Here is a 57,671-nt window from a genome sequence, read left to right on the forward strand (position 1 = left end):
CAAAGTACTGATGACGTAGCTGACCCTCGTAAAGCCGCTGTGGCCGCCGCCATTGCCCGTGCTAAAGCGAAAAAAGCAGCTAAACAAGCTGAAGAAGCAAACGACAACACAGCTGAGCAGAGCGAGGCTGTGCAAAGTACTGATGACGTAGCTGACCCTCGTAAAGCCGCTGTGGCCGCCGCCATTGCCCGTGCTAAAGCGAAAAAAGCTGCTAAACAAGCTGAAGAAGCAAACGACGACACAACTGAGCAGAGCGAGGCTGTGCAAAGTACTGATGACGTAGCTGACCCTCGTAAAGCTGCTGTGGCCGCCGCCATTGCTCGTGCTAAAGCGAAAAAAGCGGCTAAACAAGCTGAAGAAGCAAACGACGACACAACTGAGCAGAGTGAGGCTGTGCAAAGTACTGGTGACGTAGCTGACCCTCGTAAAGCCGCTGTGGCCGCCGCCATAGCCCGCGCTAAAGCGAAAAAAGCAGCTAAACAAGCTGAAGAAGCAAACGACAGCACAGTTGAACCGTTAGAGGAGCAACAAAGCACGGACACAGAGCAGGCGCAGCTTGATACCCAAACTCCCGAGGCCCGTAAAAAAGCCGCAGTTAAAGCCGCAATTGCAAAAGCAAAAGCGAAAAAGCAAGCCAAAGAACAAGAAGGAAATGAACCGTCATGAAATTAACCATGGCTTCATCCCCGCATAACCATAGCCACAAGTCCGTCAGCAAAATTATGATGACGGTTATGGCTGCCTGTATTCCTGGGATCCTAGTGCAAACCTACTTTTTTGGTTTTGGCGTATTAATCCAGCTAGCGTTAGCCCTAATTACTGTGAGTCTTACCGAGGCTGCCGTACTGAAACTAAGAGGCCGTGAAATATGGCCAAGTTTGAGTGATGGTAGCGCTTGGCTGACAGCACTACTACTTGCCATCAGCGTGCCACCACTGGCACCTTGGTGGGTAACAGTAATTGGTGCATTCTTTGCTATCGCCATCGTAAAACAATTATACGGTGGACTCGGGTTTAACCTATTTAACCCAGCCATGGCTGCCTACGTACTATTGCTAATTTCTTTTCCTGTACAAATGACCTCTTGGTCTCCGATCCAAGAGATAGCAACCCAAACGCTAAGCTTGGCTGATCAGTTTGCGATGATATTCACTGAAGCAACCTCTCAAGGTGTGACTTTAGATAAGTGGAGCACAAACGTCATTGATGGCGCGACCAGTGCCACACCGCTAGATTCGGTAAAAACTTCTGTGTCGCAAGGGTATACGGTAACAGAAGCAATGAGCTACATTGGTTTTGGTGAAATCGCAGGGTTGGGCTGGCAATATGTTAACTTCGCCTTTTTACTTGGTGGGCTTTATCTTTTAAAGGCCAAAGTGATCAATTGGCACATCCCAGTATCTTTTATCGTAAGCCTTGGCCTTGCCAGCGGGGTTGGCTATATTATTGCACCACAATCAGAACCCGGTACTCTCTTCCACCTGTTTAGCGGTGCAACTATGCTAGGCGCATTTTTTATTGCAACCGATCCTGTTTCAGCCTCAACAACTAACCTTGGGCGCTTAATTTATGGCGCAGCGATTGGCTTAACTGTTTATGTGATCCGTCAATTTGGTGGTTATCCAGACGCAGTTGCTTTTGCCGTCGTGATAATGAATATGGCTGTGCCACTGATTGATCATTATACTCAACCACGCACCTATGGCCACGGAGCAAATTCATGATAATTCAATCGATGCAGAAAAACGGTTTGATCTTAGCTGCATTTGCGTTGGCAACCACAGGCGCAGTAGCACTGATCAACGACATCACCAAAGATAAAATAGCAAATCAAGAACAGCAACACCTTATGCAGTTACTTTCGCAAGTGATTGACAAAGATCAATATGACAATACGCTTTATCTTGATTGCACCACCAGCAACGCTCCAGAATTAGGGCCGCAAGGGCCGCATACAATTTATCGCGCTAGACTTGATGGTGCGCCTTCAGCGTTGCTGGTACGGCATATCACGCCAAGAGGCTATAGTGGTAATATCGATATTCTAACCGCTGTTAACAGAGCAGGTGTGATCTCAGGTGTGCGTATAACACGTCATGAGGAAACCCCGGGACTAGGTGATAAGGTTGAGCTGGCAAAGTCTGCCTGGGTAACAACTTTTAATGGTGTCAACGTTACCAGTGAAGCTGATCCACACTTGAATGTGAAAAAAGATGGTGGTCAGTTTGATGCCTTCACTGGCGCAACCATTACCCCTCGAGCTGTGGTTACGTCAGTAAATCAAGCGGCTTGGTTCGCCAAAACACACTTTGACGCCCTATTTGATGCGAAAAATACTTGTGAGGTATCACAGTGAGCCAATTCAAATCACTGTACCTGGAAGGTACATGGAAAAATAACCCTGCATTAGTGCAGCTATTAGGGCTATGTCCGCTGCTTGCCGTCACTTCAACTGTGACTAACGCACTCGGGCTTGGTATTGCCACATTGTTGGTTCTAGTCGGTTCTAACTTAACGGTTTCTGTTGTCAGAAACTGGGTACCCAAAGACATTCGGATCCCAGTTTTTGTTATGATAATTGCAGCGTTTGTCACCGTGATCCAACTCCTGATGAATGCTTATACCTTTGGTCTGTATCAGTCCCTTGGGATATTTATTCCCTTAATTGTTACTAACTGTGCAATCATTGGCCGAGCGGAAGCTTTTGCTTCAAAAAATACACCGCTATTGTCAGTATGGGATGGTTTAATGATGGGCTTAGGCTTTGCATTGGTATTGTTTGTGCTCGGCGCCATGCGTGAACTTTTAGGCCAAGGTACCTTATTTGACGGTGCAGAGCTTTTGCTTGGTGACTGGGCAAGTGTGCTACGTATCGAAGTATTCTCTTTTGATCACCAGTTTTTAGTTGCAATTTTACCACCAGGCGCCTTCTTAGGTCTGGGGTTGCTTATCGCCGCTAAAAATGTCATCGACCACCAAATCAAAACCAAAAACGCGGTGCCAGCTACTGAGCAAGTTAAAGGGCCGAGAGCACGAGTTACAAACCTAAATTAGCCCTAGGTTCGCAGCGACACCGTCACTGTCGCTGTTAGCAAAACCGTTATTGAGCTTAGCAAGTAAATCTTATGAATAAACAAAAACGCATAGAAATACTCACGCGACTACGGGACGAGAACCCGCATCCTGAAACTGAGTTAGAGTACTCATCACCATTTGAGCTACTCGTGGCCGTTACCCTCTCAGCGCAGGCTACAGATGTTGGGGTGAATAAAGCCACTCGCAAGCTTTTTCCTGTTGCCAACACGCCTGAACAAATCTTGGAACTGGGCCTTGAGGGCTTACGAGACTATATCAAAACCATTGGTTTATTTAATTCAAAAGCCAATAACGTCTATAAGATGTGTCAAATTCTTGTCGACAAACACGGTTCCGAAGTCCCTGAAAATCGAGAAGCCTTAGAGGCATTGCCAGGGGTGGGCCGAAAAACCGCAAACGTAGTATTAAACTGCGCTTTTGGCTGGCCAACTATTGCCGTAGACACCCATATCTTCCGTGTCTCCAACCGCACCAAATTCGCGATGGGTAAAGATGTCGTTGCAGTAGAGCAAAAGCTGGAGAAGGTCGTTCCCAAAGAGTTTAAAGTCGATGTCCACCACTGGCTTATTCTTCACGGTCGATACGTATGTACAGCTCGCAAGCCGAAATGCGGTTCATGCCTCATTGAAGACTTGTGTGAGTTTAAGGATAAAACAGAGTAACACTTTGGTTTAAAAATCATATATCAACTAATAACACTACAAATTAGACGACAAAAATAAGCCCTTAAAGTTTTGTAAATCCCTATTACACTAAACTGATTCTTAGTAGTTTGTACTACAATTTATTCAATCTGTAGTTTAGTTGGATGGTTTAAATGCGTAATAATTGTTTCCTGTTAGTTTGTAGTTTGATATTACTCACAGGGTTATCAGCATGTGGTGGGGGTAGCAGTGGCAGTAATAGCGACTCTGTACCTCCTCCGGTTCCCCCTTCTTCCACAGTTACACTGGCAGTATCCTCCGAAAGTATTGAAGTAGATTCAGAATTTACCTTAACTTGGTCAACCACTTATGCAGACTCCTGTGCAGCGTCTGGCCATTGGGGTGGAGATAAAGCAACCTCTGGTAGTGAATCAATTACAGAAGTACAAATAGGTACTTATACCTACACTATTACTTGTTCTGGCATCGGCGGAGAAGTATCGGCAAGCGTTGACGTTGAAATAACGCCTCTGTCAAATACTGAACAATGGGATCTTGTTCATATTTCCTTTGGCACAGACGATCCAAATCGCCAGTGGCTTAATATTCACTTTGCCTATGACCAGTCTATGCCAATGCCTATATATCTGTTTGCCCATGGCAATGGTGGTTCTGCCGATGGTGTAAGCGAAAATGAGCTAAATGCTATCGCTAACGCAGGTTATGCGATTGTTAGTTGGGAATCGATACCAACAATCAAAAGCCCTGAAGAAGCCGCGATAGGTGTTGCTGATGCGCAGGTGGTGTTTGATTGGGTCATTGCGAATGCAGAAACTTACAATTTAGATCCTAACCATATTGTTGTTGGTGGTCGTTCTCGTGGTTCGATTATTAGCTGGCAGTTAGCCCACAGCAATCACCCTTCCATCAAAGGTATCTATATGTATAACGCATTGCCTCAGTCAGCATGGCAAGATACGGATACATGGAGTCCTGTGGATGAGATCACCATTGATAGCCCCATCACTTACTTAGTCTACGGGCCCGATTTTGACGATGATGACGGTCATAACCCAGTCAATGTTGAGCCTGTTCTAACACGTTACGACGAACTAGGTATCGGCGACAAAATAACCCGCTATGTAGATATGTGGGGAGATTTTCGCAGCAGCAATGGTGGTTGGACGAATGACGCTCACACCATGCATTACTTTGCAGAGTTCGTTGCATCGCTAGATATAGAAGTCTCGCCTTTTCCAGTAAACCGAACAACCAGCCAGATTTCACTTGAGCAGCAGCATACTGATACCTTCTTGGGGGGAACTTATTCTTTTGATTTTTATCGTAATGACGCTTACGAGTGTGGCCTCAGCGGTAACTATACTTTCATGGTTGCTAATCCCGCAAACGGCGATGCAAATACAGAAGCCCCTCTTTGGGTATACCTCCACGGCGGTGGTAGTGGGTATTTTGATGAAAATGGTGATTACTATGGCCAGACGGGGCAAACCGAAGATAACTGGAATCATGAAGAAACCTTTAACGACCTACTCGTGAAGCAATTGCAGCGACGGACGATTGATGATAATGACCAACCGATAGACATAACCCTAACTCGACGTATTCAGGAAGGCTATCGAGTAGTGTTGGTTTCTATGTGCGACCACGATACATATTCGGGTTTGGGCATTCCTTATTTGAATAATCCTAACACCGATGCACAAGTCAATGGCATGCAGGCAACAATGGCCGCTGTTGACTACACGACGAGAAATTATTCTACAACCCACGTATTTGCCCACGGTACCAGTGCAGGCGGAATTGGCGTTTACAATCTGGCAGTAAGCTACGCGGCTGAAGGCACACACCTGACCGGCATCATTGCCGACTTCTACCTAGGCGAACGTGCTTTGCCGCTATTAGATATGTTCGCAGGTGACTCACCCTATGCGCTTGGCTATGATTCAGAAAATATGTCCGAGAAAATCGGTTACTTCGCTGACGTTGACCAAAGAGTTGCTGCCGAAGACCGCATTAATGATGGCTTTGATGATGTACCTATATTATTTGTAGGTGGTGATGAAGATCCATTCTGTATCGGTCATCGACCCGCTGTTGCTGAAGCCGCAGCGCTTGGTCTAAATAATTGCGAATATGTATGGGACGAATTGAAACAGGCAGTGGACAACCAGCCAAATAGCCCCCACCAAGTGAGTTTACTGCAAGGTGAAGTACACATACCGACAAATTATCCGTCACCTGCTCACGATATTGTTGATAACTTTATTGGCAATATTCTCGCATCTAACCCACAACATCCTTTCTCTGAGAGTACAAATGTAATTGCGGGCGACAAAATGATGCTGATGGGCCATAGTTTTTTCCGTCCGTTTGCTGACCAACTGCCTTATCATGCCCTGCAAGCTGGCGTTGACGGCCACAGCCAAAACGTTGAGTTTTCCGGTGGTGATTCAGGAACCCCTCTGTCACTATGGCAAGACGCAGAGCACCGCGCGAATGTACAAGCAGTGTTAAACTCAGGGGATGTAGACGTGTTCGGCATGACTTGTTGCGACTGGCAACTCACCGCAGACGGTGAGCGCGAGCTGGATTCCGAAGGAAATCCAATACTATCCCTAGAGGGCTGGAAAACATGGTTCAACTACGCCCTTGCCCAAAACCCTGAAACTGAATTTTTCATTGGTATTCCTTGGCTTGACTATCCTACCGACTACGCTGATGCTGAAACGTACACGGAAATATGGGAAGCCTTCTACCAAACCTTAGTGCTGCCAGCAGTAGACGACCTACGTGTGCTGTATCCGGGAGTCACCATTTACACCATTCCCTATGGCGATGGAGTAAATGAACTACGTAAGCTGTTTGAAGCAGGTAACCTTCCAGATGTAACTAACCTGCAAGGCCCCAGTGATACCTCTTTGTTCACTGACTACAAAGGACACGGTGGGCAACTACTGAAGGATTTCGTTGAGTATATCTGGATAGATGCTATTTATGGTGTCGATCTCGAAACGTACAACTACGATGATGTCTATCAGACAGACCTGAAGGCGCTCGCCAAGTTTGTCATGGATGCACAAGACCCTAACTATAACGGTCCTAATCGGAGATGATGCTGATTCATAAGAAGCCACTAGTTTTTATTTTAGATAGCTACGCAGCTTCTTTTATAAGCTAAAAATTACCTTTTTGTCGATTCAGCCGTATCAACACACGGCTGAAATCTACTTTCCTTTTCTTTTGGCTGGCCGACAATAGCTGTGGACACCCATATCGATCGTGTATCAAATCGCACTAAATTTGCCATGGGTAAAAGCGTAGTTGAAGTTGAAAATAAGCTTTTAAAGGTTGTACCTAAAGAGTTTAAAGTCGATGTGCACCACTGGCTGATTCTGCATGGGCGCTATACCTGCACTGCACGTAAACCCAAATGTGGCGCTTGTATTATTGAAGACTTGTGTGAGTTTAAAGATAAGACTGAATAAACGATAGCTTTGAGCGAATTACGGACCATCAGTTTGATATGATTGATGACTACTTCTCCCACTAAACATACACGATTTTCTATATTGTAATCATCTGAGCCGTTCGGTTCACAGTAGTTCAGACAAAGCTAATAACTTAATAATAGTTATACTTCGATTGGCATAATTTGATAGAAAGATGTCATCATTGGATTTTAAATGGCGCGTTTTGAATTCGTATAATAGCATCAATTGATTTACTAACTGAGGAAAATATTATGTCTAATTCAAATATAGCTCTTATCACTGGTGCATCTGGCGGTATTGGTATGGAGTTAGCCAAAGTTCATGCAGCGAAAGGTAATGATGTAGTTATTGTTGCTCGTTCAGAGCATAAATTACTAGCGCTTAAACAGGAGTTAGAGTCTACTTACAATGTTAAGGTTTGGGTGCTTGCCGAAGATCTTTCTCATGCAGATTCTGCGCAGCGTATTTATGAAAAAACTAAATCACTCGGTATAGAAGTTGGCATTTTAATTAATAATGCTGGGTTTGGTGGTCATGGTCTATTTCACCAACGAGCATTAGAGCAAGATCAAGCGATGATGCAGGTAAATATGGTAACCCTAACTAATCTGACACATTATTTTTTACAAGACATGATAAAAGCGAACTATGGTCGTATTTTAAATGTATCTTCAACAGCTTCGTTTATGCCAGGGCCATTACAAGCTGTTTACTATGCAACAAAAGCTTATGTAACTTCCTTTACACAAGCAATTGCAGAAGAAGTTAGCGATTATAATATTACCACAACAGCTTTATGTCCTGGTACAGTTGCAACAGGCTTTGTTGCTGCTGGTGACTTAGATGGCCTGAGCGCATGGGACAAAGCAAAATCACCGAAATCTGTTGCTGAGATAGGCTATCGAGATATGGAAAAAGGTAAACTAGTATCGTTTAATGAGACGGGGCTGAAATTTATGTTAAATTGGATCATTCCTCTTCTTCCACGAAAAACGGTACTGAAAATGTCGCGTCAGTTTATGGAAAAATAACCGAATTAAAGTAGATTAAGTGAGCCGTTGTGAAAGAGTCTAGTAAATTTTCGATTTCCTCCAAGTGGAAAATGTTATTACTTGATATGGGAATTGACCCATCTATAGCCTTAACGTATGCAAAGCTACCTTTGGATATATTCAACAGAAGTGAACATCGACTTTCTGTAGACGAGTATTTTCGCTTATGGAATGGTATTGAAGCTGCGGCCTCTAAACAAGAAGTAGCGTTACTCTTCGCTAAATATGTCAGCGCAGAATCTTTTGATGCCCCTATTTTCTCAGCTCTATGCTGTGAAAACTTAAATTCGGCCTTGCAAAGGTTAAGTTATTACAAACCATTAATTGGTCCTTTATTGTTGAATGTGGCTATAGACGATAAAAAGACCGAACTTAAACTTGAATGTAACATTGCATCAGGAACAATGCCTTATTCCTTATGTATGAGTGAAGCTGTTTTCTTTGTTCAGTTAGCTCGCTTAGGAACAAGAGATAGCATTTACCCTACATCCGTTACTATTCCGGTGAAGCCTAAGCAACAAGAAAGTTATCAGAGCTTCTTCGGTTGTGAAGTGAAGCAAGGTAACTGCTTAGCTATCACCTTCAAAGCTGTAGATGCGAACAAACCTTTTTTAACTGCCAGTGGCGCGATGTGGGCGTTCTTTGAAGAAAATTTGAATAGGCAATTAGATAACCTTACATCTGAAGCATTGATGACAGAACGAGTAAAAACGGTACTAATTAAGTCGATACCTAGTGGAGAAGTCAATATTGATTTTGTTGCAAGTCAGCTTGCTGTCAGTAAGCGAACGTTACAGCGTAAATTGACTGAAGAAGCGGAAACTTTTCAGTCTATTTTAGTTTCAGTAAGGAAAGCGTTAGCTATTCATTACTTAAAAAAGTCAAATATGCCTTTAGTAGAAATTTCCTACTTATTAGGCTTCAAAGAGCCAAATTCATTTATTCGAGCCTTTAGTGGTTGGAATGGAGTATCTCCGTCTAATTATCGAGAAAAATATAGGCATTAATGAATATTCTTAGCCCCTCACTCAATGTTAGTTTCAAACAAATTAGATTCGGACAATAATTGTAAGGTAACTTAAGAATATTTACTGACTCTCGCCAAATAAAGTCCAATCTACCTTCCTTATCTTTCGGCTGGCCAACTACCCTCCCGGTATTCCACTTTTGGTACCAGGTCAACATATCACCCAAGATCATATCGAATATTTAAGAGAGCTTGCGGGGCAAGGGTTAACCATTCAAGGCAGTTTTGACGGTGAGATCTACGTACTTAAAGAAGACAAATAACGCGAGCTAATACCGCTACCGTGTACTGAAGTCGCTACAGTCCCTAAATACCTGTCGGCAAGTCAAAAATTTCTTATTTAGTTGTTCTAAAATAAGAAATTTTTAACGCTGTTAGCGTCAGATTCGCTCCTTCAAGTTGAGCAAGTATCGAGGCGAGTTGGTATAATGGTGCTAGGCAGCCTTTGGCAGCCTAGCGCTTGTAGCGCTTAGCATTTTCCTGCAATTGCGCTAGCAAATTAGCCTTTCTCGCGAAGGTATTGGTTTAACTCAGTTATATCAACGCTATAAATATTCATAAGGCCATTATGGATCCTTCCCTGTCGCTGAAGCAATTCATCATAATTGTTTACAGCTTTCACATCTGGGTTTTTATCACTTGAGAAAAACAAAGTATTACCATCAGCTGATAGAATCGGATCTGAGTCCATACGGCGCGAATTGATTTTATCGCCTAGATTTATCGGTTTTCCCCACTTACCCTCTTTTTGTTTAACCGATACATGTAAATCGTAGTGACCAAAGCCCCCCGGTCTCATTGACGTGAAAAATAGTAGTTTTCCGTCCGTTGAAACCTCAGGGTCAGCATCACTTGCTGTGGAATTGAGCTCTGAAATCTCAATTGGCTCTTGATATCCATCGGGGTGGTACTTAGAAAGGAAAAGGTCTACGCTGCCCGTCGTTCCTTTTATAATAGATGAGAAGTAGATATCTTTATTAGTGTGTACAGTTGGGTAGATCACAGTATGATCTCCGTTAATTTTGTCAGGCACTAACTCGGGTTGGCCAAATTTATCACCATCATAGCTGACTTGCCACATCTGAAAGGTGCCATTTTCCACATTATCTACCGGCCTTCTGGAAGTAAAATAAAATGTGTTACTGTCTTTGGAGAAGTACGGATTAGTATCGTGAAATTCGCCACTGAATGGAAGTAATGTTGGGGTTTGCCAAGCCCCCCCTTGTTTATGAGAAATGACTAGAGCACTGTGTGAAAATTGGGCTAACGCTCTAACAAACGCAAACTTTTTACCATCTGGAGACAAACTAGAGCCGTACTCAAATTGATTCGTCGATACTATGTTTGGCGCAAACAAACTTGGCTCCAGGTTGTTTAAAATCATAGCTAACTTGTCATCAGCTTGTACTGACCAATGCACAGAAATTGCTGAAATCAATAACCCTATTTTAGCGACTGCTTTACGCTTTATCATATAAATATCCTTTCTTATTATCGTACACTTTATTTACTTTTTGATAATTGTATGTGTGTTGAATCGAACTTCTTGAAAAGTAACTTTGTCGCCAAATAATATTATCAAAACAAAACTGAAAAAAACGACAACCCTACATGACTTAGCGATGTACAGAAACTTAATAAAAATACCTCATTAAGGTACGTTAATTTTTAAAAGTCGGGTTGGTTTTACAGTAATTTATCATGTATTTGAGTGACATAGCGCTAATACAGTGTATGTTATGCCACATAAATCAGCAGAAAGACACCATACCTGCTTATCCTCAGTGACTTGCTCACCGCCCAAATATTTATCACCTACGAATTTCAGCTCTTTTCTGGCATAGCTATTGCTTATAAAAACACAGATGTCATTTTTTTGATTTGGAGTTTTTTATGGAATTTGCGTTACTTGCTATCTTGGCTCTAGTGGTCGTTGCTTCCATTGTCGCTTCTAAGTACACCGATGTGGGTGGCAATCCTTATCCGTTCAACCGCAAAGAATCTGTTTTTACTACTGTCGAAGCGTCGTTTCTGCATTTACTAGAACGTGCTGTTGGCGATAAGTATAAAATTGTAAGTCGGATAAAGCTAATTGATGTGATTGAATGTAAACCTGGTATTTCACAAAAAGCACGCCGTGCCGCGGTGACTAAAGCAAAAAACAAGCAGCTTGATTACGTGCTTGTAGATAAAGAAACACTGAAAATTGTTGCCGCTGTTGACTTGGTTAATAACGCCAATAAAAACGGCCATAAAGCGCAAAAGGATTGGTTTGTCAGTGGCGCGTTAGAGTCAGCTGGTATTCCGCACATTCGTATGAAGATCAAAAGCGGCTACCAAAGCGCAGAAGTCAGAGCTGCTATCTTGTTCAAGTTGGGACAAAAAGTGGAAATGCCGAAGAAAACCAGAAACCGCACATACAAACCCGCGGTATTATCTCCTTCACAAGCAAAGGCACAATCCACCCAATTGGCTGAAATTTAGCAAAACGGGCACTAGCCCGTTTTTTGTTTTACCTATCTTCCCCCCTTTCGTATAATAAAAATAACGTTGAAATTGGGGTTTCCCCACTACAAATTAGGAATCTTTTCATGAAAGTAGGCATTATTGGCGCAATGGAGCAAGAAGTTACCATTTTGCGTAACACTATGGAAAACCCGCAAACATTGACCAAAGGTGGCTTTACTTTTTATACCGGTAAACTGGCAGGACACGATGTGACGCTGGTACAGTCAGGTATTGGTAAAGTAGCAGCAACGGTTGCAACAACTCTGCTTATCGATAACTTTACACCAGATTGCGTAATTAATACGGGATCTGCTGGGGGCTTTGAACCCTCACTCAATGTAGGGGATGTCGTCATTTCAAGCGAAGTTCGCCACCATGACGTTGACGTAACGGCATTCGGTTACGAAATAGGCCAAGTACCACAAATGCCTGCTGCTTTCACTTCACATGCTAAGCTAGTTGAAGCTGCGAAGCAGAGCGTTAGTGAACTTGAAGGTATTCAAACTATGGTTGGCCTTATCTGTACTGGTGACTCATTTATGTGCGATCCTGTTCGTATTGATAAAGCTCGTGCAGACTTCCCAACGATGCTTGCTGTAGAAATGGAAGGGGCAGCTATTGCACAGGCTTGTCATTCTTTAGATACACCATTTGTAGTGATCCGCTCGTTATCGGATATAGCCGGCAAAGAATCACCGCAGTCATTCGAAGAATATTTAGAAGTCGCTTCTGTGAACTCTTCAAAAATGGTGATGGCACTACTTACCAAGCTAGATAAGGTTACGCTTTAGTGCTAGAGAACTTGCTTCAGGTCCATGAGGGCCTGATCATTTTTTTAGTTGCTGTTTTTGCCAGCCTCGGGGTCAGGCTATCCACGGTTTATCATCCAAACCTTATTCTCACCCTTATTTTTAAGGCGGTTGCCAACAAAGTATACCGCGCAAAAGCACCGCTGCGTTATCAACTGTTATCCGGTACACTCGGAGCTTTACTCCCTACATTAACTATCACTGTATTGACTTATGCCATCGTGAGTTTTGCTTTTTATCCCAACTGGCTTGGTGGCCTCGTGTTATTTTTATGTTTGGATATTAGCCATGAAAACCGCGCTAAACGTATTGCTGCGCTCATTAAATCAAAACAAAAGGTGACAGCACGAGCGGTGTTACAAGGGATAGTAGCACGGGATGTCGAGAGACTGACGGATCTGGGAATTTGTAAAGCGGCTATCGATAGCACGGCTTTGAATACTCTGCGCCATTTTTTTGTTGTTGCACTGCTTTATCTAATTGCAGGCCCATACGTCACACTTTTTTATAAGCTGCTTTTGCTATGTGATCATGCCTGGCGTCAAATTATGCAGCCGACAAACCGCTTTATGGCAAATCTTAGCCGCGCAATATGGCTGATTGAATTTGTGCCTATCCGATTATTAGTTGTCTGCTTTTCGTTGTTGCTCAGGCCAAAACAAACTTGGCACTATATTAAATACTATGGTCGCCACTTTAATCAAACAAACTCAGGTTGGGCACTGAGCTTTTTTGCGGCAAATTTACAAACTCAGCTTGCGGGGCCACGCTTTTATTTTGGTGCTCGCGTTGAGGTAATGCGCATAGGTGCCAAATCGCAACCGACAGCTGATCATATTCAGCACCTACTCGGACTGCTCAATCAAATGCGCTGGCTATTTATTGCGACGACGACACTGCTATACGTAATGACTAACTTTGCCAGCTTGATGCTGTAGAGCTAAAAACAAATACAAAAAAGGCCAGTAATATACTGACCTTTTCTCTTCGCAAATGGATAAACTATTTTAGTTCACAGTTACTTTAGCAAACTTACGCTTACCAACTTGGTAGATCTCGCAAGAACCTTTAGCAACTTCTAATTTCGTATCCGTTATTTTGTCTTCACCATTTAACTTCACCGCGCCTTGCTTAATCATTCGCATTGCCTCTGAAGTACTTGCGACTAAACCAGCCTCTTTCAATAAGTTAGTGATAAACGTGCTTTCACCTTCAATGGTAATTGTGACCTCTGGGATCTCATCAGGTAAGGCATTTTTTTGGAAACGCTTGATAAAATCTTGATGTGCCGCTTCAGCGTCTGCTTCACTATGGAATCGCGCAATCATTTCTTTTGCAAATTCAATTTTAATGTCACGAGGGTTACGACCACCAGCCACTTCTTCTTTAAGTGCAGCGATATCATCCAACGTCTTCGCGCTTAGCAACTCATAGTAACGCCACATTAAGTCATCAGAAATCGACATTACTTTACCAAACATATCATTTGGCGCATCCGTAATACCGATGTAATTACCCAATGACTTCGACATTTTCTGAACGCCATCAGTCCCTTCCAATAACGGCATCATGAGTACTGTTTGTGGCTTTTGACCTTCATCTTTTTGTAACTCACGACCCATAAGTAGATTGAAGCGCTGATCAGTGCCGCCAAGCTCAACATCTGCTTCTAACGCAACAGAATCCCAACCTTGTACCAGTGGATACAAAAACTCATGAATTGCGATTGCTTGACCATTTGCATAACGCTTTTTGAAGTCATCACGTTCAAGCATACGAGCGACTGTTTGACGCGCAGCTAGTTTGATCATACCCGCGGTACCCAGCTTCTCCATCCATTCAGAGTTGAATGCTACTGTGGTTTTCGCAGGGTCAAGGATCTTGAATACCTGCTCTTTGTAAGTTTCTGCATTTGCCAATACATCTTCGCGTGTTAGTGGTTTTCGAGTGACATTTTTGCCAGTTGGGTCGCCAATCATCCCCGTAAAATCACCAATCAAGAAAATAACCTCATGACCTAAGTCTTGAAAGGTTTTCATTTTATTAATTAGCACTGTGTGACCCAAGTGCAAATCAGGTGCCGTTGGATCGAAACCTGCTTTGATACGCAGTTTTTTACCTGACTTCAACTTTTCCTTTAATTCATCTTGTAGCAGAATTTCTTCTGCACCACGGCTAATCTCTGCAAATGCAGTTTCTAAATCCACAATTTTCACTCCAACAGCTATAACTTGTAATCGACCGATTCTAGCCTATATTTATCCGAGTTTAAATGCACAAAACGCTGGTATTACGGGTTTATTACGTATATCCTGCAATATTATCAACAATAATTCTTGACAGCAGAAAAGGCGCATTATGGTTCACGTTGTTCATAAGCTCCCCAAAAAGCACAAAGTGCTCATCATCGGCTTCCTATCTGCGATGGTCGGAATTGCCCTGATCCCTTCTGAAAAAGCAACCGCTTCTAAAGATAATGACGAAAAAGCCTTAGAAGTTGGAAAACGTTATGAGTTACCGGTAAAAATATCTGAAAAAACAGAGCAACTTACTGAATTAGATGCAGCACCAGCCGTCGCACCTGAATCTGTATCTCAACAGCCTGAATTTGAATTTAAAGATCACAAAGTAAAGACTGGTGACAGTCTCGCTGTTATTTTTAAACGTGCTGGTTATTCGGCTCAAACGTTACATAATCTGGTCAATACCAACGCCGAAACTCGAAAGCTGACTAAAATCCACCCAGGTGAAGTGCTTAGCTTTGCCAGTAATGAAAGTGGTAAATTAGCGCAATTAAAATACATTTTATCTAAAACTGATACCTTGCTGGTTACGCTAAACGACGAGGGGAGCTACGAAACAAAAATCGAAAGCAAAGAAATTGAAACACGCGAAAAATCAGCGGGTGGTAAAATCAATTCTAGTTTTTGGAGCGCGGGTATCTCAGCGGGGCTTAGCGAACGCCAGATAATGAACTTCGCTGATATTTTTGGTTGGGATGTCGATTTTGCAAACGACATTCGTAAGGGCGATTCTTTCGCTCTGGTATTTGAAAAACACTATGTGGATGGTGAAGAGATAGGTAACGGTAAAATAATTGCCGCGGAGTTTATCAATCAGGGCGAACGCTACAGTGCTGTTCGCCATACTGATGACGAATTCTATACCGCTGAAGGGCGCAGCATGAAAAAAGCCTTCTTAAGAGCGCCTGTAAACTTCAAGTACATTAGCTCGAGCTTCAATCCTCGCCGCCTCCACCCTGTAACAGGCAGAGTATCTTCTCATAATGGCATAGACTACGCTGCACGTGTTGGTACACCGGTTGTCTCAGCGGGTAATGGTAAGGTACTAAAGTCTGGTTATAACAGACTCAATGGTAACTACGTATTCATTCAACACGGCAGTAAATACGTAACAAAATACCTCCACCTGAATAAGCGCGCAGTAAAAACAGGCCAGAAAGTAAAGCAAGGCCAAAAAATTGGTACTGTAGGCGCAACAGGACGAGTCACCGGACCACATTTGCATTATGAATTCTTGGTAAATGGTGTTCACCGTAATCCTAGGACTGTGAAATTACCAAAATCAGAGCCTCTCCCGCAAGTTGAGCTAGCTAAATTCAAGCCTGTAGCTGAAATGATGTTAGCCAAGCTTGAACGTAATCGAGAGCTAATGCTTGCAGCGACAAGCAAAGACTAACTACAGCTTGTTCTCTAGCAGCTGTTATCCCTTGCTACAGTGTTTAAGTTGTTTGCAATAGACCAAAAAAGGTAGCTAAGGCTACCTTTTTAGTATGTAGGAAGAAGCTTTATTTTTGCGAAAACAAAGCCAGTGCACTATTGGTCATTGCCCTAACGCCTGTGGCAATGGCGATAGGATAGTCTGGAGCAAATTTACTAGAGTGCAAAGAAGGTAAAGGCTCACCACTTTTTTGCGCGGCATCGAATACCGCTTGATTCACACCGCCTAGCCAAAAAATGGTGATGGGTATATTCTCATCTGTACGGCCAAACAATCCAAAGTCCTCGCCTGCCATTACCGGCTGAGATAAATCGACATTTTCTGCACCAATTTCCTGCTTAATCGCCGCCGTCACAAATTTCGCTAATTCCGGGTTATTATACGTAGAAGGAATACTTTCACTGTCATGTACAATCACTTCAGGTAACAATTCGTCAGTTAAACCAGCGCTGTGAGCCACACCAGCCGTAAGACGTTTTATTGCGGCTATTTGCTGGTTACGAACATCTGGATTATAAGAGCGTAATGTAAGCTGTAACTTAACTTCATTTGAAATGATATTATGTTTGGCACCACCGTGAATAGAGCCTACTGTGATCACAGAAGGCTCTAGAGGAGATACTTCCCGTGAGGTAATGGTTTGCAAACCCAGTACAATGCGAGAAGCTAACACAATAGGATCCACTGTTGTATGCGGATAGGCACCATGCCCTCCTTTTCCTTTAACAATAATGTCAACCGAGTCCACATTTGCTAATGCGTATCCTGGTGCAATGGCCACTTTGCCCGCGGCAAGACTGGCACTCACATGCAATGCTAAGACATGATCTGGAGTGGCAAAATCATCATATAAGCCTGCTTTTAACATGGCTTTTGCTCCGCCTCCTACCTCTTCTGCGGGCTGAGCGACTAACATCAGCGTCCCTTGCCACTTATCTCTATTGAGCATGAGCTGCTGCGCTGTGCCTATCAAGCTTGTCATATGAATATCATGGCCACAGCCATGCATCACCCCGACCGTTTGACCAGCCTCATCTTTTACTTTTATTTTTGATGCGTATGCTTTTCCTGTCTCTTCAACTATCGGCAAAGCATCGGTGTCAGCTCGTATCATTACCGTTGGTCCTTCACCGTTACTCAATAAACCAACAACCCCAAAACCACCGATATTTTCTGTCACATCAAAGCCTAAGGCGCGCATCTCTTTTGCAAGACGGTGCGCTGTTTTTTCTTCTTTGTAAGACAGCTCTGGGTGTTGATGCAAATGCAAATATAAGGATTCAAGTGTCGGCATTGCCTCAGCAACTTGCTGCTTTAAGCTAGCATCAGCATGCCAAGACAACGTCGTTATGAGACTCAAAGCCAGAGTGGATAAGCGCATAAAGTAAGCTCCATATTGTTTTTTTAAGGATGCGATTTTGCTGGGCAAAAATCAATCATATTTATCTTTCTCTCTTTCTATTTGGATAAATTTTGCTACCTTTAAAGAGCAAACCATAGGAATCACCATGCCAGAGATAAATATTAATATCAATGAGTTAGAACCAGGCATGTTTGTTGTCAACGTGACTAAACAGACAGGCTCTGTGGCAATCAAAACAAAAGGTTGGGTGAGAACCCAAACCAGCATTGATAAACTGCAAAGAAGTGGCGTTTTGGAAGTGTCTGTTGATCCCAGTAAACGACTAAGTGACCATGCGCATCATGACGAACCTGCACAAGATAACCGTATTATCGCTCCTCAAGTATGTTCACATGATCCTTGGCATACAAAATGTAGCGTTGAAGCTGAAATGAAACAAGCAGTGAAATTGTATGACGAAGCCAAAGCGATACAAAGCAAAGCATTTGAAGATATCAGAGCAGGAAGGGCGATTGAAGTAGACGCCTTCAAAGCGACCGCCAATCACTTTATCGATTCAGTGTTCCGTAATCAGGATGCCTTAGCGTGTATTGCTCGGATCAGGGAAAAAGATGCGTATCTGTTAGAACACTCTATAAACGTTTCTATTTTGATGGCTATATTTTGTAAGCATTTGGGATACTCTCGTTCACAAACCGAAGAAATGACAACTGGTGCCCTTTTGCATGATATTGGCAAAATTGAAGTGCCAGATGAAATATTAAACAAGCCAGATAAGCTGAGTTTGGATGAATATCACATCATGAAATCTCACGCAAAGTACAGCTTTGACATCCTACTTAACGCAGGGCTTGGCAAAATCGCCTGCGAAATTGCAGGGTATCACCATGAACGCTTGGACGGCTCGGGATACCCATACGGTAAAGCCGCTGATGAATTGCCTCAACATGTTAGAATGGCAGCCATCATAGATGTGTATGATGCCTTGACTGCTGAACGAGTTTATAAGGAAGGCATGACCCCTATCCGCGCTTTTAAATTGATGCGAGAAGGATGCCCGCACCACTTTGACGAGGTTTTACTCAACCGTTTCATAGGTTGTGTTGGTGTGTACCCTGTTGGTACTTTAGTTAAGCTAACCAGTGGTAAAGTTGGGGTTATTGCTCAAAGTAACCCTAATGCTCCTTTAAAGCCTACTGTTAAGGTGTTCTATCATGCTAAGTACATGCATTACATCGAAGTACAGGATATCGACTTAAATGCCAAAAAAGTCAGTGATGAGTTAGAGTCGGCAATCAAACCAGAGGAATTTAAACTTGATCTCATCAGGTTTTTTCGGCACTCAATGCTGCCTTAACGCTAAGGCAGCCAATCTTCCATCGCCTCCAAGCTAAACTCGATACCATCGAAATCAAAGCGAGTTTGCTCTGGGGTTATTTCCAAAACGGTCAACGCCCCCAAACTATCTCCCTCATAAAGCGGCCTGTTATTTATTTTAATCCACCTTTCTTGTACGTCAGTCGCATAAATATGCGCTTGATAACGAAGGCTTGGAATACTATTTTGCAATTGTGTGGGCAATAAGCTTATGGGGGTCACTGATGCAGACTCTTTGGTTGTCGACAGCACAGCAGCTTCATCCCGAAGCTCTGTCTCTTTGACAGCCTGTGCGAACGCTTTTTTGAGCTCTTCAGACACACCTGCTAAGTCAGCGCTTTGCGCCTTGGGCTCTGAGCCGAATACTCGATAACCTGCATATTCGCCTTCAGTTTGTATCTCACCTGGGGCGTCGTCTTGCCTGACAGTTTCAAGAGCTTTGGGTTGTACTATTTGCGGTGCAGCCGTTAGCGCATCTACAGGGACTAGTTGCTGCTGATATACCGGTTGGCCTTGATTATCGACGCCAATTTGCACTGACACCCACTGAAAATGCTTATCAGAAGTTATGCTTGGAGAAACTTGAGTAGGGGCTGGCGCGACCTCAGCCGAAGCTGCGTCTGCGACCACGTCTAAAGCAACCTCAGTACGATTAACTTTTATCGTATCACTGTCTTGTGCTTGCTCTGCTAACACTGGTTTATCTGACAACGTAGCCATATTGTTGGTTTGTGGCTGAGCGTTGCTAGAAGCAATATTCTTTGGCATGTTTGCACTATTGGTTGTCTGACCAACAAAGTAGCCCGCACCAAGTGACGCTAATGATAAAAGACCAAACCCAGCGTATGTGACAAGGCGCTTATACAACATCAGCTGCGCTCCTTGTTTTTGGTTTAAATAATCTTGCTCGACATCGCTGCCTTGTTGCGATTGCTTCATTGCGCTCGTTAAATAAGACATACTTCCCTCTATACCAATTTTGCCAAACCAAAACCTGCAACAAACAACATACCTAACCATGCTGTAAACAATAACGGGGCTCGGTTGGTTACTTTATCCGTTGATGGCACTAGGTTAGTTGGCAATGCTTCTTTTGCGGCTTGAATTGTAATTGCTTTGGTGACTTGAGTTTGTGAAGCGGAGTAAGCACCTAACAGGCACCTATCAGCTAATAAATTAATCAGCCTTGGGATCCCCGCTGTTACTTGGTGCATATAGGCAACCGCATCGTGGTGAAATAACGCCTGTTGACATCCTGCTTTTTGCAAGCGGTGCTGAATATAAGCAAACACTTGAGACTCGGTTAATGGCAGTAGATGATAACGAGCCGTGATCCGCTGTGCCAACTGCCTTAATTCATTACGTTGTAGTAACTGCTGCAATTCAGGCTGACCAACAAGTACAATCTGTAATAGCTTTTTGTGGTCAGTTTCTAGATTTGTTAATAACCTAAGCTGCTCGAGTACTTCTGGTGCAAGGTGCTGAGCTTCGTCGATAATCAGCATAGTATGACCACCGCTTTGATGGTTTTGTAGCAATCTGTGCTTGATGACATCTGTCAGTGACTTTAAGGTCGCATTATTTGCTTCATACTCAATATCAAGTTCATCACAAATAGTAGCCAGCAGTTCAAGTTCTGATAATGAAGGGTTCAGAATGAAAGCCACTTGCGTAGATTCAGGTAGCTGGGCAAGCATACTGCGGGTAACGGTCGTTTTTCCTGTTCCTACCTCCCCAGTTAACAGTACAAATCCACCGGCATCACCCAACCCATAAGTTAAATGGGCAAGTGCTTCCTTGTGACGTTCGCTCAAAAATAAAAATTCAGGATTTGGTGCGATCGAGAAGGGTTTTTCTGTTAACCCAAAATAGCGTAAATACACGACTTGTCTCTTTATTGTTATGATGGTGTCTATAATGGCAAAATCCGATTCAAGATAAAACCTCGAATCACAGAAAATGGTGTATAACAAATGAAAACCTACCTTGTTGGTGGTGCGGTCAGAGATGAGTTGCTTGGTCGACCAATAAAAGAAAGAGATTACGTTGTTGTTGGTAGCACTGTCGCTGAAATGAATAAGCTGGGATACCAACAAGTTGGGAGTGACTTTCCCGTATTCTTACACCCTGTCTCAAAAGATGAACATGCACTCGCACGAACCGAGCGAAAAAGTGGACAAGGTTACACTGGATTTATATGTGACTTTGGCCCGCAAACCACCTTGGAAGAAGACTTGCTCCGTCGTGACCTTACGGTCAATGCTATCGCAAAAGATACGGATGGTACGCTTATCGACCCATTTGGCGGCCAGCAAGATATCACTAACAGAGTTTTGCGCCATGTTAGTGCGGCATTTAGCGAAGATCCTTTACGAGTGCTACGTGTTGCTCGGTTTGCAGCTAGATATCAAGATTATGGCTTCACCATCGCTGATGAGACGTGGCAACTTATGAAGCGTATGGTAATAGAAGGTGAGTTACAGACCTTAACCAAAGAGCGGATTTGGCTAGAAATAGAAAAAACGTTAGATGACCGTGGTTTTGGCCACTTTTTATCCACCATTGCAACATTGGGGGCGTTAGCTAATGTTGCGCCTTATATACCAAAATGGAACAACTCGATACACGAGCAATATCAGGCAGCGCTTACACAATTCAAGGGTGACAAAACACAAGACCTGCTGGCACAATTTAGCCTTGCTCTGCACTTTTCAGGAACTAGCATTGCGCAATTAGCCGATGCAAAGTCGCTTAAAGTACCCAATATCTATATTGAAAGCACCAAAGAGCTACTCCTAAATCTCCCCAAAATCGAGAAAAAAAATAAAAAACCTGATGACTGGCTAGAAATTTTACAAAATTTAGATGCTTGGCGTAGACCGGAGAAACTAACACGCTTTTGTTATATTTGTAGCAAGGTAAGTGATAATTTACAGGCGCTTTGTGACAAACTTAGATTGAATTTTTTAGCAACTAGCAACATAGATGTGCAACAGATCATCCACGAAGGGTATCAGGGTAAAGAGATTCAAGCGCAGCTTAAACAGCGCCGTTTAAAAGCTATACAAAATTAGTATGTACACATCAAGAGATAGGCTAAGTTTTAGCCTATCTGAAAAAGTTCCGTCAAAAATGCCCTCCCAAAAACTGTTTGGCTATTTTTAAAACAGCACGAATTACACTTGAGTTACAAATCAGACTACAAAACCGAGTAAATTCCCCCCAAAAACTTGTACCTTTTTCATCAAATTTAAATAAATTGTTTTTAAAATAATAATGACATTTGTAAGCACACACTTACCGTAAAAAAAGCATTACACATAGAGAGAACGTAAAACAATGATTAATATAGCAAAAACCAAAATAGGAACACTAAAATCACAGATTAAACCTTTTATAAACACCTGACACATACACACAAACCCCATGTTTAACAAATATTTATGGTAAAAACGCAGCACCTATATTGTGACATTGCCTCTTTGCAAATGAGAAAGAGTGCAGCGTTCGCTATAAACAAAGTAAATAAGGGTCAAAATGTTGAAGAAGTTAAATCTAGTTACTGCTAGCATCCAAACGGCACTGGTTGCCGGTGCACTAAGCAGTTCAGTAGCTGTTGCTAACGAGCAAACAGAAGCTAAATCTGTTGAGCGTATTCAAGTTACAGGTTCTCGTATTAAGCGTGTAAACCTGACTTCCCCAACTCCAGTTACTGTGATCGGTGGCGTAGAGCTTGAAAACCAAGGTATTACTAACGTAAACGATCTGCTAGCTGAGATGCCTCAAGCAACTGTTGGCTTGTCACCAGAAAATACAACCAGCTATATCTACGCATCAGGCTTAAACACGACTGACTTACGTGGTTTAGGTTCAGAGCGTACCCTAGTGCTTGTTAACGGTCGCCGTTTTGTACCGGGTTCTGTTGGTGATACTGCGGTAGATTTAAACAACATCCCTACTTCAATCATCGAGCGTGTTGAAATTGCAACGGGTGGCGCAGCTGCAGTATACGGTGCAGATGCCGTTGCCGGTGTAGTAAACATTATTACTAAAAAATCATTTGATGGCCTGGAGATCGATGTATCAACAGTTAAGCCAGAACAAAGCGGTGGTGAAGAGTACTTTTTCTCAATTACTGGTGGTCAAGAGCTAGACAAACTATCGTTCATTACCTCATTAAACTATACCAAGAATGAAAGTTACGCGAAAATGGACCGTGACTTCTTCAAACGCGGCATGAGATCTATCTCTAACCCAGCAAATACTGGCGGTCGTGATGGCGTTCCTGCGGATATTCAGTTTAACCACCCAACCGCGTTAGGTTACTACTCAGAGCGTGGTGACTTCTTTGCATGGACTGGTACAAAGACGCGTGAAGCGTTTGAAAACAATCACTACACCTTCGATGCTGATGGCACAATGCGTCCATTCGATTACGGTCTAGGTCTGATTGATGATCCTAATCCTCTTATCTCTGAGCGCGCTGCAGGCCGTTATACGTTTGACGAAGCTAACCCAGGTGATGCTGTATTCAGACACGGTTATAAAGACTACTTCCGCACACCACTTGAGCGTGTAATTGGTACTCTATACGGTACTTACGAACTAAACGATGAGCATGCGCTTACGTTTGATGCAACTTACTCAAAAACTGAAGCAACGACAGAAAGTAGCCCTGCATTCTTCTCACACACTATTCGTCGTGACAGTGCATTTGTAAATGATGCTATGGGTAAGGTAATGGATGATGCTGGCCTTGATTCAGTCACACTTTACCAAGCCAACGAGCACTTGTGGGGTGATCGTGAATATAACCAAGAGCGTGAAGTATTCCGTTCGTCTATCGGTGCCGAAGGTATTATTAATGACGATTGGGGCTATAGCACGTACTTCCAGTTTGGTCGTATTGAGCAAGATACTTTATGGACTGGTGAAGTTTACAAAAATAACCTTGCTTACGCGATTGACTCTGTAGTAGATAGCTCAGGCCAAGTTGTATGTGCACTTCGCGATGCTGATGGCAACGTAACAGGCGCACGTGAAGGCTGTGTACCATTCAACCCAATGGGCGCAACAGGTACCACTCAGGCACAACTTGATTACATTTCAACAACAGCCACACGTTTTGCAAGACATGACCAAGCAGTATTTGGCGCAACGGTTGATGGTGTATTATTCGAGCTTCCAGCAGGTTACGTAAGCGCGGCATTCACAGCAGAACACCGTCGTGAAGTTGCAAAGATCCGTCCATCTGAAAACATGGAAAAGGGCTTAATCAAAGGTAACTCTAGCCTACCAATGGATGGCGAAATTGAAGTGAAAGAATTCTCTGCAGAGATCTCCGTACCACTTCTTATGGATGAATTCCTTGCAACTGACCTAACTCTTGAAGGTGCATACCGTTACATGGATTACTCTGTAACAGGTGGCGATGATGCTTGGAAACTAGCATTAAACTGGGGTGTAACAGACGAACTTCGTATTCGCCTTAACCGTTCTAAATCAGTGCGTGCACCAAACTTAGGTGACCTATACACGCCAAACTCTAAAACATTTAGTTCAGGCCGTGCGGACGTCTGTCGCGCAGACTCAATTGCTGAACTTAGCAGCGATTACAAGTACAGAGATAACATCATCAATAACTGTCAAGCGGCTGGCCTAGCAGCAGGCTGGATGCCTTCAGATGAATGGTTATCTGGCGGCAGCCTACCTGGCTACATACAGGGTAATACTGACCTTGACAATGAAGTATCAAATGACTACACAGTTGGTGTAATTTACACACCAGAGTTCGTTGATGGTTTAGATCTCACGGTTGATTACTGGTCATTTGAAATTGACGGTGCAATTGAATACTTTGGGCGTAACAGCGTTAAGCTATGTTACGAAGCATCTTCTTTAGACAATCCTTTCTGTGGTAACTTTGTGCGTAACAAAGAGACAGGTGAAATCGAAAACTACTATGCGCGTCCAATTAACGCCGCTCAGATCACGAAAAAAGGCATGGACTTTGAATCTGCATACAAGTTTGATGCGCTCAACGGTGAATTCGCCCTTAAGTTAACTGCAACTTACTTAATTGAAGATAACCAGAACTCAACTGGCCGTGCAGAAGACTTCCGCAATTATATGGGTGAAACTGATGATGCACCACGTTGGAAAGGTCGTTTTAGCGCACTATACAGCCATGATGATTCAGCGTATGTAGTTACGGTTAACTACCGTCACAGCACAGTTGATGACAACGAGTGGACGCCAGAAGATAACAACTTCAATGACGTTTCATCATATACAACGGTAGACTTTATGTATAAAACTTACCTACTTGAAGCGCTACAACTACGTGTTGGTGTAAATAACGTATTCGATAGAGAGCCACCACGTACTCCTGAAACATACGATAACGGTGAATTCTTTGATGTGAAAGGCCGTCGTCTATCACTGGGTATGAAATATAACTTCTAATCAGTCGTTATTTATACTGTAAAAGCCTCCAACTGGAGGCTTTTGTCTTTTATCGTATTTTCAAGCGATTTAAACAAACTTGAGTATTCACCTCTCCCCGCTTATGATTTAATACTCCTAACAAATTTTCTGACGATAACATTGTGTGGCAGGGCAGCTAAGTATCCATGAAAACAAGCAAGTTAAGTATTCGACTCCTTTGGTATATCACCCCGTTGGTGATCTTACCCTTGCTATTTCTTGGTGGGTTCACTCTCACAAACGTCACCAGTTCAACGCAACAACAAGCAAAGCTTATTGTTAGTCGCTTCGTCGAGCAACAACAACAAAAGATGTTCAATTATATTGAGATCTATCAATCTACAACCAAGCTGCTTTCAACCTCTCCTGTACTCAGCGACTTTTTAAATTCAAGCCACCTTGAAAGGATGGAAAAAACCAAACGCTTGGGGGCATTGATGGATGTTTTTGCCAGTTACAGTGAAGCGTATCCCGATATCATCAGCATAAACTTGTTGGCTCCTAGCGGTCAAAGTGCCGCGTTTTATTCTAGCAACTTGGGGGAAGCGCCTCATGCTTATCCTTTCGCAAAACAAATCTTACAAAGCAACTTGCGCCAGCATCAATTTATGGTGGCCTCAAGCGCTGGTACCCAACTGTACTTTGTCCAACAAGTTTATGGTGTTGACTACGAGTTAAAACAGCCGCGGCAACAAGGTTATATTGTTGTTCAAGTTTCTCCCACTTTACTCAGCACCAGTATTCTTGAAGCGCCGTATGATAATACCTTAAACTTACTAGTCGGTATTGACGGTGAAATATTATTTAGCTCCGACACCCACCTTATTGGTAGCTATTTAAGCGCAACGGAAATAAATGAAATCAGCAATATCGCAGATTTAGGTCGGCTAGACTCGATGCAAATCAGCAGCATCGATAACTCTGAACGAATGACTTATAGCGCTCAGCTAAGTGGCGGCTACTTTTATATCTCTACGATCCCCAAATCTTTACTGTACCGTTCTGGCAAAACGATTAGCCTTATCACTGCACTTATCGTCATCTTATCCGTTGTCACTTTACCAATATTAATTTTTATCGTTGTACGCAACTTACTACTCAACCCTATTGAATTACTTGGTGAAGCCAGTCACCGAGTTGGTGATGGTGATTTAATGGTCGCGCTGCCAGAACACAACTCTGATGAAGTAGGTATTTTGTTTAAAGACTTCAATCACATGATTTATCAGATCCGTACCTTTCAGCGCGAATTAGAAGACTACAAAGAGCATCTAGAGGAAAAAGTTGAGAACCGTACCAAGGAGCTAGAAAAAACAAACAGCAAACTTGAAGCTGCCATTATTGAAGCCGAGCAAGCTAATCAGCTAAAAAGCCGATTTTTAGCTAATATGAGTCATGAAATACGCACGCCATTGACCGCCATCATGGGATTTACCGAGCAACTCATACAACACCCGGACTCTCCTACAGCAAAGCAGCATCTCAACACCATATTACGAAACTCCAAACACTTACTAGAGCTAATTAATAACATTTTAGACCTATCAAAAATAGAGGCTGAAAAACTGGATGTTGAGGAATCAGAAGTGCAACTGATGCCACTTATCAGTGATGTTGAATCTATTATTGAACCGATGACAAATGAAAAATTACTCAGCTTTTCAACAGAGTTTGCTCTGCCTCTTCCGGATAAGCTGTACACTGATATCACTCGCCTCAAACAAATTTTATTAAATATTGCCACTAATGCGGTAAAGTTTACGGAGTATGGTGGCGTGCATCTAAAAGTTGAGTTTGAGCCAACAGCAGAAAAGTTTATTTTCAGTATTAGAGATACTGGGATTGGCATGTCCCGTAGTGAACTAGAACGCGCTTTTAAGCCCTTTGAACAAGCAGATACCACCACAACCCGGCGCTTTGGTGGCACCGGTCTTGGGCTTTGTATCTCTAAAAACTTAGCGCAATTGCTCGGTGGTGATGTCCGTGTACGTAGTCAACAAGGTAGTGGTAGCTTGTTTGCTATAGAAGTAGCCGGCAACTTTCATGGTAGAAACTATGATTGGCTTGATGCGCTTGAACGCACTCAACCACAAGAGCTAGATAAGACCCAAGTGGCTGCGGTAAAAGAAATCGATGCAAAAGTCTTAGTTGCAGAGGATAACCCTGATAATCAAGAGTTAATTACCCTACTCCTGTCGAATTGGGGGATCATCCCTGATATCGCCAGTAATGGAGCTGAAGCGGTAGAAATGGCGCTTGTTGAGGACTATCAACTTATTTTAATGGACATGCAAATGCCTGTAATGGGAGGAGAAGAAGCTACACAGATGCTCCGACATGCCGCCTATGATGGCCCAATCATTGCCTTAACGGCTAACGTCATGAAGCATGATATTGATAATCACGTTGAGGCAGGATGTGATGCTACCCTTGGTAAACCAATAGATAAAGATCAGCTAGGTAAATTATTAATCCAGTACCTAGAAATTCAAAATGATAAAGCCTCTTCTTGGGATGCATTACTACAAACAGAAAAGTTTTTACAGATCAGTCGTAACTATGTAGAAAAGCTCCCTGCACAGCTTACAGAGCTGCAAGCGCTCTACGATGAGCATGAATGGGAATCGTTAAGAGCCTTAGCTCATAGTATTAAGGGCAGTGCGGGCTGTTTTGGTTTTATGAATATTCATGAGGCGGCAGGAGAGCTTGAAAGCAGCCTAAAAAATGTTAAAAGCGGTGATCATCACTATTACTTGCTCAAGCTAACGGAAGCCATACGTTATACATTGCTAATGGATAAAGCCACCAGTAACGGTTAAAGGGTTAGCATTGGTAACGCCATTAATACAGCATCCTCACGACCATCTGTGCTTGGGTAGTAGTGCTTTCTCAACCCCATCTCAACAAAACCAAAGTGTTGATATAGAGAAATCGCAGCAACATTCGATGCCCTCACCTCAAGAAAGATATTTTCGGCTTGTAATGCGTCAGCTCGCGCTAATAGCGCTTCCATCAATAATTTCGCATAACCACGACCTTGATGCTCGGGATGAATACAAATGTCCATTAAAGTGAGATCTGGCCCTGCTCGTTCAGCAATATAAAAACCAATCAATGTTTGCTCATCAGCAAGGCAAGCATTAAAGTAACGACCATGAAGACAAGACTGCATCGTCTTTTCAGTCCAAGGAAACGCGTGACAGGCGCGCTCAACCTGCATGATTTTCTCAAGCGGAAACTGTAATAACCCACCTTGCTCAATTTGCATTCTGTTGGTTCCAAATTAATTGCCACAATACACGCTTTTGTGCACTACTAAGCTGCGTGCTTGGCAGGCTCAGACACCCTTCAGTAAACTGAATATCCTCTCCCACAACCACTTCCACCGTGGCACCAACAGCAATTTCAATATCTTGCAAAAGCCTTGCTGGGATTTTGAGCTGCTCTACACCTAAAGAGGTATTTAGTTCAGACTGTTTAGCGTCTAAATGGGCAAATACTGGATTTAACTTAAGTGGTACTATATCGAGAATATCTGCGTAAATTGGATTCATTGCTGTGCAGTTTACTTTTTAAATGGAGTTTACTTTGAAAGTGTACGAAGTGCAAAATAAGAAGTGGCAGGGGCGGCAGGACTCGAACCCGCAACCATCGGTTTTGGAGACCGCTGTTCTACCAATTGGAACTACGCCCCTGCAATGTCGACGCATTATAATGAGCTTTTTAAAAAGGTAAAGTGAAAAAACCACTTTTTTGGTTCAACTGCTTCTAAAATAAGCAAAAGGGCGAATATTTACCATATTCGCCCTTTCCTTTGGCTAAGTGTTAGCTCATTGTGGAAACATTATTCCCACTCGATTGTCGCTGGCGGCTTACCAGAAACATCGTAAACCACGCGAGAAATACCATCAATTTCGTTAATGATACGGTTTGAAACGTGGCCTAGTAGCTCGTATGGTAAATGCGACCAACGTGCTGTCATAAAGTCGATAGTTTCAACACAACGTAGTGAGATCACCCAGTCGTATTTACGTGCATCACCCATCACGCCAACAGAGCGTACCGGTAGGAATACGGCGAATGCTTGAGACACTTTGTGATATAGATCTGCTTTATGTAGCTCTTCAATGAAGATAGCGTCAGCACGGCGCAGTAAGTCGCAGTATTCTTTCTTGATTTCGCCAAGTACACGAACACCAAGACCTGGACCTGGGAACGGGTGACGATAAAGCATGTCATACGGTAGACCAAGCTCTAGACCAATCTTGCGAACTTCATCTTTAAATAGTTCACGCAGTGGCTCAACCAGACCAAGCTCCATATCTTCAGGTAACCCACCGACATTGTGGTGAGATTTGATCACATGCGCTTTACCTGTTTTAGATGCTGCCGATTCGATAACATCAGGGTAAATCGTACCTTGTGCTAACCATTTCGCGTTTACGCGCTGGCTGGCTTGCTCATCGAATACTTCAATAAAGGTGTGGCCAATTGCTTTACGTTTGTCTTCAGGGTCATTTAAACCGTTCAGCGCGTTAAGGAAACGCTCTTCAGCTTCGACCTTGATGATGTTCAGACCAAACTTATCACCGAACATATCCATTACTTGCTGGCCTTCATTCAAACGCAGTAGGCCATTATCAACAAATACACAGGTTAGCTTGTCGCCAATTGCACGGTGAATAAGCATCGCAACCACTGATGAATCAACACCACCAGATAGACCGAGGATAACTTCGTCATCCCCTACTTTCTCTTTGATACGCTCAATTGCATCTTCAATGATTTGCTCAGGAGTCCATAACTTTTCACAACCACAGATATCAATTGCAAAACGCTCAAGTAAACGCAGACCTTGCTGAGTATGTGTCACCTCAGGGTGGAACTGTACACCGTAAAAACGCTTTTCTTCCCAAGACATTGCCGCATGTGGGCAAGTATCCGTTCTCGCTGAAGTTTTGAATGTATCTGGGATTTTAGCAACCTTATCGCCGTGGCTCATCCACACATCTAGATAACCTGCACCATCTTCGATATGATCTTCAATCGCTTCAAATAGCTTACAGTCACCCACTTTCTCTACTTTTGCGTAGCCGAATTCTTTTTTATCTGAGCTATGTACTTGACCACCAAGCTGCATTGCCATGGTCTGCATACCATAACAGATACCCAGTACTGGCACGCCCGCCTCGAATACGTAATCTGGTGCTTTCGGGCTACCTTCTAGTGTCGTTGACTCTGGGCCGCCTGAAAGAATGATACCTTGCGGGTTGAACTCACGGATCTGCTCTTCTGTCACATCCCAAGCCCATAGCTCACAGTAAACACCAATTTCACGTACACGACGTGCGATTAACTGAGTGTATTGTGAACCAAAGTCTAAGATCAAAATTCGGGAATCGTGGATATCTTTGCTCATTGATAATCTCGTTAGTTAGGAACTAAACAGGATAAAGCCGCATTGCGTCTCTATCAAAAGTAATAAGGGCTAGCAACTTGCTAGCCCAGAAACACGCCTTAAGGCTTAACCCATACGGTAGTTAGGTGCCTCTTTGGTGATCTGCACGTCATGTACGTGAGATTCACCCATACCCGCAGAAGTAACACGTACAAACTGCGGCTTAGTATTTAATTCAGTGATGGTTGCACAACCTGTTAGACCCATTGCACTGCGAATACCGCCGATTTGCTGATGGATAATCGTTGCGATTGGTCCTTTGTAAGCAACACGACCTTCGATACCTTCTGGTACCAGTTTGTCTGCTTCATTTGATTTTTGGAAGTAACGGTCAGAAGACCCTTCTTTTTGGTTCATCGCACCCAAGCTACCCATACCGCGGTAAGACTTGTAGTAACGGCCTTGGTATAGTTCAACTTCGCCAGGAGATTCTTCTGTACCCGCTAGCATTGAACCCACCATTACACATGCAGCACCAGCAACTAGCGCTTTTACGATGTCACCAGAGAAACGGATACCACCATCAGCAATAACAGGAATGTCACGGCCTTTTAAGCCTTCAACAGCATCAGAGATAGCAGTAATTTGCGGCACACCACAACCAGTCACGATGCGCGTGGTACAGATTGAGCCCGGACCAATACCCACTTTGACAGCGTCAGCACCAGCATCAGCAAGCGCTATTGCACCCTCCGCTGTTGCTACGTTACCTGCAACGATTTGTAGCTCAGGGTAAGCTTCACGGGTTGCTTTAACACGGTCAATTACACCTTGAGAATGGCCGTGAGAAGTATCGATTAGTAGTACATCAACACCCGCTTCAACCAAAGCTGCGATACGCTCGTCAGTACCAGCGCCAACACCAACCGCAGCCCCCACGCGAAGACGACCTTGCTCATCTTTACACGCGTTTGGTTTCTCTTGTGCTTTTTGGTAGTCCTTAACAGTGATCATGCCTTTTAGTGCAAATGCGTCATCAACCACAAGGATCTTTTCGATACGGTGTTCGTGCATTAGACCAAGGATCTCTTCGCGAGATGCCCCTTCTTTTACCGTAACTAAGTCATCTTTTTTCGTCATGACCGTTGAAACCGCTTTTTCAAGTTTAGTTTCAAAACGCATATCACGACTCGTCACGATGCCTTCAAGTTGATTGTTGGCACCAACGACAGGGAAACCTGAGAATCCTTTATCCTGAGCAAGCTCCATTGCTTCTGCAATTGTAAGATCAGAAGTTACTGTCACAGGGAAAGAGATAATACCCGCTTCATACGTTTTTACTTTACGTACGTTACGAGCTTGCTCTTCGATAGTCATGTTTTTGTGGATAAAACCAATACCACCTTCTTGTGCCAGAGCGATCGCTAAGCGCGCTTCTGTCACCGTATCCATTGAAGCGGAAACAAGCGGTAGATTTAATTCAATCCCACGAGTCAAACGCGTTTTCAGGTTTGCTGTGTGAGGAAGAACAGTTGAATGAGCTGGTACTAAAAGTACGTCGTCAAAGGTAAGGGCTTCTTTTGCAATTCTTAGCATGTTCGCGGCTTCTCTCAAGTGAACTGAGTATAAGGAATTGCGTGCGAATTTTATCAGCGTTCCTTATGCGAGTAAATAAAATTTAGCAAAAAATATGATAAAGTAACTGTGAATTTTTTATGGAGGCCAACATGGGATACCCCAATAATAATAAAACCTATTCTGTATCAAGACTTAACAGAGAAATACGCTCACTCTTAGAGCAAGGTTTTGCCTCTGTACAACTCACCGGAGAAATTTCAAACTTTGTTGCTCCGGCCTCAGGGCATTGGTATTTTTCTCTGAAAGATGAAAAAGCACAGATAAAAGCGGCCATGTGGAGAGGGAATAATCGCTATTGTAACCACCGCCCAAGCAACGGTCAGCAAGTAGTCGTGCAAGCAAGAGTCTCCGTCTATGAGCCTCGAGGTGATTACCAATTAATTGTTGAACAGCTCGCGCCTGCTGGTGAAGGACTGTTAAAACAGCAGTTTGATGCACTTAAAATGCAGCTTGCTGCGCAGGGACTATTTTCAGCCAGTCACAAAAAGCCACTACCCAATATTATCAATCGCGTAGGTGTCATCACCTCTGCCACGGGTGCGGCCATTAAAGATATTTTAACGGTACTAAAACGCAGAGCGCCACAATTACAAGTTGTCATCTACCCAGCACTTGTACAAGGCGAGGAAGCCAAGCAACAAATTTGCAAACAAATTGCGCAAGCCAATGCAAGGCGCGAAGTCGATGTCTTGATAGTTGGCCGTGGTGGCGGCTCATTGGAAGACTTGTGGAGCTTTAACGAGGAATCCGTCGCACAAGCTATTTTTACCAGTTCACTCCCCATAATCAGTGCGGTAGGCCATGAAATAGATACGACAATTAGCGACTATGTTGCGGATGTAAGGGCACCGACCCCATCTGCAGCAGCTGAACTGGTAAGCCCTGACTCAGAAGCGCTTAAGCAGCGTGCTCTACAATTACTACAATACTTACAGCAAGCCTTTGATCGCCGACTTGAGCAAGCATCACAGCGATTAGCAAACTTCGAAGCGCGACTACAATTGCAGCACCCCAAAAATCAGCTGATGCAGCAAGCGCAGCGTATTGATGAATTAGAGCAGCGGTTGACCCGTGCGCAAAGTCACCTGCTGCGCCAAAAACAATCCCAGTATCATTTACTCCAGCACCGTTTCGATAGGCTGCATCCGGAACAAAAAATTACTCACTATAAACAAGTGGTGGACTCGTTGAGTGACAAGCTTTATTCCGCTATGGAGCAAAAGCTTAACCTGCAAAGGCATCGACTTGCCGTTAGTAGCGCCAAGCTTGATAGCGTCAGCCCATTAGCCGTGCTTGCTCGTGGTTACAGCATCGCTAAACAAGCCGATACTGTCATAAAATCAGTAAAAGATGTCGACCCAGATAAGCCAATTACCACTCAGTTGGCAGATGGTGAAGTGATATCGCTGGTAAAGAAAATTCAATAAGCAGTTAGCAAGATGGGGAAATAACTCCCCATCTTATCGTGTGATAACCTTACAACATTGCTGAGGTGATTGACTCATTTTCGAGCCGGTCTTCATCTTCAAGGAAATTCTGATTCATACTTTCAGCAGGACATGGGCAAGAGGGCTTGCCAACAACCTTGGCAGGAATACCCACCACCGTCGTATGTGGTGCTACCGGACTTAATACTACAGAGCCTGCGCCAATGCGGGCTCCCTCTCCCACTTCGATATTGCCAAGCACTTTGGCACCTGCACCAATCAGTACACCTGCACGGATTTTAGGGTGACGATCACCTTGTTCGTTCCCCGTTCCCCCTAAGGTTACAGATTGAAGAATAGACACATTATCTTCAATAACCGCAGTTTCACCAATAACTATACCAGTCGCATGGTCAAACATAATACCATGACCGACTTTACAAGCAGGATGGATGTCAACACCGAATACTTCAGAAGTTCTGCTTTGGATAAAACGAGCAAGTTCTTTTCTGTCTTGGCGCCAGAGGCAGTATGCAAGTCGATGTGCTTGGATTGCATGAAAACCTTTCAAATTTAAAATTACGTTGAGATAACTATCGGCAGCAGGGTCACGATCTTTAACTGCTTTTATGTCATGCGCAACATGAGTCAACATGGTATCGCAGTGTACAAAGGCCTGATCGAACAACTCTCGGATAGTAAACGCAGATACGACAGCATCGGCAAGTTTATTTGCAACAATAAAACTTAACGCTGCGCCAAGACACTCATGGTTTAAAATACTCGAGTATACGTGGCTTGCCAGTAATGGCTCTCGCGCAACTAGCTCATTGGCTTCTTCGCGTAACTTGTTCCAGATCTCATGTCTCATGTAATGTACTTCCGATAATACTGATGCTTAATATAGTGTAACGCTTAGATTGATTCAGTGTCATGTATTATAAAAAATCAGGCTTCAAACACTTGGTTATATCTAATAACCAACATATTAAAATACGGTTTAGATATACCAAGTAGACCATAGATTCTTACAATTTAGTACTGTCGAGCTAGACAGTTCTTCGTATAATACGCCCCATTGCATACTACCAACGCAGGATCGAGAATATGTCGATAAAGATCAAGACCACGGATAGCAACAAACCAAATGGCACAGGGCTTGCTCGACTTATCAAAGCAACCCATTGCTCAGTGAAAGGGATGAAAGCGGCGTACAAAGAAGAGTCTGCATTTAGACAAGAAACTTGGTTGCTAATAGTGAGTATTCCTTTATCCATTGTGCTAGCGCAAAGCATTGCTCAATGGGCACTGTTAGTCGGTAGTGTGCTGTTAATATTAGTGATTGAACTTATCAACTCAGCAATTGAAGCACTTACAGACAGAGTGAGTACCGAACATCACTTATTATCTGGTCGTGCAAAAGATATGGCTTCAGCTGCCGTAACACTAACATTACTAATTGCATTTCTAATTTGGGTAACCGCAGCGATAGAGTGGTTCAACACCATTACCTAAAATTATCCGTGACTTTGACACAAAAAATGGCGGCTAAAAACTTAGCCGCCATTTTCATTACTCAGTGCACTGATTATTTAAACACTTTTTCTACATCTAGCGTTTTAATATTCTGACTTGGAATATTCAGTGGATACGTGGCAATTTCAGCATCTTCTGCCAACAGTGCTTCTGGCTTTTTCGTGTTATAGGTCATAGGTGATGACTGCTTATCACTTAAACGTTTTGCCATGTCTTTAGCGTCACCCGTGATAAATACATAGTGAATATTGTCGGTCTGCAAATTCTCTTTGATGACACGGTTGATGTCATCAACAGATAGAGACTGCAATTGCTCAGTCACATACTTCACAAATTCATCGGTATTGTAAAATTGACTATCTAACGCATAGCCTAGCTGCCTATCTTGGCTCGCCACCATTTGCGGCACAAAGTTAATTAAGAAGTTACGTGTCGCCTCAAAATCGGCTTTGCTCATCCCCTCTTTGATCAGCTTATCTAGCTCAAATAAGGCAGTACGTGTTGCAAAGTGTGCGTCATTATTAGAGCGCAGTGGGCGTAACCATACTTGGAAGATCTGCTCACTACGGCCTAAGTTTGCGTCAGGCTTGGTTTGGAACATCCCGCGAGGGAAGTATTCAATATACGCATAATCGCCATAGTTCATGCCACGAACTTGACGAATGCGTTGATACAAGTGACTGTTAGCGCTGCGGTGCTCACCAAAGTATGAGCGCACCAACCAAAGCGCAGCCCAGTCTTTGTTGCTACGAATAGTGTCAATTGGGAAACCAAAAGAGACTGCTGTCGACTTGGCATTTTTCTCTACAATCGTCGCATGACGCCCTAACAATGTTGGCGCATCAGGCACTTGTAAACGTGCTTCTTGGCCTTTTGGCAGTGTCGCAAGATCACTGAACATTTCTTCTTTTAGCTGTTTATCAAGCGCACCTGTAATACCCACGTTAAGTTTTGCTTGGGTAAACTGCTGAGCATAAAACGCTTTCACATCATCCAATGTAATCGCTTCTAGGTCAGATAAATCACCAAAATTGTAGCTTTCGTATGGGTGACCTTGATACAACTCATGATATAGCACTTCTTTACCTAACTCTTCGTCATTCGATGCTTTTAGGCCAGCTTTGATGCTATCGATAAGCTCTTTTTTCAGTCGATTAAAGTCGTCCTCTCTAAAGCCTGGTGCCAGCAACTGCTGACTCACAATGCCATACCACTGCTCTGCATTGTCTTTGTGAATACGGCCTCGTAGAGAAATCATTTCTTTATCAATTTGATAGCCAAAACTACCCGCAATTGGATAAAGCGCTTTTTGAATCTCTTTGTAAGATTGTGATTCACTACCACCTTTGGCTATCATTGCAGCCGTCAACGCAGCAAGCCCTTTTTTGCCTTCAGGATCAGCGGCGGCACCGGTATAAAACAGGAAGTTTACATCCACCAGTGGAGAGTTATTGGTTTTATCTAGTACATTAAAATGACGTGTTGCAGGCTTGTCCATTTTTGCAACTAACTTGTCTAGCTCGACTTCTTTATCAAAGCCTGATACGGACTCAAGCGCCGACATAGTCACCGTAGTACGGCTACTATCGACAAAGTATTTATTGGCAATATCACGTATATCTTTTGCAGTTACTTGGTCAGCTGTCGCATACAGCTCATTGATAACCTCAGGATCTCGCTCAAAATGCACATAACGTGCAAGTGTAGAAGCAATTGCTTGCGATGAGTCAAGGCCGTTAATAAAGCTATACTTTGAGTTAGATTTAAGCGCTGCCAACTTATTTTCGTCGACTAATTCTGTGCGAGCTTTTGCATATGTATTGTTAATCGCATCACGTACTGTCGCTAAATCTTTTTCGTTTTCCACTTTAACAAATACATGCAAAAGCCCTGGATCTTTAGTCTCAGGGTTGTAGGTAAACATTTGACTTGCCAGCTGCTTGTCTACTACCAACTCCTGGTATAACTCAGAGTTACTAGAGAAATAAAGCTGCGAGATCAGATCAAGTGCTGCACGATCTTTTTTCTTCGGCTCCCATGCAGCTCCTTTATAAGAAACAAGCAACCAGTGCCCTGGCAAGCCGTCATATTTCTCGTGCACATAACGTGCTTGCTCTTGCTTTGGCTCGACTGGAATATCGGCTTGATAATCACCTCTTTTCCAGTTGCCCCAATGCTTTTTCACCATCGCTATGGTTGCTTTAGGGTCAACATCGCCCACGATCACCAGTGATACATATTCAGGCTTATAGAAGCGCTCAAAGAATGTTTTACCATAGGCCATTTGATCAGGCATTGCCTCAATGTCTTCAAAAAAGCCCATCGTGGTATGCTTATAAGTATGTTTGTCGAATGCTTCTTTTCTTACCGCAGAAAGTAACTTACGCACAGGACTTGCATTGTTTTTAAGGTACTCTCCTTTGACAGTGAGCGCCTCGGTACGGAACTGCTCTTCACTGTACGTTAGGTTTTGGAAAATATCAGCTTCAATTTCCAACACTTTATCTAAGTGCTGTTTGGAGAAGTTTAAATGATAGTTGGTAAAATCATTGGTTGTATAAGCGCGATTATCAACACCTGAATTTTTCAAAATATCTGAGTACACATCTTGAGGATATTTTTCTGAGCCTTTAAACATCATGTGTTCAAAGAAATGAGCAAAGCCTGTTTTTCCGGCTTCAACTTCATTGCGAGAGCCAACTGATACTGGAATTTGTAGTGATACTACATCAGGGTAATTGGTTTTTACTACCATGACACGAAGACCGTTTTCTAACTCTTCGAGTACGTAATCTTGGGCAAATACTTTATTTGACTGAGCGGCTTGAGCACCAGCAGCTGCATTCTGTGTACTATCGGCATTAGTCATAGCACAACCACTAAGCGCTAGGCTCACGGCAAAACTAGTTGCTAGTAATTTGAATTTCATGGATTGGTTCCTAATCATATTTTTATTCTAAATAAGTAGTGATCACTTACTTCAGCAAACTTCTTGATTATGCCCCAAAGCGATACTCATTCGCTAATTTACGAGATGATTTACCCTCTTAATATGTAAACAATTATGACATTTTACCTTTGGCACTTGAGAGAAATTCATAATTATTGAAATTCTTTCATTAAAAAAATCTATCTAGACGTCTAAATGGCTGCTATATTAGTAAAGAGATACTGAAATGCTTTTGTGGACGCAGATTATGGCTTTAACGCTTCAAGAGAAAATCATTGACCCTAACCAAGGGGTATATTTAATTGGTACCACACCACCAAAGATAGGCACCACACCCGAGCAGCTCAAAGCAATCGCAGCTAAGTTGCTAGGACGTTTACATGAAATCGAATACGACGGTGTGATTATTTACGATATTCAAGATGAAAGCAGCCGCACTCAGGTACCGCGCCCATTCCCATTCAAGCACACCGTTGACCCTTGTGAGTATAGCCAGTTGATCCGTGAATTATCGCACCTTGATGTTATTACCTATAAAAGCGTAGCACAGCGTGACGGAGAAGCATTTAGTAATTGGCTTAACAGCACTAAACGACAACATGGATTGAACAATCTGGTGTTAGTTGGAAGCCCTTCTTCAACAGGCGATATTAAGCTGCCATTATCAGAAGCTTATAAGGTGTTAAAGCACCATCAAGAGGAGTTTTTCTTAGGTGGTGTAACCATCGCGGAGCGTCATGCTAGTAAGCGTAATGAGCACGAAAGATTGATTGATAAAACAGTCCAAGGCTGCCAGTTTTTTGTCTCTCAAGCTGTCTATGATGCCCAAGCAACCATAGATCTGATCACAAGCTATGCTCGTACTTGCAAGCAACAGGGCACGACACCAAAACGTATTATTTTAACTTTTACTCCTTGTGGTGGAGAGAAGACTTTACAGTTTATGCAGTGGCTGGGTATATCCGTACCAGAGGCTACTAAGTGGCGTATGTTAGATGCAGAAAATACACTGAGCGAGTCCATTAGAATTTGTAGAGAAAATCTAGATCAAATCTTAAAAAGTTGTTCACACTTAGATATTTCTCTTGGTTTGAATATTGAGAGTTTAACGAACCGTAAAGAAGAAATTGATGCCTCTATCAATCTGTATCGCCTACTCAAAGCAACCATGGAATTGAGCCTTGCAGAAAAACAAATTGCTTAATCATTGTATAAATGAAAAAGCCAGCTTGACTCCACAAACTGGCTTTTACCTAACCGGACTAGAAAGATTAGCTAAAACTTAAGAAAGCGATTAGCCCTACTCCAAGTAATAAACGATATATAACAAATGGCATCATACCCATACGTTCGATAATTTTTAGAAAGAAGAATATACACGCATAAGCTGAAACAAACGACAATACCGCGCCACTTAGGAGGGCATTCCAATCAACCACTTCATCGCCCATTGCCAATTCTAAACTATAGTAAAGCCCCATCATCGAAATCACAGGAATAGACATCAAAAACGAAAATCTTGCGGCACTTTTCTTATCAAGCCCTAGCAATAATCCGGCTGTAATTGTGATCCCAGATCGCGATGTTCCAGGAATAACCGCAGTAATTTGCGCCAGTCCAAGTATCAATGCACTTTTCCAATTTAGCGCAAACTCGTCTTTGATCTGTTTTGCTTTCACATCGGCATACCACAGCAATAAACCAAAAACGATAGTAGAGATTGCAATAACCCACGCACTGCGTAAGTAGATTTCGACAATATCTTTTAATAGAGGCGCCAGTAATACAAATGGAATTGTCGCAACAACAATACACCATGTCAGGCGGCTCTCTTTTGAATGCTGACCTGAAAACGATTTAAACCAGCCAGATAATAAGCTTACTATGTCGTGCCGAAAATAAATAACGACGGCAAGCAAGGTTCCTACATGAACAGCAACATCAAAAGCCAACCCCTGATCTTGCCATCCTAGTACCTGTGAAGGCAGTAACAAGTGTGCTGAACTAGAAATAGGTAAAAACTCAGTGAGACCCTGAATGATTGCAAGGACAACAATCTCGATAAAACTCATAACTTGGGAAACTCCACTTTCCATAATTTTTGACTTGGGTTGTGATATTCCTGCCACAACTGAGCGATTGATTTCCCCTCAACAGGGTGAATAAAATCAGCGGCAAGTTCAGCTAATGGCTGAAGCACAAAAGCATTTTTGGTTATTTCATCCCTTGGCAGCTGAGCTGGTGATGAACAAATAAGGTGATCATAAAAAAGAATATCGAGATCTAAGGTACGCGGGCTAAACTTTTTTTCGTTACAGCGACGACCATGATCGTACTCTATCGACTTAAGTCGCGTATAAACCTCATTTAAAGACATTGGCGTGTGTGCAGCAAATACTGAGTTATAAAAATTACTACCGGTAAAACCGACAGCCTCACTCTCAAATACACTTGAATGTCGGTAATTTGGAAAATGCTTTATGAGTGTTTGTAAACCACTTAGTAAGTTTTTTTCTTTCTCAATATTGGAGCCAAGGCTGATAAAAATTTGTGCCATGATAATGCTACTTCTTACGCACAATTTCTACACCCACCGTTTGTGCTTGCGCCACGGCTGCGGGTTTGCTTACTTTTATAAGTACTTGCTGTACATTAAATTCATTTAAAATCATTGCCGCTAGCTGCTCGACTAAAGTTTCGAGTAATTCTACTGGCTTGGCTTGAGTATGCGCGATAATACGTTCACTGACTTTGGCATAATCCACGGCCAAATTAATGTCGTCGAGGCGCGCTGCGGCGCTAATATCGGTCAACATCTCAACATCAAAGTAAAGGCTTTGTTTACTTTCTTTTTCAAAGTCGTACACTCCTATTATGGCTTCGACGTGTAGCTGTGAGATATAGACTTTATCCATGTAAACTCCAAACATGTTTATCGCTTTTATCTTCCCGCATTAAATAAAGCGCAAGTGCGCTAAATTGCAGGACTTAAGACCGCCGATCATAGCCCAAAACAACGCAATAAAAAATAAGGAAGACAGTGTTAATCAGTTTAATGTGCGTATGTGCTTATTTATTAGGATCGATTTCCTCCGCAATTCTGGTGTGTCGACTGTTCAAGCTTCCAGATCCGCGCTTTAGTGGCTCCAACAATCCAGGTGCGACCAATGTATTGCGGTTAGGAGGAAAGGTCCCTGCTGTGCTAGTGCTTATCTTTGATATTTTAAAGGGCACCATTCCAGTATGGGGTGCCTATTTCTTAAATATAGAGCCTCTTTGGTTAGGCGCTATTGCGGTGAGTGCATGCCTTGGACACATTTACCCTGTGTTTTTTCACTTTAATGGCGGTAAAGCAGTGGCAACAGCGTTTGGAGCGCTCTTACCTATTGGTTTATCACTTGGTGGATTGTTGATAAGTACTTGGCTTGTAGTACTGGCGCTAACGCGTTACTCGTCATTGGCAGCAATCGTCGCGGTCGCTGCTGCGCCACTTTATACTTGGTGGATAAAACCATTATATACGTTACCGGTGAGCTTTTTGACCGTCGTCATTATCTTTCGTCACCGAGCTAACATCAAAAGGCTCCTTGCAGGTAAGGAGCCAAAGGTGGGTAAAAAGTCTAAAGATTAACGTAAGATAGCCTACACTTTTTCAAGGCTATCTAAAGGCCAACGTGGCTTAGTTTTCATATCAAGCGGCGCATACTGCCCGGCCTTTAAGCGCTGCATACCAGCATAAGCAATCATAGCTCCGTTGTCTGTGCAAAACTCAGTTCGAGGATAATACACACGACCTTTCATCCCCTGCATCATACGTTCAAGCTTTTGTCTTAGTTCGGTGTTAGCACTAACACCACCAGCAATCACAAGGCTTTTAATGCCCGTTTCTTTTAAAGCACGCTTACATTTTATCGCTAGCGTCTCGACCACAGCGGTCTGAAAGGCATGAGCAATATCCGCTTTGGTTTGCTCATCATCTCCTTCGTTACGGATGGTATTTGCAGCCGCTGTTTTTAAGCCACTAAAACTAAAATCTAATCCGGGTCTATCGGTCATCGGTTTTGGAAAGGTAAAACGTCCCGGCTGACCTTGCGTCGCCATTTTAGCCAGCATAGGACCGCCCGGATAATCAAGACCCAGTAATTTGGCTGTTTTATCAAATGCTTCGCCAGCAGCATCATCCACTGACTCACCAAGCACTTCATATTCACCAATACCAGACACCTTAACCATCATCGTGTGACCACCAGATACAAGTAGCGCAACAAACGGAAACTCCGGCTTATCATCTTCAAGCATAGGTGCCAGCAAATGACCTTCCATATGATGAACAGCAACAGCTGGTACTCCCCAACCAAACGCTAACGAGCGACCGATTGAAGTACCCACCAGCAATGCCCCGACTAAACCAGGACCTGCGGTATAAGCAATCCCATCTAGATCTTCAGGGCCACAACCTGCCTCTGCAAAAGCAGCTTCAATAAGCGGGATAGTCTTGCGCACGTGATCGCGAGAAGCAAGCTCTGGTACCACCCCACCATAATCTGCATGCACCTTCACCTGAGAATATAATTGATGTGCTAATAGCCCTTGCTCATCATCATAGATAGCAATACCAGTCTCATCACACGAGGACTCTATACCTAAAATACGCAAGTTACTTTCTCCAAACTCTTTACTGCAATCGCTGATTATACGAAATCAGTTACTCAAGTTCCAAACCTATATTAGTTTGTCCGTCAGCAAGAGCTAATTCCTTCAATGACTTCACTGAATCGCTGCTAATTCGCCCCATTTTCTCTACATGCTCAATAAGCTCTGCCAGTATTTCAATTTCGTATTGCATTTGTGGATGTTCGCGTATCAATTCATTTGTCGGTAATACATCCTCAGCCATCAACATAAACTCTATATATTTTGCTACTGTGGCTTGTGAGATTTTAGCGACACTAACAAACTCGTGTTCATCTTTAGCCATTAAGCCTTGCAACATGCCAAGCAGCGCTGTCGCAACATCAATCGCGGGATAGGTACCAAACATATCAAAGTCGCTCAGCTCAGGTACATTTGGCTCAACCTTTTCGACTAGCTTCTCCAAACTGATTTTACTTTTTGGGATCAGAATTTTTTCCCAGATCAAATTCAGCGTATTTCGTAAGACTTGCTCATCGCCAAAGCCTGTTGCTTCGCTAAAAAGCGAGTAATTAGGCAACATTCGCTCAATAATTGCAGCGCCTAACACTGCTTTTTGAAGATAATTTAACTCTCTAATACGTTGAAAGTTATTTGCTTTACTCATGCTTACTTCCACATTGCCAGCAGTATTCAAATGCCGGTCCATTTATTTCAGTACTATGATGACACTGCCAGTCGGCTTGTTTCACAGCACTGTGACGACGTAATTTGTTATAGTTTACCAATAATTTCTCAGCCTCGGGTAACTTTATTGCATAAACAAGCAGCTTGATTGCAGCCTGCTCTAAGGGGATCTCCCCCATAGCGCCAGATAAATGTTCACCTTGTAGGCGCACTTGAATATTCGCTTGCTCTAACATCCCTTTGAGCAAATGCGCTTCAACAAAATCAGTGGTCGAATACACCTGCTGCCAACGAAAAGATGCTACGCTCATATCGCTATACTCATGCTAAAACCTCACCCCACTTATTTGTTGCTTGATAAAATAGCTTATTATCATCACACTTAGTTACTCTGTTATTCAAAATTAGTACTATTATGACGTTAACCACACCTGGCTTGTTATTTCCGGCCATTTCACTACTACTGCTTGCTTACACCAACCGGTTTTTAGTACTAGCACAGCTTATTAGAGAATTAAATGCCAGAGAAGGCGATACCATAAGACCCTTAGTAAAAGCACAAATTGAAAATTTAAGAAAACGAATAAGACTGATAAGACGCATGCAAGTTTGGGGAGTAATTGCATTTTTATTATGTACACTATCAATGTTTGCGCTATTTCTTGAGGTGTCTTTACTGGGCGTCACGCTATTTGGAGCAAGCCTTTGCAGTTTAACGCTATCGCTTTTGTTATCTCTATATGAGATCCATATCTCGTGCGATGCAATAGAATTAGAATTGCGAAATATCGAGAAAAAGCCACAACAAGATTAGCACCATCAATACTGCCGACTATACTAACGTTGAGTCAGCATAAAAAGAGGAGCAATCTGTGAGCGGATTTTTGTTCTCAGATGAAGTGCCAGAAAGCCCTACAAACAATATCGTCGATACCTATTGGGATATACTCGTGGTAGATGATGAAGAGGATATTCATCAAGTCACAAAGTTAGTATTATCTGGCTTTAAATTTGAAGATAAAGCACTTCGTTTTCATCACGCTTACTCTGCACAAGAAGCAAAAGAAATTTTGGCATCACAACAAAACATTTCAGTAGGGCTGATAGATGTTGTGATGGAAAGCAACCATGCCGGGTTAGACCTGATCAGGTATATCCGTAATGACTTAGAGAACTTTGATATCCGACTCGTTTTACGGACGGGGCAACCTGGCGAAGCACCTGAAGAGTCAGTGATCCGAGATTATGATATTAATGACTACAAAAATAAAACCGAGCTAACTGCTGTTAAGTTAAAAACACTACTTTATTCTGCTTTAAGAGCACATAGGGATATTCAAACTATAGAAAAGCATAAAATGGGACTTGAACGCATTATTGATGCGTCATCCAATTTTTTACAGTGTAGCAATATTCAAGATTTTGCATCAACCATATTATCTCATGTATCCGCAGTAATGGGATTATCAGACTCAGAAATTTATTGTGCCGCAGCCGTTAACCACCAAGCGAATGCCCCGACAAAATTTAAGTTATTGGCCGCGTCCGGTGAGGGGGTTGAACCACACAATGGATCAATACCTGATAATGTACAAAAGCTCTTTGTAAAAATACATAACAACAAAACTTCACTCAAAACGCGTAATGAATATATAGGTTACTTTCCCTCTCAAGAGGGTAACGAAACAATGATTTATGTGAGTAAAGAAAGTGACTTACATACAATGGACTTTCAGTTACTAGAGTTCTTTGCTAACAATATCGCACTGGCTTACGACAATCTGAAATTGCGCGAGACCGTTAAAGATTCTCAAAAAGAGCTTTCTTATATTCTTGGCGAAGCAGTGGAAAAGCGCTCTAAGGAAACCGGCTCACATGTCAAACGAGTCGCACATTATAGTATGTTGTTGGGGCAGCTATATGGGCTCTCTCATTACCACGCTGAAATCATTAAACTCGCCTCTCCCCTACATGACATTGGTAAAATTAGCATACCTGATCACATACTCAATAAACCTGGAAAGCTTACCGATGAAGAATGGTTAATAATGCAGACCCACGCCCAGCAAGGCTACGAAATCTTGAAAAATTCAACAAATGAGATTTTGCAATGTGGTGCACTAATTGCACATCAGCATCACGAAAAATGGGATGGTTCTGGGTACCCACAAGGGCTAAAAGGTGAACAAATTAACATTGTTGGCAGGATCACGGCATTGGCTGATGTGTTTGATGCATTGGGCAGCGAACGCTGCTACAAGCCAGCTTGGCCGCTCGAGAAAATAATTGAGTTAGTCAACAATGAAAAAGGAAAACAATTTGATCCCAAGTTGGTTGACCTTTTTCTAAATAATCTGGAACAATTTATTGAGATACGTGATAGGTATCCTGACTAACTTTGTAATCAGAATGTAAAAACTTCACTTTCCTTTTCCCGTTTTGTGTATTATTATTGGGAAAAGACGTAATAAATGTGTTTTAGTTGAAATTAAAAGGAATTTCACATGAGATTTGAACAACTCGAGCAGTTCGTTGCATTAGGCAATTTAAGACATTTTAGACAAGCTGCGGAACAAACCCAGATCAGTACCTCAGCCTTAACGAGGAGCATCCAAACTCTTGAAGATGAGATAGGGTGTGAACTTGTGAAGCGCTCCACTCGCTCCGTCAAGTTGACCGAACAAGGTGAACTCTTCTTAAAATATTGTAAAACGACGCTTTCAGAATTGGAGTTGACCAAGAAAACGATTAAGCAAAGTTTATTTGGTCGTGACAACCAAAAGTTAATTATTGGTTACACAAACCAAGCAAGCAGTATTGTCCCGGTTTCTTGTGGTCAGTTTCTAGCGCAATACCCTAACGTCAAAATTGAAATGCAATTGCAAGACGAGCTAGAGCTCACTCGTAAGCTACAACTTGGTGAAATTGACATCAGTGTATACCTTCAAAGCGCTAACAGCATCGTGAGTGACATACATTTACCAGATCAGTTAGTTCTATTTGTTTCTAGAAGTCATCCACTTGCTAATCAAGATAGTATTCGTAAAGCAGAGTTAACTCAGTATCCAATGTACGGCTGTTTTTCTCAGTCGAAACAAGTACAAAGCATGCTAAATGAAGCTGTTGAGTCGCTGAATAAATCGACTGGGGTGAAAATAGGTAGTATTGAGCAAGTTATTGCTGGCCTGAAAACAAGCAATAGTTTCGCTATCGCGAGTATTGAACATTCAAAATCGATAGCACAAGACCCAAATCTAGTGTTACTGAAGACAAATAAGGCATTAGATAGGGAGCAATTGATCGTACAAACTAATCACCAAATTGGTACCAACGATCATATTAATCATTTGCTTGAATTGATTGAAGATGCTGCATCCTCAAAGAGTAAGCAAACAATCACTTACTAATAAGTATTTAATCTTAAACTTGAATAAGAGGTGGGCTAGCTTGTTTTTAAGTCCATCTTGGATGATTTCTCAATCTATAGCTGTCACGCGATAGACGCGCATTACCTATCCATATTTCAAGTTTTTTAATCTAATGAATACTTGAGCTAGGGTGAGCCAAATTACTTTGTTTAAAGCTCGCCCTTAATTGCCCTTTGTATAGGTTAAGCGTGTTTAAGAAACCACCTCCCCCACTTTATGCTTTCAAAGAGCCAACGCCCTACCCGCCAAAACTGACAGAGAAAAGATAGCCATTAGTAAAAACCTACCTTCCACTGCTCACTCATATTAGCGCTCTACAGTGGCATAAAACCAAAGACGACACCTGCAAAAATAGCTAATCCAACATAGTTGTTATTAAGAAAGGCCCAAAAACACGCATCACGCTCTCGATTTCTTATCACATATAGCTGCCTAATTAGCAACGCGATAGCAACGCTTAAACCAAGCCAAAATAAGTAATTCAATTCATATGCGTAACCAATCGCAGCCATTATTGCTATAAAAAGTACGTTTAACATAGCAATGATATGTCTGTCCCATTGACCAAATAGAATAGCTGTAGACTTAACGCCAATTTTTACATCATCATCCCTATCTACCATTGCATACATAGTGTCATACGCGACAGTCCAAATTAGGTTAGCAGCGAAAAGTATCCAAGCAAGCACAGGGACGTGCTCATTAGCAGCCATGAAGGTCATTGGGATCCCCCAACTAAATGCAGCACCGAGAACAAATTGTGGCAAATTTGTATAGCGCTTCATCAGCGGATAAACCGACGCTAATGCTAAGGCACCCAAAGATAGCGCGACCGTTTGCCAATTAAGCAATAAAACAAGTGCAAAAGCTAACACAATCAATACAAAAAATAGTGATAACGCTTCTTTACTTGTGACAGCGCCTGTTGCAAGCGGTCTTTGTGACGTCCGCTTGACCGCACCATCCACCTTGCGATCCGCAAAGTCATTAATCACGCAACCGGCGCTACGCATGATAAAAACGCCGAGTGCAAAAATCACAATTAAAGACAGCGTAGGAACACCTTCGGCAGCAAACCATAACGACCATAATGTTGGCCATAGTAAAAGGAGCGTACCAATGGGTTTATCCAAGCGCATTAGCTGGCTGTACGCTTGCCACTTTTGTTTATTAATCATAAAAACTTTCCGATATAAACACTTCGCAAACTAGAATTTTGGCGTTGCCATTTTTAAACCAGCTCTTTCTGGCAAAAAGCTCGGTTGGGGAAGAGAGCGAAGCTCCCATTAAGCCAGCCAGTGATAAATACTCAGATGCTCTAAGTCGTATGTATTCAAGTTCACCTCTGTGCCAGTTTAAGTCCGAAAAAAGGATTTCTCCCAACGGGGTATCTCCTATCAGGTGGACGCCAGTATTACAAGCTTGTTCGTTAAGCCAACTTTGACCATATATTGCCGCTCTACCGTTGCAATTAAGTGTGACTTCACGGCACCAAGCGACGCTTGAAAGATCAGCTTTCAACGTATCTGGCACATCTTTTAATTCATCACTCAAAACTGAAACAGAAAAGCTATCACAGCTACTTTTTAGCTTTGCAGTAAGCGAATGGGTTTCATATAAGTAAGGTGCCAATGCAGCCTCTACATTCACTAACTGAGTATTTTTATGCCAAGGAAGTTCTAAAGGTAATTGCAAAAGCAATGTTCTATATCCATTTTAAAAATTCGCCGCCATCATAGCAGAGCGAGCGCTATCTAAAAAGTTTATGTTTGTGTACAAGCCAGCTGTAAAAGCAACGCAATTATGTATAAACTAAGTAAAAAGTAATTTGCACTAGGATACCTAACCAAATATGAGATTGTTAGCTGTTGTACTTACTGTATGCTTAGCACTATCTGCGGCTTTCCCCGCTAAAGCGGACTCGAATATTGGGTATTTTGGGTTTGAGCCAGATATTATTACTAACTATATCGGCCAATCTAATAAGAAGCTGGGCTATGTTCGTGTTACAGTGGATCTGATGCTGAATGATGTGTCGAATATTGCAGTTGTTGAGCACCACACCCCCCTACTCAGAGATGCAATAGTTCAAATATTAAGTAAAGAGAATGAAGAAACGGTCAAATCATTAACAGGTCGAGAAGAAATCAGAAAGCGTTGTGCCGAGAAGTTAAAAACCCTATTAAAAGAAGAAACTGGACAAGAAATTGTCCGTGATGTGCTATTTACTAAGTACTTGTATCACTGATTTTAATACCAATTTGCTTACTTAAGTGGTCCATTTTGAGGCGGGAAAATCTTGTCGATAACTAGGCAAAAATTTAGTTGTCCTAAATGTGAAATTTTTAACACTGTTAGCGTCAGATTTACTCCTCTAAATTGAGCAAGTATTAAGTCAAATTGGTATAAGCTACAAAGTCAATAAGGAAGCGTCGGCATTAACGCTTCCATGTAAGACACGCTCAATGCTATTACATGCCCCTCATAACACAAGAAGACCGCACCTTTTTATGCTTCCCTTTTATCTTGATTATTCGGCCAGCACGCGGCAATAAACATACCTGATAACAAACCAAACAAATGAGCCCAATTAGCCATACTAATGAAAAATGTATCGGTGAAGCCAAACAACATCCACAGCAGCATAAAACCAACAATTGGTTTGGATACTAATGGTAGTTGTTGCGGGTTTTTATGACCAATAATCCAGCAAAAGCCTAGTAACCCATAAACCACACCACTTAAACCACCAAAGTTAGCATCTACAAATACAAACTGCATAAAGTTACTGGTAGTACCTGTCACAAAATAAATACAGATTAAAGACCAAAGTCCAAAACGTTTGCTAACTTGAGCGCCAAGGTGTAACCACCAGCTTAAATTAAAAATGAGATGTATTGCACTAAAGTGGATCAGCGTAGGAGTTATCCAAGCCCATGGTTTATCCAAAGAAAAGCGAAATAATGAAAAGATATGGTTAGCATCACCAAACAGCATAGTGATGAACACTATGATACTGACAGCAAATACCCCTTGAAGTAACCAGTTCAGAGTTAAAAAACGCTGGACTAGGTTAAGCTTTTGTCCTTGATAATTAAATAGCCCTGCAGTACTGCCCGTTTGCCAAGACGCGGCTTGATACCGTTTAGCCTCAGGGTTGGCTATAAATTGCTGCCATAAATATATCGCTTGCTGCTCATCGCCACGCTCAAGCCACACTTCAACTTGTTGCCCATCATGACTACGTAAAATACACTCAATCCCCTGAGTCTTTATATAGTCAACAGCCCCTTGAGCAAGTCGAGGGTTGTGATAATGGGCAATTAATTTCACTTTTCGATCTCGTTAGGCAGTTCACTTGCCCACTGTGTGAAGCCACCGTCCATGCTATAGACTTCCTCAAAACCTTGTTCTACCAAATAGTTTGCAGCGCCTTGTGATGAAATGCCATGGTAACAAACCACTATTATTGGCTGATCGAACTCTTTTTCCTGCATAAAGTGTGCAAGGTTGGCATTTGATAAATGCTCAGAGCCAGGAATATGCCCCTGAGTAAAAGTGTTTTCATCGCGTATATCTGCAATAACCACTTCTTCATTACTTAAGAGTGCATGTGTGTCTGCTACTGAAATATGTTTAAAGGACATGTGCTACCTATTTTAATACCTAAAAAGTAAAAGACGACTAAACCCAATGTGGGCTTAGCCGTCTTTGTATTATAACTGCTCATTGATGCTGGGAGCAAAGGTCAACAGACCCTAATCCCAGTTCAAAATAACTTTACCCGATTGGCCAGAAATCATCGTATCAAAGCCTGTTTGGTATTCATCAATGTGGAATTGATGTGTGATAATTGGGTCAAGGTTCAAGCCAGATTGGATCAAACTTGCCATTTTATACCAAGTTTCGAACATTTCACGACCATAGATACCCTTGATAACCAAGCCTTTGAAAATCACTTGATTCCAATCTACAGCCATATCCGAAGGTGGAATACCTAACATGGCAATTTTACCACCGTGGTTCATGCTATTTAGCATACCTTTAAAAGCAGAAGGCACCCCCGACATTTCAAGACCCACATCAAAGCCCTCGGTCATACCAAGGTCTTTCATTACTGTCTCTAAGCTTTCATTGGCAACATTTACTGCCCTTGTCGCTCCCATCTTAGTTGCAAGCTCAAGGCGGTATTCGTTTACATCGGTGATCACCACATGACGCGCGCCAACATGTTTAGCAACCGCGGCGGCCATAATTCCTATTGGGCCAGCACCTGTAATTAATACGTCTTCACCCACTAAGTCAAATGACAATGCCGTGTGTACTGCATTACCGAATGGGTCAAAGATAGACGCTAGCTCGTCAGAGATATTGTCTGGGATTTTAAACGCATTATAAGCAGGAATAACGAGATACTCCGCAAATGACCCTTCGCGGTTTACGCCTACCCCAATAGTATTTCGGCATAGGTGTACACGTCCTGCACGACAGTTGCGACAATGGCCACAGGTAATATGGCCTTCGCCAGATACCCGGTCGCCAATGCTAAAACCTCGCACTTCTTGTCCCATATCGACGACTTCACCAACATATTCATGACCAACTACCATTGGAGTTGGAATCGTATTTTGCGCCCACTCATCCCACTTATAGATGTGTACATCGGTACCACAAATGGCCGTTTTACGGATTTTGATCAAAAGATCATTGTGCCCAACTTCTGGTTTTGGCACATCCGTCATCCAAATTCCTTCTTCTGCTTTCAACTTGGATAATGCTTTCATAGTATTCGCTCGTTAGCTGCCCCAATTAAAAACTGGGTGCAAAATTAAATTACGCCTAAGTCTTTACCGATACGGGTGAAGGCTTCGATTGCTTTGTTTAGCTGCTCAGTGGTGTGTGCAGCTGAAATTTGTGTACGGATCCTTGCCTGACCTTTAGGTACTACTGGATACGAAAACCCGATAACATAAATACCTTCATTTAATAATCTGTCAGCCATTTCTGACGCTACTTTTGCATCTCCTAGCATAACTGGAATAATGGCATGATCCTTACCTGCACAAGTGAACCCAGCAGCTTCCATTTTGGTGCGGAAGTAAGCGGCATTATCCCAGAGTTTAGCACGCAGAGCGTCGCCCTCTTTCATCATATCTAATACTTTGATTGAAGCGGTAACGATTGAAGGAGCTAAAGAGTTTGAGAATAAATAAGGACGTGAGCGTTGACGTAGCCACTCTACGATTTCTTTTTTACCTGAGGTGTAACCGCCAGACGCGCCACCAAGCGCTTTACCAAGTGTTCCAGTAATAATATCTACTCGGTCTAGAACACCACAGTACTCAGGAGTACCACGACCATTTTCACCTACAAAACCGACAGCATGCGAGTCATCAACCATCACAAGTGCATTGTATTTATCAGCTAAGTCACAAACAGCTTCTAAATCACAGATAACCCCATCCATTGAAAAAACACCATCTGTCGCGATGAGTTTCGTTTTTGCACCAGCAGCATCCGCAGCAATAAGTTGCTGCTCTAAATCTGCCATATCATTATTAGCGTAGCGGAAGCGTTTAGCTTTACAAAGGCGAACACCATCAATGATTGAGGCATGATTCAGTGAATCTGAAATAATAGCGTCTTCAGGGCCTAAGATGGTTTCAAATAAACCCGCATTGGCGTCAAAACATGAAGAATAAAGGATCGTGTCTTCTGTTTTTAGAAATTCGCTGATCTTCGCTTCAAGCGTTTTATGAATATCTTGTGTACCACAGATAAAGCGCACAGAAGCAACACCAAAACCATGATCTTCTAGGCCGTGTTGTGCCGCTTTGATAAGCTCTGGGTGGTTAGCTAGGCCAAGGTAATTATTTGCACAAAAGTTAATAACACTTTCGCCTGTAGATACCGCGATCTCAGCTTGTTGCTGTGAAGTAATAACACGCTCTTTTTTATATAATCCTTCAGCTTTTACTTCTTCAATTTGTTGCTGAAGCTGGCTGTAGAAGGCCGATGCTCTCATCTGGGAGTCTCCATTATTTGCACGGTGATAGTCAATTGTATACTGCTTGTACAGAATAGTGCTTAACTATCAGAAATTTACGCTTGAATGCTGTTATTAACGCCTTCAAGTTTTTGGCAAGCAGCAGCCAGTGTATGGCAGCTACTCAAAAGATACCTGTATTTTAAAAGGTTCACACAATAAATGCACGATTTGCGACGGTTAGCAGCAAAGTTTCTTTACTATAAGATAGATAATGCTTGCGGCACTGATCCCAACGATTTGCACACATAATCAGCTAACTGTTTTTGCGTATCAGTGAAGCGCTGTCCTGATTCGACTAACACTGTGGTAGCCAGCCCAGCAGCATGGGCAGCTTGAATATCTGAAACTTTATCTCCTACCATGATACTTTGTGCTGGATCTAAATTATGCTCTGCAATCGCTTGATGCAACATCCCAGGCTCTGGCTTCCTGCAACTACACTCAACGTTATAAGGTGCGTTGGCTTTCTCAGGGTGATGAGGGCAAAAGTACACCCCTGTGATTTCTATACCACGAGCCATAAATTGTGCACACATCCAATCACTTAATAGGTGAAACTGTGCTTCATCATAATAACCTCTGCCAATACCCGACTGGTTGGTCACTACTACGATTTTATAACCGGCTTGAACAAACTGTTTGCACGCATCGAATACTCCATCGATAAATTCAAAATCGGCGATTTGATGCACATACGCATGATCTTTGTTAATCACACCGTCTCTATCTAAAAAGATTGCTTTGTGCATTATGAATTAAGCTCCTGCTCTTTAACCACGCGGTCGAACATTGCGATAACGTCTGCCACTTCTATCTGCGACATTAACTCGCGCCCTTTTACACGAGTCCCCCAAGGTAATTCATCAGCAGTTTTCCCTTTTTGCGCCACTAAGTTTTTGTGATAAACCTCAACCACATAATCTTGGTACAAGTAAGGGCCTGTTCGCTTGGGGTTTGAATGTGCATACAAACCAATAACGGGAGTATTTACAGTCACAGCCATATGTGCAGGGCCTGTATCTGGCGCTAACACTACATCGGCTTGATCAAGTATACATAAGAGCGTTTTTAAGTCTGTTTTCCCAACAAGATTTAACAGTGCAGATTGAGTATGCTTTTGAATGTCAGCTGCTAAGTTCTGTTCCAGCTCGGTAGGCCCACCAGTTATAACGACGTTGAAGCCGCTTTTCATTGCATGATCTGCAAGCGCAGCATACCGTTCAGGTAACCAGTTGCGCTCGGCTTTACTCGCTGCAGGTGAAATAACAAAGATTTTCCCCTCTGGCAGTAATGCTTTGGCAGACGCTTTATGATCATCGGTGACAGGCATATTCCAGCTTGGTTTCGCGCACTCAGCACCGATTGCACGAGCAAAATTTTGAAAGCCCTCTAACACATGAGGCGACTGTTGTGCAGCGATACGTTTATTAATAAACAAACTATGAAGCTCTTTTGAGCGCCCCTTATCAAATCCAATTTTTTGCTTTGCAGGGATAACACGAGCAACGAGGTTCGCTCTTAATGCAACTTGCATATGTAGCAAAACATCAAATTTTTGTCCTTTAAACTTCGCTTTCAAAGCTTTGAGCGCAGCTTTCCCCTGTTTTTTGTCAAATACCACCAACTCAACACCAGGTAAACCGGCTAGCAACATGGCTTCTACCTTTCCTATTACCCAGGTAATTTTAGCCTGTGGGTGCGCTCGTTGAATTGCTTGCACCGCGCTAACAGCATGGCAAACATCACCAATCGCTGACAGTCGCAAAATACAAATAGAGGATAAGGAGTTGCTCAAAATATTTGCTCTCATGGAAAGTTATAGGCGCTTGATCTTAAATTAATCAAACAAGTTTGCAAGTTTCACTGACCGAGAAAAGTCGTTAGAATAAAACAATTAGTCACCAAGAACTCTGACACTGTGCAAATCTCTAAGCAATCACATTATTTTTTACTTACCCCCACTCACTCTGCGTTGACGGTGTCAGCAGAAATGTTTGAACCGGAATATTGGCAAAAAAATAATGCGATTGTCGGCTCTAAACAAGGTAGAGCGACCGCTTGGTTTGTAAAACTTCATGATAAGGTTGTCGTGCTCAAGCATTATTATCGTGGTGGCTTAATTGGTAAATTACTAAGCGACCAGTATTTGTTTTTTGGTTTGAAAGATACCCGAGTATATCAAGAGTTTGAATTACTTGAGCACCTAAAACAACAGGACTTACCTGTGCCCGCACCAATCGCAGCTAGAGTCTCAGCTAGGTTTGGTGTTTACCGTGGAGATATCATCACTGAAGCGGTAGAAGATGCGATTAGTGTTTGTGAAATTCTACAATCCCGCGCTCTTCAAAACATCGAATTAGAGAAAATAGGTCAAACAATCGCTAAATTTCATCAAGCAGGTGCGTACCATGATGATTTAAATATCAACAATATTTTGTTTAGCGGTGATGGCGAAGTCTTTCTCATTGACTTTGATAAAGGTAAAATTCTGGCACCGGCAACGCCATGGCAACAGGCAAATATCGAACGCTTGCAGCGCTCTTTTAAAAAAGAGGCCGGCAAATGGCCGACCTTTCATTTTGACGATAATCAGTGGCAAGCACTGCTTCAAGCGTACCGCACGTCAGTTTAACTTTTTTGCAGCTGTGCTTTTTTAATCACGTTCGAAGTCGAGCATCCATCCAGAAATGGCAACACCTCGACTTTACCGCCTTGATTAAGAACATGCCCAGCTCCTGCAATATCTTCTACTTTGTAATCACCCCCTTTGACTAAAATGTCGGGACTGATCATCTCTATGAGCTTAGCTGGCGTATCATTTTCTTCGATACTGCCAAATGGGATAACCCAATCTACCGAGGCGAGGGCTGACAGCACCATAGCGCGCTCCTGTAGCGGGTTTATTGGACGCTCAGGCCCTTTTAGACGAGCTATAGACTCATCGTTATTCAGACCGACAACCAATCTGTCACCCATTGCTTTTGCTTGTGCTAAGTAACGAACGTGTCCGGCATGGAGAATATCAAAGCAACCATTGGTGAAAACAATCGTTTCACCATTTTGTTTCGCAAAAGAAATATGCTTCAACACTTCCTCAAATGGTGTTTGGTAATGTTCGCCTGTTTCGCGTAGATATTGACCTAGCTTGCGGCTTAGCTCTTCTGGTGACACTGTCGCAGCCCCAAGCTTACTCACGGCAATCCCCGCTGCAATATTCGCCACTTCTACCGCATCTTTAGCTGGCATACCAGCCCCAAGCATAGTCGTGAGTGTGGCGATCACCGTGTCACCCGCGCCCGTTACATCACTTACTTCTTGCACTTGAGCTGGAAAGTCATGCTTCTGCGTTGCTGTGATCAAAGACATGCCCTGCTCTGAACGCGTCAGTAACATCGCACCAATCCCAGCCGTTTTAAGCAACTTACGGGCACTTGAGGTTAATGCATCTTCTGAGCTTGCATCGCCGCCAGCTAACTTAAATTCGTTTAAATTGGGTGTTATAAAGTCAGCGCCTTGATATAGGCTTAAGTCACTATTTTTGGGATCAATAAGCACAGTTTTACCTGCAGCTTTTGCTACTGCTATCATCTCTGAAATAGCGGATAATGCGCCTTTGTTATAATCACTGAACAGAACGAAGTCGTAGTTGTCGATTTCTTGTTTTAAGCGCGCAAGCAATAATTGGCTATGTGACAACTGAAAAGGTTCTTCCAAATCTAGTCTCACCACCTGTTGATGACGGCTAATCACGCGCATTTTGGCAATCGTTGGACACTCAATCACACTGACCAAACTCGATGCTATGTTGTCCTGTTTTAGAATAGCTTCTAGCGTCTTACCATTGTCATCTTCACCAATGAGTCCAAGTAATCCAACCTTGCCATCAAGGTGGGCGATATTTTTCGCAACGTTTGCAGCGCCGCCCGCCTTATCTTCCAACGCACTCACTTTAACCACCGGTACCGGTGCTTCAGGAGATATTCGGCCTGTATCTCCATGCCAATAACGGTCAAGCATCACATCGCCTACGACTAACACGCTGGCTTGGTTAAGTTGTTGTAGTGCCGCTAGGTTCATGCTTGTTGCTCCGCTTCAACTAGCATATCTACAGCTTCACACAGCCAATGACCAATGAACATATGTGCCTCTTGAATACGTGCAGTTTCATCATTAGTGATAATGATAGGTAACTTAGCGATATCCTTCACTTTGCCACCGGTTCGACCGGTTAGCGCAACAGTATAAGCACCTATATCATTGGCCGCTTGTAGCGCTAAATTAATATTTGGACTGGTGCCTGAAGTGGTTAAG

Annotated in this window: 52 protein-coding genes, 1 tRNA gene and 2 pseudogenes (1 of these 55 running past the window's edge); 27 read left to right on the forward strand and 28 right to left on the reverse strand. The window is 42.7% G+C overall.

The features are described from left to right. From HUZ36_RS17105 to HUZ36_RS21890, 10 genes and pseudogenes are all read left to right on the forward strand, one after another. Nucleotides 1-666, forward strand: a pseudogene (locus HUZ36_RS17105) (electron transport complex subunit RsxC); the annotation flags it as partial. After that, a complete protein-coding gene (gene rsxD / locus HUZ36_RS17110) occupies nucleotides 663-1,724 on the forward strand; it encodes an electron transport complex subunit RsxD (protein ID WP_128732586.1) in 1,062 nt (353 codons plus the stop codon). The pseudogene HUZ36_RS17105 and the gene rsxD, both read left to right, overlap by 4 nt. Beyond that, nucleotides 1,721-2,356, forward strand: coding sequence for an electron transport complex subunit RsxG (rsxG, locus tag HUZ36_RS17115; RefSeq protein ID WP_125251568.1), 636 nt, complete (start codon nucleotides 1,721-1,723; stop codon nucleotides 2,354-2,356). Before rsxD ends, rsxG begins: the two co-directional genes overlap by 4 nt. Continuing rightward, the gene (locus HUZ36_RS17120) at nucleotides 2,353-3,054 is read left to right on the forward strand and encodes an electron transport complex subunit E (protein ID WP_176033508.1); all 702 of its coding nucleotides are present in this window, start codon (nucleotides 2,353-2,355) and stop codon (nucleotides 3,052-3,054) included. Before rsxG ends, HUZ36_RS17120 begins: the two co-directional genes overlap by 4 nt. 71 nt (nucleotides 3,055-3,125) lie before the next feature. After that, on the forward strand, nucleotides 3,126-3,758 hold the full coding sequence (nth, locus tag HUZ36_RS17125) for an endonuclease III (protein ID WP_176033509.1): 633 nt from the start codon (nucleotides 3,126-3,128) through the stop codon (nucleotides 3,756-3,758). 155 nt (nucleotides 3,759-3,913) lie between these two features. Then, nucleotides 3,914-6,874: a hypothetical protein gene (locus HUZ36_RS17130; RefSeq protein WP_176033510.1), complete on the forward strand. Its 2,961-nt coding sequence runs from the start codon at nucleotides 3,914-3,916 to the stop codon at nucleotides 6,872-6,874. Nucleotides 6,875-6,985: 111 nt separating this feature from the next. Next, nucleotides 6,986-7,246: pseudogene (locus tag HUZ36_RS17135) on the forward strand (endonuclease III); the annotation flags it as partial. Between the two features lie 257 nt (nucleotides 7,247-7,503). Then, complete coding sequence (locus HUZ36_RS17140; RefSeq protein WP_176033511.1) at nucleotides 7,504-8,283, forward strand: SDR family NAD(P)-dependent oxidoreductase; 780 nt, start codon at nucleotides 7,504-7,506, stop codon at nucleotides 8,281-8,283. A gap of 29 nt (nucleotides 8,284-8,312) precedes the next feature. Continuing rightward, nucleotides 8,313-9,311 carry an AraC family transcriptional regulator gene (locus HUZ36_RS17145; protein WP_176033512.1) on the forward strand — a complete coding sequence of 333 codons (999 nt, stop codon included), beginning with the start codon at nucleotides 8,313-8,315 and terminating at the stop codon, nucleotides 9,309-9,311. A 160-nt stretch (nucleotides 9,312-9,471) separates the two neighbouring features. Next, a complete protein-coding gene (locus HUZ36_RS21890) occupies nucleotides 9,472-9,594 on the forward strand; it encodes a hypothetical protein (RefSeq protein WP_303246195.1) in 123 nt (40 codons plus the stop codon). Between the two features lie 236 nt (nucleotides 9,595-9,830). Here the strand turns inward: HUZ36_RS21890 and HUZ36_RS17155 are convergent, their stop codons facing one another. Further along, entirely contained in the window at nucleotides 9,831-10,805 is a 975-nt protein-coding gene (locus tag HUZ36_RS17155; protein WP_176033513.1) for a PD40 domain-containing protein, read from the reverse strand. Between the two features lie 419 nt (nucleotides 10,806-11,224). Here HUZ36_RS17155 and HUZ36_RS17160 point away from each other — a divergent pair, with 419 nt between their 5' ends. The 3 genes from HUZ36_RS17160 (at nucleotide 11,225) to HUZ36_RS17170 (ending at nucleotide 13,586) form a co-directional block, all read left to right on the forward strand. Further along, nucleotides 11,225-11,815 (forward strand): DUF2726 domain-containing protein, encoded by a 591-nt coding sequence (locus HUZ36_RS17160; RefSeq protein ID WP_125251563.1) that lies wholly within the window; start codon nucleotides 11,225-11,227, stop codon nucleotides 11,813-11,815. A 107-nt stretch (nucleotides 11,816-11,922) separates the two neighbouring features. Further along, nucleotides 11,923-12,630 carry a 5'-methylthioadenosine/S-adenosylhomocysteine nucleosidase gene (mtnN, locus tag HUZ36_RS17165; protein WP_125251562.1) on the forward strand — a complete coding sequence of 236 codons (708 nt, stop codon included), beginning with the start codon at nucleotides 11,923-11,925 and terminating at the stop codon, nucleotides 12,628-12,630. Beyond that, nucleotides 12,630-13,586, forward strand: coding sequence for a cobalamin biosynthesis protein CobD/CbiB (locus HUZ36_RS17170; RefSeq protein ID WP_176033514.1), 957 nt, complete (start codon nucleotides 12,630-12,632; stop codon nucleotides 13,584-13,586). The genes mtnN and HUZ36_RS17170 overlap by 1 nt, the downstream gene beginning before the upstream one ends. Before the next feature lie 69 nt (nucleotides 13,587-13,655). Here the strand turns inward: HUZ36_RS17170 and tyrS are convergent, their stop codons facing one another. Then, a complete protein-coding gene (gene tyrS, locus HUZ36_RS17175; protein ID WP_176033515.1) occupies nucleotides 13,656-14,855 on the reverse strand; it encodes a tyrosine--tRNA ligase in 1,200 nt (399 codons plus the stop codon). Between the two features lie 151 nt (nucleotides 14,856-15,006). On the opposite strand from tyrS, the gene HUZ36_RS17180 reads away from it, so the two are divergent. Continuing rightward, a complete protein-coding gene (locus tag HUZ36_RS17180) occupies nucleotides 15,007-16,347 on the forward strand; it encodes a peptidoglycan DD-metalloendopeptidase family protein (protein WP_176033516.1) in 1,341 nt (446 codons plus the stop codon). A gap of 109 nt (nucleotides 16,348-16,456) precedes the next feature. Here the strand turns inward: HUZ36_RS17180 and HUZ36_RS17185 are convergent, their stop codons facing one another. Further along, on the reverse strand, nucleotides 16,457-17,770 hold the full coding sequence (locus HUZ36_RS17185) for a M20 metallopeptidase family protein (protein ID WP_176033517.1): 1,314 nt from the start codon (nucleotides 17,768-17,770) through the stop codon (nucleotides 16,457-16,459). 127 nt (nucleotides 17,771-17,897) lie between these two features. Between HUZ36_RS17185 and HUZ36_RS17190 the strand changes: the two genes are divergently transcribed. Then, nucleotides 17,898-19,109 (forward strand): HD-GYP domain-containing protein, encoded by a 1,212-nt coding sequence (locus tag HUZ36_RS17190; protein ID WP_176033518.1) that lies wholly within the window; start codon nucleotides 17,898-17,900, stop codon nucleotides 19,107-19,109. Between the two features lie 2 nt (nucleotides 19,110-19,111). On the opposite strand, the gene HUZ36_RS17195 is transcribed toward HUZ36_RS17190, so the two are convergent. After that, nucleotides 19,112-20,089 (reverse strand): general secretion pathway protein GspB, encoded by a 978-nt coding sequence (locus HUZ36_RS17195; RefSeq protein ID WP_176033519.1) that lies wholly within the window; start codon nucleotides 20,087-20,089, stop codon nucleotides 19,112-19,114. 8 nt (nucleotides 20,090-20,097) lie between these two features. Next, a complete protein-coding gene (locus HUZ36_RS17200; protein WP_125253242.1) occupies nucleotides 20,098-21,012 on the reverse strand; it encodes an ExeA family protein in 915 nt (304 codons plus the stop codon). Nucleotides 21,013-21,102: 90 nt separating this feature from the next. Here HUZ36_RS17200 and HUZ36_RS17205 point away from each other — a divergent pair, with 90 nt between their 5' ends. The 3 genes from HUZ36_RS17205 to HUZ36_RS17215 all read left to right on the forward strand — a co-directional run bounded on the left by HUZ36_RS17205 (nucleotide 21,103) and on the right by HUZ36_RS17215 (nucleotide 28,434). Then, nucleotides 21,103-22,203: a tRNA nucleotidyltransferase gene (locus HUZ36_RS17205; protein ID WP_128730035.1), complete on the forward strand. Its 1,101-nt coding sequence runs from the start codon at nucleotides 21,103-21,105 to the stop codon at nucleotides 22,201-22,203. 463 nt (nucleotides 22,204-22,666) lie between these two features. Beyond that, the gene (locus HUZ36_RS17210) at nucleotides 22,667-25,594 is read left to right on the forward strand and encodes a TonB-dependent receptor domain-containing protein (RefSeq protein WP_176033520.1); all 2,928 of its coding nucleotides are present in this window, start codon (nucleotides 22,667-22,669) and stop codon (nucleotides 25,592-25,594) included. Between the two features lie 167 nt (nucleotides 25,595-25,761). Continuing rightward, complete coding sequence (locus tag HUZ36_RS17215; RefSeq protein WP_176033521.1) at nucleotides 25,762-28,434, forward strand: ATP-binding protein; 2,673 nt, start codon at nucleotides 25,762-25,764, stop codon at nucleotides 28,432-28,434. On the opposite strand, the gene rimI is transcribed toward HUZ36_RS17215, so the two are convergent. The 5 genes from rimI to guaB all read right to left on the reverse strand — a co-directional run bounded on the left by rimI (nucleotide 28,431) and on the right by guaB (nucleotide 32,609). Then, the gene (gene rimI / locus HUZ36_RS17220; protein ID WP_128730030.1) at nucleotides 28,431-28,883 is read right to left on the reverse strand and encodes a ribosomal protein S18-alanine N-acetyltransferase; all 453 of its coding nucleotides are present in this window, start codon (nucleotides 28,881-28,883) and stop codon (nucleotides 28,431-28,433) included. The genes HUZ36_RS17215 and rimI overlap by 4 nt on opposite strands. Continuing rightward, nucleotides 28,873-29,169: a hypothetical protein gene (locus HUZ36_RS17225; protein WP_128730029.1), complete on the reverse strand. Its 297-nt coding sequence runs from the start codon at nucleotides 29,167-29,169 to the stop codon at nucleotides 28,873-28,875. The genes rimI and HUZ36_RS17225 overlap by 11 nt, the downstream gene beginning before the upstream one ends. Nucleotides 29,170-29,233: 64 nt before the next feature. Beyond that, a tRNA-Trp gene (locus HUZ36_RS17230) sits at nucleotides 29,234-29,310 on the reverse strand. 149 nt (nucleotides 29,311-29,459) lie between these two features. Then, the gene (gene guaA / locus HUZ36_RS17235; protein ID WP_088529796.1) at nucleotides 29,460-31,034 is read right to left on the reverse strand and encodes a glutamine-hydrolyzing GMP synthase; all 1,575 of its coding nucleotides are present in this window, start codon (nucleotides 31,032-31,034) and stop codon (nucleotides 29,460-29,462) included. Nucleotides 31,035-31,139: 105 nt separating this feature from the next. Continuing rightward, nucleotides 31,140-32,609, reverse strand: a complete 1,470-nt coding sequence (gene guaB / locus HUZ36_RS17240) for an IMP dehydrogenase (protein WP_125253248.1) — start codon at nucleotides 32,607-32,609, stop codon at nucleotides 31,140-31,142. A 131-nt stretch (nucleotides 32,610-32,740) separates the two neighbouring features. Between guaB and xseA the strand changes: the two genes are divergently transcribed. After that, entirely contained in the window at nucleotides 32,741-34,078 is a 1,338-nt protein-coding gene (gene xseA, locus HUZ36_RS17245; RefSeq protein ID WP_176033522.1) for an exodeoxyribonuclease VII large subunit, read from the forward strand. Nucleotides 34,079-34,127: 49 nt separating this feature from the next. On the opposite strand, the gene cysE is transcribed toward xseA, so the two are convergent. Continuing rightward, a complete protein-coding gene (cysE, locus tag HUZ36_RS17250) occupies nucleotides 34,128-34,949 on the reverse strand; it encodes a serine O-acetyltransferase (RefSeq protein WP_125253250.1) in 822 nt (273 codons plus the stop codon). Between the two features lie 236 nt (nucleotides 34,950-35,185). Between cysE and HUZ36_RS17255 the strand changes: the two genes are divergently transcribed. After that, nucleotides 35,186-35,593: a diacylglycerol kinase gene (locus HUZ36_RS17255; RefSeq protein ID WP_125253251.1), complete on the forward strand. Its 408-nt coding sequence runs from the start codon at nucleotides 35,186-35,188 to the stop codon at nucleotides 35,591-35,593. A 73-nt stretch (nucleotides 35,594-35,666) separates the two neighbouring features. Here HUZ36_RS17255 and HUZ36_RS17260 read toward each other — a convergent pair whose 3' ends face one another. After that, a complete protein-coding gene (locus tag HUZ36_RS17260; protein WP_176033523.1) occupies nucleotides 35,667-38,543 on the reverse strand; it encodes a M16 family metallopeptidase in 2,877 nt (958 codons plus the stop codon). Nucleotides 38,544-38,811: 268 nt separating this feature from the next. Between HUZ36_RS17260 and HUZ36_RS17265 the strand changes: the two genes are divergently transcribed. Then, entirely contained in the window at nucleotides 38,812-39,768 is a 957-nt protein-coding gene (locus HUZ36_RS17265; protein WP_176033524.1) for a methylenetetrahydrofolate reductase, read from the forward strand. 67 nt (nucleotides 39,769-39,835) lie between these two features. Here HUZ36_RS17265 and HUZ36_RS17270 read toward each other — a convergent pair whose 3' ends face one another. The 3 genes from HUZ36_RS17270 to folB are packed head-to-tail and all read right to left on the reverse strand — an operon-like array spanning nucleotide 39,836 to nucleotide 41,479. Further along, a complete protein-coding gene (locus HUZ36_RS17270) occupies nucleotides 39,836-40,636 on the reverse strand; it encodes an undecaprenyl-diphosphate phosphatase (protein ID WP_176033525.1) in 801 nt (266 codons plus the stop codon). Continuing rightward, nucleotides 40,633-41,121: a 2-amino-4-hydroxy-6-hydroxymethyldihydropteridine diphosphokinase gene (gene folK / locus HUZ36_RS17275; protein WP_125253255.1), complete on the reverse strand. Its 489-nt coding sequence runs from the start codon at nucleotides 41,119-41,121 to the stop codon at nucleotides 40,633-40,635. The genes HUZ36_RS17270 and folK overlap by 4 nt, the downstream gene beginning before the upstream one ends. Nucleotides 41,122-41,128: 7 nt before the next feature. Next, entirely contained in the window at nucleotides 41,129-41,479 is a 351-nt protein-coding gene (folB, locus tag HUZ36_RS17280) for a dihydroneopterin aldolase (protein ID WP_128730021.1), read from the reverse strand. Nucleotides 41,480-41,604: 125 nt separating this feature from the next. Here folB and plsY point away from each other — a divergent pair, with 125 nt between their 5' ends. Beyond that, nucleotides 41,605-42,195, forward strand: coding sequence for a glycerol-3-phosphate 1-O-acyltransferase PlsY (plsY, locus tag HUZ36_RS17285; RefSeq protein ID WP_125253257.1), 591 nt, complete (start codon nucleotides 41,605-41,607; stop codon nucleotides 42,193-42,195). A gap of 11 nt (nucleotides 42,196-42,206) precedes the next feature. On the opposite strand, the gene tsaD is transcribed toward plsY, so the two are convergent. From tsaD to HUZ36_RS17300, 3 genes are read right to left on the reverse strand one after another with little or no spacing between them, the layout of a single operon-like run. Continuing rightward, entirely contained in the window at nucleotides 42,207-43,220 is a 1,014-nt protein-coding gene (gene tsaD / locus HUZ36_RS17290; protein WP_147390896.1) for a tRNA (adenosine(37)-N6)-threonylcarbamoyltransferase complex transferase subunit TsaD, read from the reverse strand. A 49-nt stretch (nucleotides 43,221-43,269) separates the two neighbouring features. Further along, nucleotides 43,270-43,863: a YjaG family protein gene (locus tag HUZ36_RS17295; RefSeq protein ID WP_125253259.1), complete on the reverse strand. Its 594-nt coding sequence runs from the start codon at nucleotides 43,861-43,863 to the stop codon at nucleotides 43,270-43,272. After that, nucleotides 43,856-44,194, reverse strand: a complete 339-nt coding sequence (locus tag HUZ36_RS17300) for a putative signal transducing protein (RefSeq protein WP_176033526.1) — start codon at nucleotides 44,192-44,194, stop codon at nucleotides 43,856-43,858. The genes HUZ36_RS17295 and HUZ36_RS17300 overlap by 8 nt, the downstream gene beginning before the upstream one ends. 104 nt (nucleotides 44,195-44,298) lie before the next feature. Here HUZ36_RS17300 and HUZ36_RS17305 point away from each other — a divergent pair, with 104 nt between their 5' ends. The 3 genes from HUZ36_RS17305 to HUZ36_RS17315 all read left to right on the forward strand — a co-directional run bounded on the left by HUZ36_RS17305 (nucleotide 44,299) and on the right by HUZ36_RS17315 (nucleotide 47,290). After that, entirely contained in the window at nucleotides 44,299-44,697 is a 399-nt protein-coding gene (locus HUZ36_RS17305; RefSeq protein ID WP_125253261.1) for a DUF2721 domain-containing protein, read from the forward strand. Nucleotides 44,698-44,755: 58 nt separating this feature from the next. After that, nucleotides 44,756-46,279, forward strand: a complete 1,524-nt coding sequence (locus HUZ36_RS17310) for a DUF3369 domain-containing protein (protein WP_176033527.1) — start codon at nucleotides 44,756-44,758, stop codon at nucleotides 46,277-46,279. A 108-nt stretch (nucleotides 46,280-46,387) separates the two neighbouring features. Further along, a complete protein-coding gene (locus tag HUZ36_RS17315; RefSeq protein ID WP_128730016.1) occupies nucleotides 46,388-47,290 on the forward strand; it encodes a LysR family transcriptional regulator in 903 nt (300 codons plus the stop codon). A gap of 335 nt (nucleotides 47,291-47,625) precedes the next feature. Here the strand turns inward: HUZ36_RS17315 and ubiA are convergent, their stop codons facing one another. Together ubiA and HUZ36_RS17325 are read right to left on the reverse strand one after the other, a co-directional pair. Then, entirely contained in the window at nucleotides 47,626-48,489 is an 864-nt protein-coding gene (gene ubiA / locus HUZ36_RS17320; protein ID WP_147390895.1) for a 4-hydroxybenzoate octaprenyltransferase, read from the reverse strand. Further along, nucleotides 48,482-49,006, reverse strand: coding sequence for a chorismate--pyruvate lyase family protein (locus tag HUZ36_RS17325; protein WP_241651564.1), 525 nt, complete (start codon nucleotides 49,004-49,006; stop codon nucleotides 48,482-48,484). The genes ubiA and HUZ36_RS17325 overlap by 8 nt, the downstream gene beginning before the upstream one ends. Nucleotides 49,007-49,163: 157 nt before the next feature. Between HUZ36_RS17325 and HUZ36_RS17330 the strand changes: the two genes are divergently transcribed. Beyond that, nucleotides 49,164-49,559, forward strand: a complete 396-nt coding sequence (locus HUZ36_RS17330) for a flagellar basal body-associated protein FliL (protein ID WP_128730013.1) — start codon at nucleotides 49,164-49,166, stop codon at nucleotides 49,557-49,559. 260 nt (nucleotides 49,560-49,819) lie between these two features. On the opposite strand, the gene glpG is transcribed toward HUZ36_RS17330, so the two are convergent. From glpG to HUZ36_RS17360, 6 genes are all read right to left on the reverse strand, one after another. Beyond that, entirely contained in the window at nucleotides 49,820-50,644 is an 825-nt protein-coding gene (gene glpG, locus HUZ36_RS17335; protein WP_176033528.1) for a rhomboid family intramembrane serine protease GlpG, read from the reverse strand. Next, the gene (glpE, locus tag HUZ36_RS17340; protein ID WP_125253268.1) at nucleotides 50,641-50,958 is read right to left on the reverse strand and encodes a thiosulfate sulfurtransferase GlpE; all 318 of its coding nucleotides are present in this window, start codon (nucleotides 50,956-50,958) and stop codon (nucleotides 50,641-50,643) included. Before glpE ends, glpG begins: the two co-directional genes overlap by 4 nt. A 111-nt stretch (nucleotides 50,959-51,069) precedes the next feature. Further along, entirely contained in the window at nucleotides 51,070-52,095 is a 1,026-nt protein-coding gene (gene tdh / locus HUZ36_RS17345) for an L-threonine 3-dehydrogenase (protein ID WP_125253269.1), read from the reverse strand. Between the two features lie 44 nt (nucleotides 52,096-52,139). Beyond that, on the reverse strand, nucleotides 52,140-53,336 hold the full coding sequence (locus HUZ36_RS17350; protein ID WP_147390361.1) for a glycine C-acetyltransferase: 1,197 nt from the start codon (nucleotides 53,334-53,336) through the stop codon (nucleotides 52,140-52,142). Between the two features lie 221 nt (nucleotides 53,337-53,557). Further along, nucleotides 53,558-54,109 (reverse strand): D-glycero-beta-D-manno-heptose 1,7-bisphosphate 7-phosphatase, encoded by a 552-nt coding sequence (gene gmhB / locus HUZ36_RS17355; RefSeq protein ID WP_128730004.1) that lies wholly within the window; start codon nucleotides 54,107-54,109, stop codon nucleotides 53,558-53,560. Continuing rightward, complete coding sequence (locus HUZ36_RS17360; protein ID WP_147390360.1) at nucleotides 54,109-55,170, reverse strand: glycosyltransferase family 9 protein; 1,062 nt, start codon at nucleotides 55,168-55,170, stop codon at nucleotides 54,109-54,111. Before HUZ36_RS17360 ends, gmhB begins: the two co-directional genes overlap by 1 nt. A 108-nt stretch (nucleotides 55,171-55,278) precedes the next feature. Between HUZ36_RS17360 and HUZ36_RS17365 the strand changes: the two genes are divergently transcribed. Next, the gene (locus tag HUZ36_RS17365; RefSeq protein WP_147390359.1) at nucleotides 55,279-55,992 is read left to right on the forward strand and encodes a 3-deoxy-D-manno-octulosonic acid kinase; all 714 of its coding nucleotides are present in this window, start codon (nucleotides 55,279-55,281) and stop codon (nucleotides 55,990-55,992) included. Here HUZ36_RS17365 and hldE read toward each other — a convergent pair. Next, entirely contained in the window at nucleotides 55,989-57,437 is a 1,449-nt protein-coding gene (gene hldE, locus HUZ36_RS17370; RefSeq protein ID WP_147390358.1) for a bifunctional D-glycero-beta-D-manno-heptose-7-phosphate kinase/D-glycero-beta-D-manno-heptose 1-phosphate adenylyltransferase HldE, read from the reverse strand. The genes HUZ36_RS17365 and hldE overlap by 4 nt on opposite strands. Continuing rightward, nucleotides 57,434-57,671: the final stretch of an SIS domain-containing protein gene (locus HUZ36_RS17375; RefSeq protein ID WP_128729999.1), read on the reverse strand. The gene runs 359 nt beyond the window's last position; 238 of the gene's 597 nt are visible here — the last part of the coding sequence; its start codon lies off the right edge, out of view; its stop codon occupies nucleotides 57,434-57,436. Before HUZ36_RS17375 ends, hldE begins: the two co-directional genes overlap by 4 nt.

The sequence above is a fragment of the Pseudoalteromonas sp. McH1-7 genome, assembly GCF_013366255.1.
Taxonomy (GTDB): Bacteria; Pseudomonadota; Gammaproteobacteria; order Enterobacterales; family Alteromonadaceae; genus Pseudoalteromonas; species Pseudoalteromonas peptidolytica.

Bases quoted from the DNA above. Each gene is read 5' to 3' on its own strand.
- rsxD (WP_128732586.1), top strand. From the start codon at position 663: ATGAAATTAACCATGGCTTCATCCCCGCATAACCATAGCCACAAGTCC.
- rsxG (WP_125251568.1), top strand. From the start codon at position 1,721: ATGATAATTCAATCGATGCAGAAAAACGGTTTGATCTTAGCTGCATTT.
- nth (WP_176033509.1), top strand. From the start codon at position 3,126: ATGAATAAACAAAAACGCATAGAAATACTCACGCGACTACGGGACGAG.
- HUZ36_RS17130 (WP_176033510.1), top strand. From the start codon at position 3,914: ATGCGTAATAATTGTTTCCTGTTAGTTTGTAGTTTGATATTACTCACA.
- HUZ36_RS17140 (WP_176033511.1), top strand. From the start codon at position 7,504: ATGTCTAATTCAAATATAGCTCTTATCACTGGTGCATCTGGCGGTATT.
- HUZ36_RS17155 (WP_176033513.1), bottom strand. From the start codon at position 10,805: ATGATAAAGCGTAAAGCAGTCGCTAAAATAGGGTTATTGATTTCAGCA.
- HUZ36_RS17160 (WP_125251563.1), top strand. From the start codon at position 11,225: ATGGAATTTGCGTTACTTGCTATCTTGGCTCTAGTGGTCGTTGCTTCC.
- mtnN (WP_125251562.1), top strand. From the start codon at position 11,923: ATGAAAGTAGGCATTATTGGCGCAATGGAGCAAGAAGTTACCATTTTG.
- HUZ36_RS17180 (WP_176033516.1), top strand. From the start codon at position 15,007: ATGGTTCACGTTGTTCATAAGCTCCCCAAAAAGCACAAAGTGCTCATC.
- HUZ36_RS17185 (WP_176033517.1), bottom strand. From the start codon at position 17,770: ATGCGCTTATCCACTCTGGCTTTGAGTCTCATAACGACGTTGTCTTGG.
- HUZ36_RS17190 (WP_176033518.1), top strand. From the start codon at position 17,898: ATGCCAGAGATAAATATTAATATCAATGAGTTAGAACCAGGCATGTTT.
- HUZ36_RS17195 (WP_176033519.1), bottom strand. From the start codon at position 20,089: ATGTCTTATTTAACGAGCGCAATGAAGCAATCGCAACAAGGCAGCGAT.
- HUZ36_RS17205 (WP_128730035.1), top strand. From the start codon at position 21,103: ATGAAAACCTACCTTGTTGGTGGTGCGGTCAGAGATGAGTTGCTTGGT.
- HUZ36_RS17210 (WP_176033520.1), top strand. From the start codon at position 22,667: ATGTTGAAGAAGTTAAATCTAGTTACTGCTAGCATCCAAACGGCACTG.
- HUZ36_RS17215 (WP_176033521.1), top strand. From the start codon at position 25,762: ATGAAAACAAGCAAGTTAAGTATTCGACTCCTTTGGTATATCACCCCG.
- rimI (WP_128730030.1), bottom strand. From the start codon at position 28,883: ATGCAAATTGAGCAAGGTGGGTTATTACAGTTTCCGCTTGAGAAAATC.
- HUZ36_RS17225 (WP_128730029.1), bottom strand. From the start codon at position 29,169: ATGAATCCAATTTACGCAGATATTCTCGATATAGTACCACTTAAGTTA.
- guaA (WP_088529796.1), bottom strand. From the start codon at position 31,034: ATGAGCAAAGATATCCACGATTCCCGAATTTTGATCTTAGACTTTGGT.
- guaB (WP_125253248.1), bottom strand. From the start codon at position 32,609: ATGCTAAGAATTGCAAAAGAAGCCCTTACCTTTGACGACGTACTTTTA.
- xseA (WP_176033522.1), top strand. From the start codon at position 32,741: ATGGGATACCCCAATAATAATAAAACCTATTCTGTATCAAGACTTAAC.
- cysE (WP_125253250.1), bottom strand. From the start codon at position 34,949: ATGAGACATGAGATCTGGAACAAGTTACGCGAAGAAGCCAATGAGCTA.
- HUZ36_RS17255 (WP_125253251.1), top strand. From the start codon at position 35,186: ATGTCGATAAAGATCAAGACCACGGATAGCAACAAACCAAATGGCACA.
- HUZ36_RS17260 (WP_176033523.1), bottom strand. From the start codon at position 38,543: ATGAAATTCAAATTACTAGCAACTAGTTTTGCCGTGAGCCTAGCGCTT.
- HUZ36_RS17265 (WP_176033524.1), top strand. From the start codon at position 38,812: ATGGCTTTAACGCTTCAAGAGAAAATCATTGACCCTAACCAAGGGGTA.
- HUZ36_RS17270 (WP_176033525.1), bottom strand. From the start codon at position 40,636: ATGAGTTTTATCGAGATTGTTGTCCTTGCAATCATTCAGGGTCTCACT.
- folK (WP_125253255.1), bottom strand. From the start codon at position 41,121: ATGGCACAAATTTTTATCAGCCTTGGCTCCAATATTGAGAAAGAAAAA.
- folB (WP_128730021.1), bottom strand. From the start codon at position 41,479: ATGGATAAAGTCTATATCTCACAGCTACACGTCGAAGCCATAATAGGA.
- HUZ36_RS17295 (WP_125253259.1), bottom strand. From the start codon at position 43,863: ATGAGTAAAGCAAATAACTTTCAACGTATTAGAGAGTTAAATTATCTT.
- HUZ36_RS17300 (WP_176033526.1), bottom strand. From the start codon at position 44,194: ATGAGCGTAGCATCTTTTCGTTGGCAGCAGGTGTATTCGACCACTGAT.
- HUZ36_RS17305 (WP_125253261.1), top strand. From the start codon at position 44,299: ATGACGTTAACCACACCTGGCTTGTTATTTCCGGCCATTTCACTACTA.
- HUZ36_RS17315 (WP_128730016.1), top strand. From the start codon at position 46,388: ATGAGATTTGAACAACTCGAGCAGTTCGTTGCATTAGGCAATTTAAGA.
- ubiA (WP_147390895.1), bottom strand. From the start codon at position 48,489: ATGATTAATAAACAAAAGTGGCAAGCGTACAGCCAGCTAATGCGCTTG.
- HUZ36_RS17330 (WP_128730013.1), top strand. From the start codon at position 49,164: ATGAGATTGTTAGCTGTTGTACTTACTGTATGCTTAGCACTATCTGCG.
- glpE (WP_125253268.1), bottom strand. From the start codon at position 50,958: ATGTCCTTTAAACATATTTCAGTAGCAGACACACATGCACTCTTAAGT.
- tdh (WP_125253269.1), bottom strand. From the start codon at position 52,095: ATGAAAGCATTATCCAAGTTGAAAGCAGAAGAAGGAATTTGGATGACG.
- HUZ36_RS17350 (WP_147390361.1), bottom strand. From the start codon at position 53,336: ATGAGAGCATCGGCCTTCTACAGCCAGCTTCAGCAACAAATTGAAGAA.
- gmhB (WP_128730004.1), bottom strand. From the start codon at position 54,109: ATGCACAAAGCAATCTTTTTAGATAGAGACGGTGTGATTAACAAAGAT.
- HUZ36_RS17360 (WP_147390360.1), bottom strand. From the start codon at position 55,170: ATGAGAGCAAATATTTTGAGCAACTCCTTATCCTCTATTTGTATTTTG.
- hldE (WP_147390358.1), bottom strand. From the start codon at position 57,437: ATGAACCTAGCGGCACTACAACAACTTAACCAAGCCAGCGTGTTAGTC.